Below are 57,671 nucleotides of genomic sequence, written 5' to 3'. Positions count from 1 at the left end.
CGGCTGTTTAGGTTCGCTCAATAGCTGGACATGAACAGTTTGGAACAGATAGAACCATAATTCGAATAATTTGCTTTCAATCAATAGTTCATAGCCAACAGATTTTTCTTTATTGATTTTTTCCAGTTCTAATAATACGGAAGTAACCGGCTTGCTCGTATGGTCTTGGACATCAAAGTATGCAGAAGACAGCTGATTGTTGTTAACTATCCCGGCCAGGCTATTTTCCAGGATGCTGTTTCTTGGACCGGCCAGTAAAGCCGGATGAAAGGTGATTGCAAAATAGCTGCATTTAAAATGAGGATATTCCCTGCCGGAATGCAGGCAGTTCTGATTGACAAATAGAGCATCGCCTTTTTTAAGGACATACTGGCTGTTGTTTGCCTGATAGTTCATGGACCCGCTAAGGATATAAGTAAATTCAAGCTCCGGGTGCCAATGACAGCCAAAAGCAGAGCCTATATACTCCGTGATTTCTTCATAGCCGATTCGAAAAGGAAAACTATCGTTTCTGGCATAGTCCCGATTTTCTAATTGATTTTTGCCAATGGTTAGTGTTTTAAAGCCCATAAAACCTCCGGATGCTAATATTGTTATGAAATATGACGATATTAGCGTAGATTTCTATTGTTTATAATATTATTCTTAAAAGTAGAAAATAGCAATAGTAAGGAGCGGATGCTATATGAGCGAATTAGAAACATGTTTGGCAGGCAATATCTTTAACTGTATAGACCGGGAACTGACAGATATGATCAAAAGGGCCAGAATCCTTACGCGGCAATATAATGTTAGCAATAGTTCGGAAGAAAAGCAGAGCATTCTGAACGAATTGCTCGGCCATATTGGTTCGAATGTAAAGATAGACACTCCGTTTTATTGTGATTATGGCAAGAATATTTTTATTGGCGATAACGGAATTATCAATATAAATTGTACGTTTGTCGATTGCAATAAGATAGAAATCGGCAATAAATGTTTTAATCGCCTCTAACGTACAAATCTATACAGCGACGCATCCGGTTGCTGTGCAGGAACGTTTAGTGGAGAATTGGGAAGAAAAATCCGGGCATGCGTTTTTTCGTACTTATGCGTTGCCGGTTGCCATTAAGGATAATGTCTGGATAGGGGGAGGCGCAATCATTCTGCCCGGAGTGACTATCGGAAAAAATAGCGTAATCGGGGCCGGCAGTGTAGTGACGAGGGACATACCCGCCGATTGTATTGCGGCCGGCAATCCGTGCAGAGTGATGAAACGGCTGAGGTAGAGAACATGGGTAAAATCATAATCTTGTTCACGAGGCTGTAGAACCATGTTTTCTCTATGAGCCTTTCAAGGATAATAAACAAATGTAAAGCAAGCCCACCGCAGTCTCCGAAAGGCTTGCTTTACAAGTAGGGATTTTCTCATCTGCATATGAGAACGGACTATACCTGTGTATTTTTGATTTATGGCCTTGGGCCTTTTCAACCTAGAAAGAATACTGGATACTGCCGTGGACATAAGTACCGAGCAACGGTATATCCTCATCTGTCTTATTAAAGATATTATCAATACCGATCCGTAGTTTATGATGGTCGGAGAGCTTCTGGGACATAGCCACATTCCAGACGGAGTAGGATTTAACGCCTCCGGGTGAAGCGAGATAGCTGCCGAAGGTCTGGGTCTGCAGGCTGGCTGTAAAGCCTTGCGGATTATGATAGGACAGCCCGGATGTCAACACGTGCCGTGCCCGGTTTTGCAGCCGCTCGTTGGTAACGCTGTTGACGGCGTCCAGATAGGTATAGCTGTTTGTCCAGGACAGCCGGTCGGACAACGCCTGAGTATATTCGGCTTCCACCCCTTTTATCGAAGCTTTACTTATATTTTGGTACTGCTTGTTGGTTCCGGAGATTGTCACCAGATCGATCATGTCGGAGACATCATTGTTAAAGAAGGTCAGCTTGCCCGATCTTTTATCCCAGTCCTTTTCGATGGAAATATCATACGAATGGGATGTTTCCGATTTCAGATTCGGATTTCCCTGCTGCGTAGCCGCTTGCTGGTAAAGCTGATTGGGTGTCGGGTTGCGGAATCCCTGGGCTACATTCATTTTCAGACGCGTAGTGTCGGTTAGTTTATAGGTAAGGCCCAGTTTAGGGCTGAGATTGCTTTCAAATTTGTTGCTGTCGTCATAGCGCAGCGACATTACCGCCAGCAGCTTATCATTCACGTTCCATTCGTCCTGCAGGTAAGCTGCCGAATAGTTGAGATGGGCGGTCGAGCCGGTCTTGGTTTGGCCGCTGGGATGGACAACGGTAAAATAACCTTCCTTGGTATCCACCGCAGTGCCCCGGAAGGTTTCCGGACGGTATTCGGCGCCAAAAGTCAGGCGGTGTTGCGGATTCAGCGTTTGGGTAAAACGGCCTTCATACACATTGACGGTACGTTTTGCCCGTACCCAGTTGGCCAGCGCCTGGGTGGAAACATTATATTGGTCGAGGCTTTTGTCCATGACAGAGCGGTAAAAGCGCAGAAACAGCTCGCTGTCTTCTTCTTTTTTAGTGTACGACAGGGCATTTTCATCCCGTTCAATATAATCCCGGGACTTGATGGTTATAGCCGCCGGCTTTACATATTCGTAGGTTGCTTCTTCGGTATAACCCTTGGAGAAACTAAGTGTCTCGCTGCCGGAAAGCCGGTAGTCGACGGTAGCATTGATATTTTTTCTCGTGCCGTACGGTTCAAAGGTCAGTCCGCTGCTTTTAAACAAGGCGTCGTTTTCCACTTGTGATCCGGACAACCGTATGGAGAATTTGCCCACTTCGCCGGAATCGTAGGCAAAGCTGTAGCGGTCTTTGCCGTTTTGGCCGTTAGTATATAACCCACTGCCAACATCGAGCGTTAATGATTGTGTTTTGGATGTTTTTGTAATGATGTTGATGACACCGCCAAGCGCTTCCGTGCCATACAGTGAACTGACCGGGCCCCGGACAATTTCGACGCGCTCAATGTTTTCCAGCGGAATACGGTCCAGTTCATAGTTCTGGTCGATTTCGGACGACAGCCGTTTACCGTCAATTAAAATCATGGAAAAGCGGGAGTCAAAGCCGCGGATGGAGACGGCGGCGCGCCCGGGTGAGGTGCTGCTGCGCGTCAACTGAATGCCGGTAGCATAGCGCAGCACGTCGGCCAACGTCTGTGCTCCCTGTTCTTCGATGGTTTGCCTGGTAATCACCTGGACCGCCGACGGTACATCTTTGGCGTTTTTGGCCGTTCGGGTGGCTGTAACGACAACCTCGTCCAGCGTAAAGTTCTCATCCGGTATGTCCTCTGCATAACCGGTTGCCGAAATCAGCAGCAAGGCCGCAACCGTCATCAGCGTTTTCTTCTTTTTTTTCATCCACAGTTCCCCCCATAATCACAAAAAAATATAATGCTTATGCCCGTGAGCGTTTTTTATGAGACTGTCTACGAAAGAGTATAGTGAAACAGCTCTTGTGCTTGCCGAGAGACAACCACGGCCGCGATTTCTTCTTTTAGCTGCTGCAGGCGGACCAGTTCCGCTGCAGTAATCGTTCCGTCATGGGTTTTGGCAGCCAAATCCAAAAACTCCTGTGGAACGAAGCCGTACCGCAGCCATACAGACATCCTTCGGCCCTCGTAGGTCACTTTAAAATAGTATTTTCCGTTCCGGCCGTCTGCCGCCGCCGGTGCATCCTTCTCACGGGCAATTTGCTGGTCGACCGACAAGGTCCTCAGGGTTTTGGCCCGTGTGGCCATCTCTACAGCATCGATAATTCCCGGCCCCTGGACCGCAAGTACGATCCGGAACTTGTCCCGCGCCAGTACACCGCCGCCCAGCACGGCCGTTACCAGCTCCAGCAGCTTATAGGCCATGGCCGCGCCGGCAATAAAGGTCCGTCCGTGGTATTTGATAATATCCTCATAGGTTATGTATAGCAAACTATCGTGGTCTTTGACACAAAGCACGTCATTCCCACCTCCTTTCAAAGCCGCTTGTATAGCCGGTAGCCATCCTGCCAATCAGGGCATAAAATCCGTCAAATGTAGAGTTTGATTAAAGGATTTGAACAGGTTTGCTGTGGCAAGACGGCTGTTCTTTGCCGCAGCAGGCCCAAGCTCGGACCATTTGGCGTCAACCGGTGCCAGCCCTTTTTTTTGCATGATGCTGATGCCGGTGCCGCCTTCACAGCCGGCATGGCAGTTATACAGCTCCGCCAGATGAGGCAGCGGTCCATCCGCACGGGCAATTTGCTCATATTCATCCAGCCAGCGGTATACTTTGCCCGGGCCGCCTATTTTGACGAATTGCCGGTCAGGCAAATGGGCGGCAATGCTTTCGCTGATTCCGCCATAAACACCCAGTGTAAGGCCTGTCCCTTCCGGCCGGTCATTAAAATCTACCGGTTTGTAGCTGGACAAATCGATTTGGTGTCGGGCCAGATATTGCTGCAGCTTGTTAATAGTTATGTTGTAGCCCTGGATATCCAGCGTTTTGATTTCTTTGCACTTGGCGACGCAGGGCGATAAAAAAGCGATACGGTCAGTGAGGCTACAGTACTTGCGCAGGTAGATGACGGTACAGAGCAGCGGGCTGTATACCGGCATGAGATACGGCTGAAGTCCGGGCCTGTGGCGCCGGATATATTCGGTCACTGCCGCACAGGGAGAGGAGAGAAAGGCGGCGTGATCGTTACAGCGCAATAACTCAAGGTATGCCCAGATGGTTATATCCGCCCTGAGTAATACATTGTGAAAAGACCTTACACCCAGGTTGTATAAATAGCCGAATACCTGCCGGTAATCGGCAAAGCTGCTCACCGCTACCGGCGCCGCCAGCAGGGCGATGGGTATTCCGCTGCGCACATCCTGCATAAACCGTTCGGTGTCATCCTCATAATCAATGGCAACTGCCGGACGCTGTGGCAGGCAGGCACGGCAATCCACGCAGGCTGCTGTGCAGCCGGTTTCCCGGTCAGTGCGGGATGGGACGGAAGAGTCGTTTGCATACCGCAAAGAAAATCACCCCCCCGCCAAAGCCGGTTATCCATTGCGGCCAGCCCAGCAGCAGGGTCAGCACAGCAGCCGGCTTTCCGGTGATGCCAAGGTATTGGATGAGGATGGTAACCGTCAAATACAGGATAATAAACTTAGCCGTTGTTGCCGCACTTACGGCCAGCAGGCCATTCCGGGCGGCAAACAGCAGGTAACCACCAATATAGGCCAGGTTGGCGGCGGCAACCGGCAGGATAAGCAGAGGCAGCGGCAGAACCTGCTGCAGATAGGCTACTACCGGCGCAGCGGCGGCCAGTATCCATGCGGGCTTTGGGCCGAGAGTCGCCGCGGCTAGCAGCAGGCAGGCATTAACCAGGCTGCCGATCATATAGACGGATACAAAGACCGGTATGGGCAGATAGAGACGCAGTGATTGGAATACGATTACAAGTGCCAGCAATAGTGCCGTCCGGCTCAGCTTTCTTATATCCATAAATCCTCCTTTTGGTCAATAAGAAAAAATTTTTTGATAATGAATTTTATTATCAATTGATTTTTTCAAAATTATACTATACCATAAAAGTAAATACAGTATCTGGGGATACACTTTTTATTTTTTTAGGGAGAAACCATGGATACATTGCTGCATGCCCTGCAACAATCCGCATTATTCCGAAACAAGGCGCTTGCTGAAATCGCAGGACTCTTAACAAAGATCAGCTACCGGGTACGGGAGTACCGGGAAAATGAAATTATTTTTTCTATTAACCAAACGGCCGATACGCTGGGCATCATTGTCGAAGGGTGCGTGGATGTCAAAAAGGATTTTCTTTCGGGGAAAGTCGTTACTGTGACGACCCGCGGCCCGTTTGACCTCCTGGCCGATGCCGCCATGTTCAGCGGCACCCGGTATTACCCCGGAACCCTGTTTGCCTGCAAAGCCAGCAAAATCTTTTTGCTGCATAAACAGGAACTGCTGCGGCTATTTTCCCTTGACCAAACGATCATGCTCAATTTTTTATGCTCGGTCTCCAACCGTATGATGGCTCTGAATCAAAAAATTGAAGTCCTTTCCTTATCCTCCATCCGGAGCAAAATTGCACACTTTCTCATCAGGGAAAGTCAGGCCCGGCAGTCAATGGTTATCACTCTGCCATTTTCAAAAAAAGCCTGGGCCGAGCATCTTAATGTCTCCCGCACGTCCCTGTCACGCGAGCTGAGGCGGCTGGAAACGGCCCGATACATATCTTTTCATAACCGTACCATCCATATTAACCAGTTGGCTAAATTGAACGAATTGCTGGCGGAGGAGTGAGCGATATATAGCCAGACGTAAAGAAGCTTCCGATGTTTTATCAGAAGCTTCTTTACGTCTGGCTGGTACTTACAAAGGCGAAGGGATGTTTCCAATTATTGTGCCTCGCTTGGTGATATATAAGATTATTCTATAGACAAATTTGATTATAGGTAGTAATATAAGCATACAATAAGAATAAATTTATGCTATATGGGGGCTGTTGCATAATGAATATAAAGCCGTCTGCGGCGATCCGTAAGAACTATAATGCTATATCCGAGTTGTGCAAGCGCACGGGAGAGCCTGTTTATCTGACAAAAAACGGTGAGGGTGATCTTGTAGTTATGGATATGGCAACCTATGCGAGAAGAGAAAGTATGCTGAGGTTGCGGGAAAATTTACTTGCGGCAGAAGAGAGTCGGCTACAGGGAAAGTCTGGACATTCCATAGATGAGGTAGAAACCATGATGAAAGCTGCTGTCCGTGAGGTACTGGATGGACAACGAAAATAGAAGTTATACCGTCATCATCTCCGGGGAAGCTACACAAAGGCTAGTAGCGCACGCCCGGTTTCTGGCACAGGTTAATGAGGCGGCAGCCTTGCGGCTTATTGAATTCTTTCGGGAGACAGCCAAATCACTGGAACAGTTTCCGGAAAGAAACCCAGGACTGGCTGATCCGCTGATTATAGCGGGAAAATATCGAAAGCTTCTGCTTGAAAAGAGATATCTCTTAGTTTATCAAATCAAGGAAACCTTCGTGTATGTGGATGCGGTTGTGGATACCCGGCAGGATTATGGATAGTTGTTGTAAAGTGCAATATAGGCCTAAATGCCTCATATCTGCCGGGGCGCGACTTCTAATCTCATTACTCGTTCCAGTAAATTAAGCCTTCTAGTTGTGATTTGCTAGAAGGCTTTTTTGTATCAAAAGACAATTTAATGGAATTGGTAAAAAGGGCAAAACTGGGTTATAGAGAAGTATTATTGTTGGGTTAGATCCTTTTCGGGATTAGATACAGACAGTATATGTTTTTAGTAGTAATAAAAGAATGAGTAATGATATAGTTGAGTTCTTTATAATTGGTAATATGAAAACCGTCTAGCCATTCGCCAGACGGTTTTTGGTTACGCTGTTTAAGCTTAAAGGAGAAGCAACCTAAGGGAATATCTAATGTTGCTTCTTTATTTTTCATTACCTTGATTTGGAATGTACTCTAGCAGATCTCCGGGCTGGCAGTTTAGGGCATTGCAGAGTTTTTCTAGAGTCTTAAAATCCATACGTTCTGTTTTTTCATGGTATAGTAAAAAAATAGTGTTACGAGATAACCCCGTTGATTCTGCCAGTGCAGACATATTAAGCCGTTTTTCGCCCAGAATTCTAGATAAATGAATTTTGATCATTAGTACACCCCCACATAAATTTTAGCATGCTTAAGAATACATGTCTAATATTTAGTGATTATAGTACTGTATGCAGTAAATATTGTATTGACAATAGTACTAAAAGGAGTTAAAATTGTACTATAGGTAGTACATGGTGAGGAGGGGTAAAATGAAAAAATATCAACAACTGGAAAAACTTTTCGGTCGTCCCATAAAAGTTGATGAAATAACATTGCTGGCTCAAGTTTTTGAACGGGATCTGGATTTTTTATATGGAGATTCTGACACACCTGTCGAGGGGCAGCGGTTTTCCGATATGCCGGTAAGAAGCAGGTTGTCGGGCAGGACCATAAAGTACGATGATTTTGAATATCAGTGGCAGCAGTTTTGTCTTAGCCGTCAGGAAGTCCTGGAGGAAAAGCTGGTGGAACGGGCGTTTTTACCACAGACTGCGGAGGTGGAAGATGAGGTGTATGGTTTGCTGGAGAAAGTCGAAACAACGATGGGTGATTCCATAGTAAATGAATTAGGGACGGCCATCACCAATCAGCAGAATACGTTGACGTATATCTATTACAATAAGGGGTATTTCGATGGCATTAAATATGCGCTTATGGCAGGCAAGTTGTAAAAGCAGAGATGAGCGGGTTATTTCCGGGTAGGAGCTGGCAGTAAAAAAAGGCTGGCTCTTATTATTTTAAATAAAGGGTATGAAGCTTTTAGAGAGAAAACTCTATTTAAGTTGTGTTACGAACGTGTAGAAAGTAAGTGTTTCTAAAGCAATGAAAATATTTATTGCGGAAGAGTATCAAGGGAGGTATAGCTGAGAAAATGTTGACCATGGACGTACTGCCGGACAAGATCGGTATCTGTAAATTGGATGTAAATCAGGAAATTCCTTTATGGGCACTTCAGGGGGAGTTTTTCTCCATTACTAAGACAACCGAAGAACTTTCCATAGTTTGTTCCGAGGAGAATATCCCTGGAGCTGTCTTATGTGAGCGGGGATGGCGGGCATTAAAACTAAAAGGTCCTTTTCCTTTCGATTTAGTGGGAATCGTTGCCCAGGTAAGCGCCGCAGTGGCCAGGGCTGGTGTGGGGATCTTTGTGATATCAACCTATGATACGGATTATATTTTGGTAAAAGCGAAAGACCTTGATTCTGCAGTAGAAGCTTTACGGAATGATGGTCATAGTATTATGGCGTAAATCAGCAGACATCAAGCCCCAAAGGCAATACATAATGGATAAAGCAATTAGCTTGATTTGATAGAGTTATGAACACTTCCATTATTGGGTGCCGTTTTTGCGAATTCCATACGGTTATTCCCACTCAAGAGCTGGCATTAAAAAATGCCGGCTCTTATTAATTCAAAATAAAGGGAATAATGGTATTAAAAAGAATTTTTAATTAAAAAATTACGAAAGGTGATTTCTTTTAGCATTGGAGTGTAAATGTGGATTGAACTTGCTGCCCGGGAGGAATAGAATAAAGCAAAAGCAGGCTTTCCGGTAAGGATGCCTGCTTTTATTGCGAGCAGTGAGGCTATAAATTAACTGAATTTGCAGTCTTTTTTAATAGGGAGATTTTTCCTGGCTTATTGTGTTTTCTAAGCAGACGGTTGGTGATTGGAGTAGCTGTAAAAGAAAAAAACATTCGACAGGCAGGGACAATGTTCTGAATGTGTCTCAGCAACATACACTATATCTTGTGAGTCATTATTTCATGGCCGGAGAAATCATAGAAACAGATGGAGGTAAAAAATTGGGCATATTGTTTGACTATGTAATTAAAAAGGAACAGGAAAAGCGTAGAAGAAGGACGATTCTTAACGATCCCCCAAAAACTAAGTCTCAAAGACCCACTGCATATACCACGAGTAATTATGCGGGTTTTACGCTTGCAGGTCTGGTACGCAGCAAGAATACCTCGGTCACTGAGGGGTAAGGTTGGGACATGTAAAGGCTTGCCGGCATAAAAAAACAAGTATCTACTGGCTTGATAATGCCAAACTCCGCTGCCATAATTAATTGACTATCTGGGATGAATGGGGATAAAACTGGGTAAGGTTTAACTAGGTGATTTCGTTGACACATATTCGAGTAATCCATGGGATACAACATACTCATACACAGTTACAATAACTTTTCTATTAAACAGCGCTTCCGGACTATCCCCATAATACATTCCACCGGGTATATTACCGTGTGATTCGTACAGGCACTTTTCCGGGGAATTAGACCAATACTCATCACTGTTCAACCAGAGCGAACCGTCCGGATTCCACTGATTCGTGTTTTTGTTGAAAGAGCATGTAAAAGTGAACGATTGTTTTTGATAGGAGAGTTTATTGTCAAAAGTTTGGCTTTTCAGTCTGTCTAAGGTGGCTTTATCCGGGATGCAAATTAAACTATATTTCAGTTCAAAAAGAGAGTCCTGAGTGGTTTTTGGCAATACTTTTGCCGTTACTGTTTCCGTGCGGATATACTTAGTAAATCCATTTTCCGTAACAACGTAAATATCTTCGGCAAAGCATACGTTGGTAATCATAACAAAAATAAAGGCAAATAAAAATTTTTTCATTGCAACATTCCTCCTTAAGAGAGGATTCTAGTTAATAAGGTTAAATCCTTCGCCTTGCCTAAAGAGGGATGTTGAATGATGATTACTTATCGCGGAGCAGTAGTGATTAGCTTTGGTTTATTACCGCAATGATGGCATTTTTTTGCCTTTTGGCTTTATATAAAGCCTCATCGGCTTTTGCCAAAAGGTTTTTTAAATCCTGCCCGGGTTTTAATACTGTTATTCCTGCACTGATTGTCAAGTGATAAGGTGGAAAATTAATTTCCACCTTATTGCGAATTCTTTCCAATACTTCGAGTGCATTTTCTAAAGATGTATCGGGAAGAATAATAGCGAACTCATCGCCACCCCAGCGGGCAACAATATCTGTGTCTCTGGTATTTTTCCTTAAAATGGCCGCAAGATCTGACAGTAATGTATCGCCTATGTTGTGGCCATACGTATCGTTAATCATTTTGAACCCGTCTACATCAATCATAGCAATACATAGTTGCATTTTCTTTTTAAGCATCCGGTTTTTTTCTTTATTTAATTTAAAATGAAGATATCTTCTATTCCATAATCCCGTTAAAAAATCCGTATTAGAACTGACGCTTAACCTCTGTATCAAATCGCCCGAGAATAAACCAAATGCCGATAACGAAAAGGTAATGCCTAGCCATAACAGCCATTTATAGTGAGTTTGTACAACAGCGTCTAAATAAAAACCCGTCAGTCCTATTATCATTCCCAATGTTGCAAGTAGTAAGCGGGCATAATGAAAAAACACTCTGAAAGTTCCCCTCTACTGGAGCCAAACAATAAAATTTCGTGCTAAAAATTGCCAAGTCCGTTTTGAGTATTAGCTCAAAAATTCTCCCATAATTATAACATTTTGCAAAAATAATGCAAGTATATTTCTTTTTTAATGAAGTGAAATTGCATTTTAACACACCTATAATGAATGCAGGAGGTGAATGGGCACTGCGTAGACATAAGAAGTTTATACAAAAATATAGAGAAATTGGCAGAAAAATAGCTTTTTACCGTCACCTTCGCGGATTAACCCAGGAAGAACTTGCAGAAAAAATTGAAGTCAGCGTGAGCCATATTAGTAAGATTGAAGCCCCGCAAGCGAATACTTCATTTTCACTTGATATGTTAATTTTGATAGCCGAGGGCTTAGAGGTTGATGTTGCAGCGTTCTTTAATCCGATTGAAATAAGCAGTCCATACATAAAAAATAAGGTAGAGTAGATTGTGATTTGCCACCCCGCTTTTCAAGTAGTGTATGGAAAAGGTCAAAGAATGTGGCGGAAGCACAAAAGAATAGAGTGGTAGTATTGATAGTCATATTAAGAAATAAGGATAAAGCAGTGTGGATAACATAGAGTCAGCAAGGATAGAAAGGCTGACTCTTATTTCTTGGAAAAAAGAGGATATTGGTTTTTCATATAGAAACACAATGTGGAGGGATCAGTAATGACCAGTATAGTTCGGGAGGCAGACCTAAGTGAAAGTCACATATTAACCGATATATCCTTTGCCGCAAAGCGTTACTGGAATTATCCCAAAGCATATTTTGAAATCTGGAAAGATGAGTTGACAATTACACCGGAGTATATACAAAACAATAAAGTGTGCGTGGCAGAAGTAGATGGGCGGGTGGTAGGCTATTTTTCCCTGGTGGAAGTGAAACGTGATTTTTGGGCTGGCAGGGTATTTGTTAACGCGGGATTCTGGCTGGAGCATATCTTTATTCAGCCGGAATATATCGGCAGGGGAATCGGCACGCAGTTGATAAATTATTTGGAAGCCATGTGCAGGGAGCTGGGGGTTGACAAAGTCCGTATTTTTTCCGATCCCAATGCCAATGGATTCTATGATAAAATGAGTGCCCGTTATCTGGGAGAATCACCTTCAAGTATTGAAGGAAGAACGGTTTCTTTGTATGAATTGGATATAAACTAACTGGGTATAGGGGGAACACTATGAGTGATAAGCCGTTAGTCAGCAATGCATTTCAGACTTTTTTACAGGAAGCGCCTGAGCATCAAAAAGCCTGGCTGGAAGCGGTGCAAAAACTGGCAGCAGCCAGCAAGCTGGATTCCAAGACGGAGGAACTGGCGTATATCGCGGTACTGGCCGCATTACGACTGGAAGGCGGACTGCCCTTTCATGTTAAACATGCAAAATCACTTGGAGCGACGCGGGAGGAAATTATCAGTGCTGTTTTAATCGGGCTGCCGGCAACGGGAAATGTGGTGATTCAGGCCTTGCCGATAGCGTTGCGGGCTTTTGATAGTGAAGAACTCCAAGAGAAAAAGAACTGATTCCTATCACCGAATACCCCGAGGTAAATCGAAGGAAGACTTGCTATTAGAAATTGATAGATTAAATAACCTTTGCTGTTGGCGAGGGTTATATTTTTTATATGCCTTTCTATAGATTTACAAGAGATGGATTGCGTGCTACAATTTATGTAATTTGTAACACGGATAAGGGGGATCAGGTGTGGGCTATGTAATTTGTCATCGGAAACGGACAGCAGGCTTTTTAGGAATGATTATTTTCTTAACTGCATTATTGGCCGGCTGCGGTTCAAAGACTGTATCTTTACCACAGAAGAAAGACGAAATTACCATCTCTGTTGGAGCGGAAAGTACGACTGGCTACGATCCGTGTACAGGGGCGGGTACATACTTGTTTTTTAACGGACTGCTGGCTTTTGACGAGGACTGCCATATTATAAAGGATCTGGCGGCTGATTATACCATCAGCCCGGATGGTTTGACCTATACGTTCGTACTGCGGGATGATGTGAAGTTTAGCGACGGCACACCGGTGACGGCTCAGGATGTAGTCTTTACTTATATGACAACGAAAAAAAGCGGCTCGGTGGTGGATCTGAATAATGTGCAGTCGGTGGAGGCCAAAGATGATAAGACCGTAGTATTTACGTTGAAAAAACCCTATTCGGTATTTTTGAATATTGTTGCCGAACTGGGCATTGTACCGGAACATGCTTATAATGAACGCTTCGGCGAGAAACCGGTTGGCACAGGCCCCTTTGTGCTGGCGCAATGGGATAAAGGCCAGCAGCTTATCCTGACCCCAAACCCTTATTATCATGGGAAAAAGCCGAACTTTAATAAAGTGACCATTTTATTTATGCCGGAAGATGCCGTGCTGGCGGCAGCTCAGGCCGGGACACTGGATGTGGCAATGATTAATCCCCAGTTTGCCAGGGAAATGCCGCCCCAGGGAATGCAGCTTCTGGCACTGGATACGGTGGATAACCGGGGGATTAATCTGCCCGCTATTCCGGAAACCAAAGATAAAGACGGGAGGACGGTCGGAAATGATGTGACCGCCGACCCGGCCATCCGTCAGGCCTTAAATATAGGTGTCAACCGCCAGAAGATTATTGAGGATGCCTTGAATGGATTTGGCACGCCTGCTTACTCGGTTTGTGATACTCAGCCATGGTGGAATCCCGAAACCAAAATCCAGGACGGACAGGTGGAAAAAGCCAAGGCATTGCTGGAGGCAGCAGGCTGGCGGGATAGCGACGGTGACGGAATTCGCGAGAAAAACGGTAAGAAAGCCGAGTTTACGGTATATGGCAGAACCGACGATTTGCAGCGTTATGCCCTGGCGGTGGCCTTAAGCAAACAGACCGAAGCCTTAGGCATCCATGTCATTGCCGAAGCAAAAGGCTGGAGCGAAGCCAAGTCTCTGGCAATGTCTACACCGGTGGTATTCGGATATGGCAGCTACAGCCCGATTCAAATGTTTTATTCTTTCCATTCTTCCAACATCGGAGTGGGAATCAACAATACCTCGTCCTATCATAATCCGCAAGTCGATGTCTATATTGAGAAGGCACTGCATGCTACGGATCAGCAGGAAGCGCTGAAATACTGGAAACTGGCGCAGTGGGACGGAACTACCGGACTGGGCGCCAATGGCGATGCCCCGTTCTTATGGCTGGTCAATATCAAGCATCTGTACTTTGTCAAAGATAATCTGGATATCGGCAGGCAGCGGGTACACCCGCATGCCCATGGCTGGGCTATTGTACAAAATCTTCAGGACTGGTCTTGGAAATTATGAGGACCTTTGCCTATCGCCATATATTGCTTCCTGCCTTAAAAATCTGCCTGCTGATGCTGCTGGTCAGCGCCGTGGTATTTATCCTTGCCAACAGTACCGGTATCAACCCGGTGGACGCCTATATAGGCGCGGATACTTCCATCAGCAGGCAGCAATATGACCAAATTTCGGCCTACTGGGGGTTGGATAAATCGCCGCTGGAACGCTACGGGCAATGGCTTTTCCATTTGATGTCCGGGGATTTTGGCACCTCCATGCTGTTCCGGCAGCCGGTACTGGCCGTGATCGAGGAGAAGGTTACCGCTTCCTTGGTGCTTATGGGTATTGCCTGGCTATTATCCGGGGCAATAGGGTTTTCCCTGGGATTAATTGCCGGAGCCAACAAGGGCAGCTGGCTGGACACTTTCATAAAAAACGGCTGTATGGTCCTGATCTCCGCACCGGTTTTTTGGATTGCCCTGGTACTGGTCATGGTCTTTTCAGTATGGCTGGGCTGGCTGCCGATGGGGCTGGCGGCACCGGCCGGCAAGCTGGCTGCTGAAGTGACCCTGCTGGATAAAATCCGTCATCTCATTCTGCCGGCATTAACGCTGAGCATTACAGGAATTGCCGGTATTGCCATGTTTACCAGGCAAAAGGTACTTGAGATTTTTGAGAGTGACTATATTCTGTTTGCCCGGGCCAGGGGGGAGCGAGGCTGGACCCTTCTAAAACGCCATGGAATTAAAAATGCCATGATTCCGGCCCTGATGCTGCAGTTTGCTTCCATTAATGAATTATTTGGCGGCTCGGTTCTGGCAGAACAGGTATTTTCCTATCCGGGGCTGGGGCAGGCTGCCGTCTTGGCCGGAACGCGCGGCGATTTACCGCTGCTTATGGGGATTACGCTGTTTAGTACACTGTTTGTGTTTTGCGGAAATATGACAGCCGATATGGTCTATGCGTTTTTAGTGCCGGAGATCAAAGAGGAGGCAGGTTATGAATCATAAAGGGCTGACTGCCGTGAATTCCGGCAACTGGCCTTCCAGCCTAATGAACCGGCGCGGGCGTACGCTGCTGATTACCGGGGCTGCGGCGGTAGTATTGTTCGTCATAACCACTATTGGGATCAGCATGCCGGAAACTGCCTATGATGTTAATTTTTCGCTCCGTAATCAAAGCCCGTCAATGGCTCATATTTTCGGCACCGATTTTATGGGCCGGGATATGCTGGCCAGGACGGTAAAAGGGCTTTCGATTAGCATTCTGATTGGCGCCCTGGCCGCCGGGGTCAGTTCAGTGATTGCCCTGGTGCTGGGATGCGCGGCTGCGCTCCTGGGGGAAAAAACCGATATGGTGGTCGGCATGGCGGTCAATATGATGACCGGGATACCGCATATCCTGCTATTGATACTGATTTCCTTTGTATGCGGCAAAGGCATGCATGGCGTAGTTATCGCGGTGGCCCTAACGCATTGGCCGAATTTTACCCGGATCGTACGGGCAGAGGTGATGCAGCTGCGAACAGCGCCATATGTGCGTATATCGCGCAAAATGGGCAGGAGCAATTGGTGGATTGCCAGAAAACATCTGCTGCCGCATTTACTGCCGCAGTTTTTTGTGGGAACGCTGTTGTTATTCCCGCATGCTATTTTACATGAAGCAGGCATTACCTTTCTGGGCTTCGGGCTGCCGCTGCAAATGCCGGCGGTGGGTGTGATTTTGACGGAAGCAATGAAATACTTGTCGGTGGGTTGCTGGTGGCTGGCTTTTTTTCCGGGTTTTGCTTTATTGCTGATTGTCCTTTTATTTGAAACGCTCGGTGAAAATCTGCGGCTGTTGCTGCAGCCGACGCGGGCTCATGAATGAGGAGAAGCGTATGATGGAGAATTGTGGAGATACGGCACCGCCGGTATTGTCGGTAGACCGGATAAGCATTCGTTTCCGGCAGTATGAAGCTGGCTGGAAGCAGCGGGAATTTACCGTAATGCAGGATATAAGTCTTGCCATTGATGCCGGACAGATCGTGGCTGTGGTGGGTGCCAGCGGCTCAGGGAAAAGTCTGCTGGCACATGCAGTTTTAGGGATTTTGCCGGGAAATGCGCAAATGGGCGGAACTATCCGGTACTGCGGACAGGCCTTGACCGAAGAGAGGCTGGCCGTACTGCGGGGCAGGGAAATTGCACTCATTCCCCAGGCAGTGACCTATTTAGATCCTACCATGAAAATTGGCCGTCAGGTGCAGGGATTATACGGCTCTCTTGCTGAACAACGGCAGGCCCTTGCCCGTTATGGCTTAGCCGACGGCATAGCAGGGCAGTATCCGTTTTCCCTGTCAGGGGGCATGGCCAGGCGTGTCTTGATTGCAACTGCAGTGATGGGTCAGGCCAGGCTCATTATTGCCGATGAGCCCACACCGGGGCTGGATCAACAGGCAACAGCCGAGGTGGCCGGACATTTTCGCAGTCTGGCGGATGAGGGGCGTGCGGTGATGCTCATTACGCATGAACTGGATTTAGCCTGCCGGATTGCAGACAAGATTGCGGTGTTTTGTGGCGGAACCATTCTGGAAATAGCTGCTGCTGATGATTTCAGGCAGGGAGCGGAAGCCTTGCGGCATCCCTATAGCCGGGCTTTATGGCAGGCATTGCCGCAAAACGGCTTTCATTCCGGCGGGAATTTTAAACCGGCAGTTGGACCGGAGGTTAGCGGTTGCCTATTTGCAGACTGCTGCCAGGAAAAATCAGAAGCCTGTCTCGGAGAAATCAAACTGCGTCAGCTTCGTAACGGGATGGTGAGGTGTGTGCATGCGACTTGAAGCAACGGCGCTGAGTTTTCGTTACCGGACAGGCCCTTGGATTATCCGGCATGTTGACTTTGCCATGGAGCAGGATGAGCGGGTGGTGTTGCTTGCTCCCAGCGGACGGGGGAAAAGTACTTTGCTAAAATTGCTGGCCGGCTATGAAATGCCGTCCGCCGGGAGGGTGACGATTGACGGCACCCCGTTACCCAGGCAGGGCTACTGCCCGGTCCAACTCATTTATCAGCATCCGGAAAAAGCGGTAAATCCCCGCTGGAAACTAAGGGACATTGTCTCAGAAGGCTATCAGCCGGAGGATCAGCTGTTGAAAGAGTTAGGTATAGAACCTGCCTGGCTGGAACGCTGGCCTAATGAATTGTCGGGCGGGGAATTGCAGCGGTTTTGCATCGCCAGGGCGTTAGGACCGCAAACCCGGTTTCTGCTGGCTGATGAGATAAGCACGATGCTGGATGCCATTTCACAGGCCCAGTTGTGGGATGTATTAGTTAAAGCGACACAGGCGAGAGGGGTTGGGTTGCTGGCTGTGACACATCATGCTGCCTTAGCAAAACAGATTGCAACAAGGATTGTGGAATGGGAATAGTGGATGAAGCAAAACGAACGGTAACGTTTGTTTTCAAGCAGTTGAATTGGAAGAAGGAAGAAGACTCCTGCCTTAGGCGGGAGTCTTCCGTGGCTATGTGCAGCCGTTGATAAGGCGATAGTCGTACAAGCGCAATAAATGTGCCGACTAGTAGAGTAAGCAATAAGGTAAACTAAAAGAAGGGTTGTTGTGGTTTAAGTGCGAAAAGAGTTAGGTGGTTTTAGCATAACGTAAGGAGGATGAGGATATACAATGAATGGATATGCATGGTTAGCATTGGCCATTATTTTGGAGATATTTTCGACATCCATGCTAAAAGCTTCAGAAGGCTTTACCAAGCTAATCCCCGCTGTTATTTTTGTAGCCGGCATGGGTTCTTCGTTTTATGTTCTTTCCCAGGCATTAACGTCTGTTCCGTTAAGTATAGCTTATGCAATCTGGTCAGGAGTGGGAACGGCCCTGACGGCATTAATTGCCGTTCTTATCTGGAAAGAAGCCATTAACCTATATACCCTGGCAGGAATCGTATTGATTATTGTTGGCGTGGTGCTGCTCAATCTGGAAGCTCCTGCTCATTGAGATCAGGGGCGGGTCCCTTCTTAGCTTTAGAATCAATCCTTCGTTCGTAAAATACCGTAAAAAGCCGTGGGCTTTTTACGGTATTTTTGTTATCCTAAGAGAATAGGACAAGATAAGGGAGCGTAGCTAATGAATGGGTATCTTTGGGTTATTGTTTTATATTCATTGTTTTTAATTGGCATAGGAATTATTATGACAAAACGGGTCAAGGGTTCCGCTGATTTTTTTGTGGGCGGCAGGAAGTTCGGCACGCTGCTGCTGTTTATTACCCTGGTGGCTCCGAATATTGGAGCGGGTTCCACTGTGGGGGTGGCCGGGCTTAGCTATCAAGTGGGCATAGCGGCCGTGTGGTGGATTATTGCATCTGCCGTAGGCACATTTGTCCTTGCCTTTTGGGTTGGCCCGGCTATTTGGCGGTTAGCTAAAAAGCACGGCTTTTATACTCTGGGAGATTATCTGAACTATCGGTACAACCGTAACTTCCGGGGCTTGATTTCCTTATTGCTGGCAATTGGCACCATTGCCATCTTCGCCGGTCAGTTAATGGGAATAGCCTGGATTTTAACGGCGGTTGCCGGAGTTAGCAAACCGGTGGGGATTTTGATCAGTGCCGTCGTCGTCGTGTTATATTTTGGTGCCGGCGGGCTTGTTTCAGCGGCTTACGTCAATTTTATCGAGGCTGTGGTAAAATTAGCCGGATTTGTGGTGGCTGTGCCGTTAGTTCTCAGCTTTGTGGGCGGCTGGAGCGGACTGGAAGCAAAAGTTGCGGCCAACATAGGGGATACCCTAAAAACCGCCGGTTATTTCAGTTTGGACGGGGCAGGAATGTCAACCATTATCGGCTTCTTTCTGATGCTTACGCCTTCTTTTTTTATTTCACCCGGTCTGATCGGCAAGGTGTATGGTGCTAAAGATGAAAAAACCGTTATGGTCAGCACCTTCTTATGTGGTATTGTCATGTTGTTGTTTGCCGTTATTCCTGCCATACTGGGTATGGCGGCTTCGGTGGTGGAGCCGGGTTTAACGGAGCGCGACCTGGCCTTGCCGACTGTCATGAGGGAATGTATGCCCTTTTGGGCATCCGCACTGGCTTTGGCGGCTATTTTTTCAGCGGAGGTCAGCGCTGCGGATGCCGCGCTGTATATGATTACATCTTCTTTTAGCAAGGACCTCTATAAAGCTTTCGTGAATCCCCATATTTCTGATGAAAAACTACTTAGAATCAGCCGTTATGTGACGGTTGCTGCCGGTGTCAGCGGTGCGGGGTTAGCCATCCTGCTGCCGAATGTCATTTCTGCCTTATCCATTTTCTACTCGTTAATGTCCGTTTCGCTGACGGCACCGTTATTGTTTGGACTCTTTTCAAAACGCCCCGGCACAACGGCGGCATTTGCTTCCGCCATTACCGGCATCATTTCTACGGTGTTGCTGCAATTTGGATATGCGGGCAAAGGCCTGGGAATCCTTAACGCACAGTCAACAGGTATTTTGTTGACCATCCTTGTTATGATCGTCATGATGTATGCTGCACCGGCGAAAGAACAACACAGACTGTGAAGTTGATTATGTCAGGCGAATACCTTTTGCAGTTATTCCCTTTGTTGAGATTTCTCCGATAAAATTCATCGTATAATCTTCTATTGCTGTGGTTATCCGGATAAACCGTTATCTGTTTTCAGAAAAAGTTAGTTTTTTGGTTATTTCTGCCGGAAGGTTCTTTTTTGTTATAAGGCGTATTTATAATAGTGTCACTAAATAAGGATGTGAACAGATGGATTTTATTAAGAAGATGTATCCGTATTAATCATCTGGTCACTATGTTTTTGCCTATTTTCGGTGGTTGGGTCTGGTATAATGGCGGGCCCCAAGGCTATAAATACGTATTTATGGGCGGGAACTTTATTCCGGCCCGGCTTATTCAGATCAATGAATTCAAGGGCAACTGTGGGGCTTCGTAGGCGCAGCGTGTTGAACAGCATGGTGCAGGATGGTCAGTATTGCCGGAAGGGTGCAGAATCGGGCAGTTAGCTGGTGGGGGATCGGGAGATGAAGTGATATGGAAGAAACATTATTGTTTAAGATGGTGCTGCGGATGTGTGTGGCGGCAAACCTGGCTTTTGTTTTGTCGCAGACGTCGGTGTTTCGCCGCATTACTTACCGGTACATGAGGGTAAAGGATAAAATCATGCTGGCTCTTATCTTTGGCGGCATTGGTATTGTCGGTACTTATACCGGGATACCGGTAGACAACGCACTTGCTAATTCACGGGTTGTCGGTGTAATGGCGGCCGGCCTTCTCGGTGGTCCGGCGATAGGTGGTGCAGCAGGAGTGATTGCCGGAGCGCACCGCTATTTTTTGTTTGGCGGGTTTACGGCTTTTTCCTGTGCGCTGGCCAATGTGGTGGAAGGCCTGTTGGCCGGCTGGATCAAAGGACGCTATCCACGTCATCCGATGCCCTGGTGGCTGGTACTGATCAGCGGTATGGCGGGGGAAACGCTGCAGATGGCCATTATTTTGCTGACAGCCCGCCCCTTGGAGGCCGCCTGGACCCTGGTGCAGCATATTGCGTTGCCGATGATCGTTGCTAATTCGATTGGGCTTACAATTTTTATGCTTATTATCAAAACAACCATGGAAGTACAGCAGCAGGCGGGGGCGGCTCAATCACAAAAAGCACTGGCTGTTGCTGCCGAGACACTCCCTTATTTTCGTAAGGGGCTGGACGAAGCCTCTGCCCGGGCGGCAGCGGATATTATTTATGATAAGGGCAGTTATCATGCCATTGCCGTAACGGATACCGAGCGGGTTTTGGCGTTTGTCGGTGTTGGTGAAGATCACCACCTGTTAAATGACAGCGGATTTACGCTGGCCACCGATCACGCCCTGCAGAACGGTATGATTTATATTGCCAGAAGCAAGGCGGAGGTGGGGTGCCATTACCCTCACTGTCCGTTAAGCTGCTCGATCGTTGCCCCGTTAAAGCGGGGCGATCAGGTGATTGGAACCTTTAAGCTGTATTACACCGACAGCAGTCTGTTGAACCAGTCGGATGTAGTATTTGCGAATGGTTTGGCCCATCTGTTTTCCATACAACTGGAGCTGGCGGAAATTGATCGCCAGGCCAAATTGGCGGCCAATGCGGAATTAAAGGCCCTGCAGGCTCAGATCAATCCTCACTTTTTATTTAATACCCTTAATACGATTACATCTTTAGTCCGGACCAAGCCGGATCTGGCCCGGGACTTATTGCTGAAACTTGGTTCCATTTTTCGCTTTACCCTACAAAAATCCGGCCATAACATTACCATAGCGGAGGAAATGGCACAAGTCCGTTCCTATTTGACGATAGAGAAGGCCCGTTATGGGCGTAAACTGAATTTTGCAGAAACTATTCATCCTGGAACGCAGCTATATTTGATTCCTTCCCTGACCATTCAGCCGATTGTTGAAAATGCCATTGTGCATGGTTTAAAGCCCAAAGTGGACGGAGGGATGATCGGTATCAGGATTGCCGAGCAGGAAAATAATATTGTGATTGCCATTGAGGATGATGGCGTGGGGATGGACCTGACAGAGTACAATCCTCTGAAAAACGTCTCTTCAGGCAACCATATCGGGTTAAGGAATGTACATGAACGTTTGCATGGCCAATATGGCAGTCCTTACGGGCTGTATATTCACAGTGTTGTTGGAGCCGGTACTGCGGTTACCATTATGTTGCCCAAAATCGCTGCCCAGGAGGGAGAAGTACGTGCTCAACATATTAATTGTCGATGATGAATTACCGGCCCGCGATGAACTGCGTTATCTCCTGTCGTTTACACCGGAGGTTGCCGTTGTCGGGGAAGCGGACCATGCCGCCACCGCCATTGAGCTTGCCGCAAAATTGCAGCCGGATGTTATCTTTCTGGATATCAATATGCGGGATATGAATGGACTGGAAGCGGCTGTGATCCTGCGGAAAATGGCGGCGCAAGCCATGATCGTGTTTGCCACGGCTTACGATGAATATGCTTTGCAGGCTTTTGATATCGGGGCCGTGGATTATATTTTAAAACCGTTTGAGCAGGAGCGCATTACGAAAACCATTGCGCGTCTGGAAAGTTACCAGCAGGAGGAATGGCGGGCGGCCGTCAAACGGATTGATACGGTGCTGAACGGCAGTAGCTTTCAAATTCGAAAGCTGCCGGTGGAAAAACTGGGTAAAATTGTACTGCTAAATTATAGTGACATTATATATGCCTATGCACAGGCCGGCCGTGTGGCTATTGTGACGGCCGGAGAAGAATTCGTTTATAACGGCGCGTTGTGCGAGCTGGAGGAACGGATGACCGATAGCCACATGCTGCGGGTGCACAAAAGCTATCTGGTCAATATGGACAAGGTCAGGGAAGTGGTGCCGTGGTTCAAGGGCACCTATTGGCTGAAGGTAGAGCACTGTCCGCAGGCGGAAATACCGGTCAGTAAAAGCCAGATCAAAGAGATTAAATGTATTTTAGGTTTAAAATAATTTCCATTCATAGGCGATAATTTCTATTTAAGGCTTACTTTATGCCATTCAGAGGGATGGCATTTATTATTCGAAAAATTTACCTTATAGTTACAGTAGTGTATTCGTTTATAAACTTTGTACATGTACTGGGAGGGTAAATAGAATGAATGGTCTTTATCTTGTTATTATTTCGGCCTTGGTACTCATGATTTGTTATCGTTATTACGGTGCCTTTATGAAAGCCAAAGTGCTGGCTCTTGATTCCAGCCGCCCTACGCCGGCTGTTGTGCATGAAGACGGTCATGATTATGTTCCCACGAATAAATGGGTGACGTTTGGCCATCATTTTGCCGCCATTGCCGGGGCGGGGCCGCTGGTCGGTCCGGTACTGGCGGCGCAGTTCGGTTATTTGCCGGGTACGATCTGGCTGCTGGTGGGGGCCTGCCTTGCCGGGGCGGTGCACGATATGGTGATACTGTTCGCTTCCATTCGTCATGACGGTTTGTCCATAGCCGAGATTGCCAAGGCGGAAATCGGAAAATCGGCCGGCCTGGCGGCAGCCATTGCGGTTATTTTTATTTTAATCATTACGATGGCCGGCATGGCCATTGCCGTAGCCAATGCACTGTTTAACAGTCCCTGGGGGGCTTTTACCGTCGGGGCAACCATTCCTATCGCACTGCTCGTCGGTGTGTATATGCGTTATCTGCGCCCGGGTCGTATTGGCGAGGCTTCCTTTATCGGCGTTGTTCTGGTGATCGCTGCCGTATTTGGCGGGGCTTGGGTGCAGCATTCCTCGTGGGCTCCTTTTTTTACCCTGAGCAGGACACAACTGGATATCCTGTTGCCGTTGTATGGGTTCATTGCTGCGGCTTTGCCGGTATGGCTGCTGCTGGCGCCACGTGATTATTTGAGCACGTACATGAAAATTGGGACTATTGGTGCTCTGGCTTTGGGCATCGTGATTGTTCAGCCGCAAATCCACATGCCGGCCATCACACAGTTTGTCAGCGGCGGTGGTCCGGTGGTCCCCGGCCCGGTATGGCCTTTTGTCTGTATTACGGTTGCTTGTGGTGCGATTTCCGGTTTTCATACCATTATTGCAACCGGTACGACGCCGAAGATGGTTACCAATGAAAACGAAATTCTGCCGATTGGCTTTGGTGCGATGCTGGCAGAATCCTTTGTCGGTATTATGGCTTTGATCGCAGCCACCAGTTTGATTCCTGCCGACTATTTTGCCATTAACAGTGCTCCGGAGGTTTTTGCCAAACTGGGGCTGAAAATTGAAGAACTTCCTGTTTTGTCACAGATGGTGGGAGAAAACGTAGCCGGACGCCCAGGCGGCGCTGTATCGCTGGCTGTGGGCATGGCGCATATTTTTGCTAAAATCCCCGGTTTGGAAAACTTCATGTCCTTTCTGTATCATTTTGCCATTATGTTTGAAGCGCTGTTTATTTTAACGATTATTGATGCCGGAACCCGTGTTGGCCGCTATCTGCTGCAGGAAGTGGGCGGAATGCTGTACAAACCGCTGGGAGACGTTCATTGGACTCCTGGTATTATTTTCACCAGTGCATTGATTTCCCTGGCATGGGGATATCTGGTCTTTGGCGGTTCGATTGCTTCCATCTGGCCGTTGTTCGGCCTTTCCAATCAACTGCTGGCCAGTCTGACGCTGACGGTAGGCACCACGGTACTGTTGCGGATGGGAAAAGCGAAGTATACTTGGACTACGCTGGCTCCGCTCTGTTTTATGATTGTTACCGCCCTGACGGCAGGGTTTTACAATATTTTTCAATTTTATCTGCCCAAGGGACAATGGCTGCTGGCGGGTGCCAGTGGCGTCATGATGGTACTCATTGTCTTTATTATTACCGACTCCGTAAAAGTATGGCTGAAGATGATGAAAACGGGGCAGGTGGTAAAAGAGGCGGGCAATACCGGTATTTAATAGGCAGCGGAAACTAAAAAAGGATCATCGGGGCAAAGCCGATGATCCTTTTTTACGTGTATAATAGCACCTATAAGTTTAAGGGATAATGGGTTAATGTAAGCGTTAAAAATGGGCATAATGAAGGTATGATCCATAAAAGGGGGAAGGCTGATGCTCGGAAATGCCTGGCTTGCTTTTGGCATTTTGATTGCCGTTGTCATTCTGGAAAAGGTGATTGCTTCCATTATATTGGCTTGTGCCTGTAAGTATTACGACTGGCAGGACAGACGCGCCAAATAATTTACTGCTGTAGAACGGCAACCCTTTCGTATAGTCGAAAGGGTTATTGAGGTTGGTTTTTTATGCAGTCAAAATGATAGGTTCATTTTCCGTTACAATTACGGTATGCTCGAATTGCGCGACAATGCTCTGATCGGGAGTTTTTAATGTCCAGCCGTTTTTGGTTTGCCTGACATATTCTGCACCGGTCGAAACAAAGCTTTCAATGGCCAGCACCAGCCCGGATGTTAGAAGCTGATTATCGCGCGGATCAAAGTAGTTTAGTATATATGCCGGTTCTTCGTGAAGTTTCCGGCCGATTCCATGACCTGTCAGGTTTCGTATTACCGTAAAACCGTTACGTCTGGCTTCATTATAGATGGCTCTGCCGATACGGTTGATTTTAGCACCTGCCTTTGCCTGAGCGATGCCCTGAAAGAGGGCGTTTTTTGAGCACCGGCAAAGCGCTTCTTTTTGTGCATCCTGGTTCCCCAATACAACTGTAGCGCCGGTATCGGCAAAATAGCCGTTCAATTCGGCGGACACATCAATGTTGACGCTGTCGCCAGGCTTAAGAACTCTCGGACCGGGGATGCCGTGGGCTGCTTCATCATTGACGCTGATGCAGGTATAGCCCGGGAAACGATAGGAAATTTTCGGAGCAGATCTGGCACCGTAGCCGGCCAGTACTTTGCGCCCAATTTGATCAAGTTCTTTGGTGGTCATCCCGGGTTTAAGGCTTTTAACCATTTCTTCCCGGGCAAGAGCAACAATTTTGCCGATTTTTTGTAATGCTTTTACATCTTTTTCAGTATCGATTGACATACATATCCCACCTTTAGTGATTACCTTACTTGATGAATACTTTTATTGTAGTCTATGAGACCGGATTATTGCAAATGCGGATGGCAAAACAGCGTTATTTATGATATATTTTTATATAGATAAGTTGAAGAAAAAAGGAATACCGGGTGACAGGTGCTGCGTACCTGCCAAAGCCGGTACCGAACCTGAATTCGGCTTATACTGCAGCAACGAAGCTCAAGGGGGAGTCCCCTTGGGTTTATTTTTTTATCAGGGAGGGGAAAGGTTTGAGAAGACTGCTGATTATCAAGACCGGAACAACTTTTGCTTCGCTTTGCCGGCAGCATGGCGATTTTGAGGATTTCATTATCAGTCAGATCGGTATACCGGTAAAGGACGTGGTAGTTGCGCCGGTCTACATAAGCAAAACCATTCCTTCGCTCCGGGATGTATCGGCAGTTATTATAACTGGCTCTCATTCCATGGTGACCGACAGGCAGGAGTGGAGCCGGGAACTTTCCAACTGGTTAAAAAATATTCGCATTACTTCCGTTCCCATACTTGGTATATGTTACGGACATCAAATTATTGCCGACGCCTGGGGCGGTGTTGTTGACTATCATCCGGGTGGTGCAGAAGTGGGGACGGTTGCGATTGAACTTACGGAAGCGGGGAAAAAGGATGTGCTGCTGAGATGTTTGCCGGAACGGTTTTCAGGGCATGTGGCCCATGCGCAAACGGTGATTACTTTGCCGAAAAATGCCCGGCTGCTGGCCGCAAATTCTTTTGAGCCACACCATGCTTTTGTTATTCACGATAATATCTGGGGTGTTCAGTTTCATCCCGAATTTAATGAAGCAGTGATGCGGACGTATATTGAAAAAGAAAGAGTTATACTACAACAGGAAGGCCATGATCTTGAGCGCATCACGTATTCGCTGACCGACCACACTTATGGCCGGAGGTTGCTGCGCCGTTTCATAACGCTGGCGCAATAGCCTGAGACACAGGAGAAAAGTCTGTTGCGGAATTCGGTCGCAACAGACTTTTCTCTAAATTATGCCCGGATGCAAACGAGAATAAAACGGCCACTTATATGGAAAGGTTTTTCAGCCAAAGTGCCGTTTCGCCGTGGTTTAAATACAGGTATTGCTGCTTGGGCCGATAGTGGCGATGTTGTCGGTGTTGATGGCTACGAGGTTGCCGGCTACAAAGCCATTGTAAGCACAGGTCAGTTGCAACAATATAAATTCATCGTTCAGTTGGATATTGGGATTGCCGATAAACGGAGAAACCGGGGCGCCAATTAAGGGCAACAGAGGGTTGGTGATGTGTTTGGAACCGAGGCTGTTACAGTCAAAATTATTATTTGTTCCAAAGTTATTATGTCCCGGCCCGATTATTCCTAAAAATGTTCCCTGGATAATGTCGCCGTTAGTTAATACTACCTGCAGGTTTACACCGCCGGCAAAATCCAAGCCGCTTCCTAAAAATCGCATATTTTTTACTCCTTTACATAGTAATAAAAATAGTGTTTGCTATATACTATGTAAACAGTTTGCGATATGTCCCTGTGAACAGAGGGGTAGCCGGGGTATTTTTTTCAGACAAGAGCTAAGAATACTGCGAGGGAGCAGGCGGGCTGGGCATACACTGTAACAGACCCGTATTGTTTTGTTTGGCTGCTGCGGTTTTATGTTTACGCATATTGTCATACAGTTCAATTTCCAGATACAATCTTTCAAAAATAATTTTATTAATCATTTCCTGTACTTCGAGGGCATTTTTTTGGAAACCTTCGTCCACCGAAGCGAGCAGCCGGTCAATTTGCTGCTGCGGCATACCCGCCGGTACTGCCAGATGGAAGCAAGGTTCAAATGTTTTGGTTGCATATTTGCTAATGAAGTCTTTCATACGGTCACCGACATGCCTGACAAGATCCTTATTTCCTGTCAGTTCAAACAGATATATCCGGATCATCCGGTCCATTTCTTCCGCTAGCTGTTCCGTTTGTGTGGGAAAGGTAACCACTTTGGCGGTCAAGATGATGCCTCCTTAGCTATAGCGTAGTTGACAAAAGTTACATTATAGTATAGGTTATAATTCTTAGAAATAAATTTGACGGTTTCGTTGTTCATTGTTTTGCTTTTGGGGATACTTTCATAAGGAGATGATACTATGGGTAAGATTTCTGATAAAAGCAGTTATAAAAATAAAAAAAATGCAGCGAAGAGTACCCGGTTTTTTCAAACCAGGCAGGCACTAAAGAAACTGAAACAGAAGTAAACGGCAGAAATCGTTGTATAGGAGAGCAAGAGAATGGAAGATTTTTTTTACGGGCTTGGGATAACAGAACCACTGGTCCGGGCGTTGCAACAGGAAAATATTACGGTGCCGACCGACATTCAAAAGCAGGTTATTCCTCCGGCGCTGGCGGGGAAGGACATTATCGGACAGTCGGCAACGGGAACCGGGAAAACGCTGGCTTACCTTTTGCCGCTCATACAAAGGCTGGATACTGCCAAGAGGGAAACACAGGTTTTGATTTTGTCACCGACCCATGAACTGGCAATTCAGATCCACCGCCAAATCGAGCTGGTTACTAATCGGGCCGGCCTGCCGGTTGTTTCGGCACCGATTATCGGCAATGTGAATATCAGCCGCCAAATTGACAAGTTAAAAGAGACGCCGCACATGATTGTCGGGTCGAGCGGACGAATTCTGGAACTTATTCAAAAGAGGAAAATCGTAGCGCAAACCGTTAAAAGCATTGTCCTTGATGAGGCCGACCGGTTGTTGGATGATCAAAACATAGACAGTGTTAAAAACGTTATAAAAACCACCTTACGGGACCGGCAGTTGCTGTTATTCTCGGCTACTTTCAGCCGGACGGTTCAGACAAGGATCAAGGAACTTTTAAAAGACCCTGTCGTTGTGCAGGTAAAAGCACAGGCAAAAGTTCCGGCCGATATTGAGCATTTCTATTTTGTGGCCGAACGGCGGGACAAGATCGAAGTACTGCGTAAACTGACGTTTCATATGAATGTTAAACGGGCGTTGGTATTTATTAATCAAGGGGATCAAGTTGGGGTTGTAACGGAAAAGCTGAACTATCACGGATTTAATGCGGTCGGTCTGCATGGCGGTTCCTTGAAAAATGAACGAAAAAAAGCGATTGAAGATTTTCGTAACGGAAAGGCACGACTGTTGGTTGCTTCCGATTTGGCAGCCCGCGGTTTGGATATTGCAGGCGTGCGGCATGTGTTTAATCTGGACTTACCGGAAGAAGCGGAAATCTATCTCCACCGTGTGGGCCGGACGGGACGTTCCGGCCAAAAGGGTACGGCTATCTCTCTGGTTACTGCCGGTGAAATCCAGCGATTGAAAAAATTTGCCCAGGCGCTCAGAGTGACGGTCATAGCCAAGAAACTGCTTAAAGGCAAAATACTGGACGCGGCAGACCGGGACAGAGGGCCGGTGAAGTGAATAAGGAAAGGCCGAAGAATTTTAAAATAGTTCTTCGGCCTTTCCTTATTCACTTCCTTTAACCAAGCCTAGAAAGACGGGGCGTGAGCTGAATTTTTTCTGTTTTTGGGCTTTCCGTGTATGCTTGCTTTGTCAACGCTACTGAGATAAAACTCCACTGCCGGATAGAATTGCCGCCTTAAGAGGAAAGTTCCTCTTAACAAGTGTTAAGCTTTACAGGATATGGAAAGCCTGGTGCAGCCGGCAACAGCATAGTCACGGGCTTCTTTCAGCGGCACACCTTGAAGTAAAAGCCCGGGTATAATGGCTCTGTCATTAACAATTCGGGGAATGCCTATTCCCAGGCGGACGATTTCCGCTGTTTTGCCCAGGAAGGCTTGTGGTGTCAGTTCATTGATACGTATTCCTAAATGGGGTTGTGGCAGTTGAATTTCCCGGTACGTGTCCAGAATGAGATAGGAGAACTCGTTTACCGCGGAACGGCCGTGATGGTCAAGACCGCCTAATGTGATGGTATTGCCTGCGGGGAATCCGGCAAAACTCTTGGTGCTGTCTTCACCGGGGCTCAGTACCACGTCATTCATTTTAATCCAGAGACAGTGCAGGAGTTCCTTAATGCTTTCTACCGGAACGCCCTTCACAATGTCGTTTACATAAAATGGGTACATGTATTGGTCAAAACGGCCGGGGGAGACAGAAGTGGCAGGGGATTCGCATTGGGCTATTATATTCAGAAACCAGAACAGCTGGCAGGCTTCATAGAAGGTTTCCGGTTTGTCATGCGCGATTTTCCGGGATATCCGGGCCATTTCCATCAGTTCATTACGGCGGAGACTGTCTTGTTCGGAAGCGGCCATTTGTTCCGCCAGTTCGGCATAGCGCTGGATATGACAGGCTGTGGCTGCCAGGACAAAAAGAACAGCATAGAAAAACGGATTTTGCGGATTGTTTTGATGCTGCAGCTTATACTCCAGCAGTAAAGCGTCCAGACCGTGTGCTAAGACCTGCTGATAATTCATAATGATATGTTCCTGGCCTTCAGCGCTCTGATGGAGCTTAAAAGTGTTGATATTCCGGGCTTTTTTTACTTTCAGCGTATTCAGTTCGTCTGCAGCCCAGTAGGGATCCGTTTCCGGTGAGAACATTCCTGAACGTGGTTTAACCGTAGGGCTGCCGGCGAGAAGTTCGCCAGGACGGATGGATATTTCCACTTGTAACAGGAAGTTGGCGATGGCCTTAGCTCTTCGCATGATGATAGAACGGTCGCTGACGGTACGCTGCCGGCTCTTTGCATACAACCGGACCCGTTCCAGCGAAATTTCTCCGGTGTTTAGGAAAAGTCCGTCTTTTAGTTGTTGGACCCGTTGGCTGATCATCTGCTCACCTCCGTCAAAAAACGGAATGATTACATAAAGAATTGTTTGTTATTTGTTCGTATTGTTTTATATTTATTTTTATTGTACTGCTGGAATTTAAAAAATTCAACAGAAATTTTCAAAGGCTGGGATCCTTTGAAAATTAGACAGAGGGCGAGGTTTATTGTTTTGTATTGATTGTTATTATATAATGGAAATATCTGAAATGTAGCAAGGGGCTGATGAGTTTGTTTGCTCAGGAGAGGCAGGAAGAAATTTTAAAGTTGTTGCAGCGGGACGGAAAAGTGGTGGTTAAGGAATTAAGTCATTATTTTAATGTGACTGAAGACTGTATCCGCAAGGATTTGACGGTATTGGAGAACGAAAGTTTGTTGCAGAAAACGTATGGCGGCGCGATTCCGGTCCGGGTCAAGGCTTATAATGCAGCCATTGCCGAACGGCTGCACAGTAACCAGGAAGCCAAAACATTGATAGCCAACAAAGCTTTTAAGGAAATTCAGGAACAGGATACGGTTTTTTTGGATATTTCCACAACCAATCTGATACTGGCGGAACAGTTATCCCGGAGCAATAAGCGGGTGACGGTCATTACCAATATGATCGATATTGTTGCAGTGCTTAACCGTCCGGATAATCAGATCGATGTCATTTGTACCGGGGGTGGGCTGAGCAAATTTTCTAACGGCTTCATTGGAGCGATGACCATCAGCAGTATACTAAATTACAAGCCGCATAAGGCGTTTATTGGCAGTTGCGGGGTTGATATTACGGACAATAGTGTGACAACTGTCGACCTTGATGATGCCAATACCAAAAGGGCGATTATAAAAAACAGCCAAAAAATTTATCTGGTCATGGAAAACAATAAGTTTTATCACGATGCACCTTATAAATTTTCCAGCTTGCAGCATATTGATGCCGTCATTACCAATACGTTTCCGGATAAGGAAATTGTCAGCGTTTTGCAAAAAAACAATACTCAGGTTATATAGTTTTACAGGGGGAAGCAATGATGTTTAAAAACATGCGACGTAGTAGTAAACTGATGAGTGAGGAAGACACCATAATTATTTTAAAGCAGGCGGAATATGGCACGCTGGCCACCCTGGCAAACGGGGGCGTTAAGGCTTCCTCAGCCGCAGTGCGGCGGGGCGTACCAGGATTAATTGCAGGTTTGTTTGACGACATAAAGTGGCACCAGGTATAATGTCTATAAAAACTACCCTGGAAGAGTAAACCAATGTGGCGGATGCCTATTAGAGAATGTTTGGAGAGATGAAAATGGGATTAAGCATACACCCAATAACGATACTGCGGGCGTTATCCACTTCCCTGGAGTTATCCAATGGACCAGGCTTGTCCCGCCATCATTGGCGTACGGCCATGATCAGCCTGCGTATTGCCGAACAGCTTGGCATAGATGACTGGCAGTGCCAGGTTCTGGTTTATTCAGCACTGCTGCATGATTTAGGCGCTTCCGCCCGCTGGGAAGAAAAGCGTAAGCTGTTTAGTACGGAACCGGGATATAATTTGCGGGCTCATGCTGAAGCCGGATATCAGTTGTTGAAAAATTCACCGCAGTTGGGGATGCTGGCCGAGCCAATACGTCATCACCACGACCATTGGGATGGTTCCACGCCCAACGGAAAAACGGGCAGGGAAATTCCACTGCTGGCACGCATTATTAATCTGGCTGACCGGCTGGAGGTTATGATCCGCGAAGACGTCGGTATTTTTGAGCAACGTCCCGTTATTCTGAAAAAACTGCATCAATTGAGCGGCAGTCATTTCGACCCGGATTTGCTCTATGCGCTGGACCAGTTTGCCGGACAGGAAGGATTCTGGCTGGATTTGGTAAATCCCAACTATTATCAGAACTTTTTTCGTAATCTGGGTGAGTACATCTGGATGCGCTTCAGTATGGATGACATCATTAATATTGCGGACATTTTTGCGAAGATTATTGATGCCACCAGTTCGTTTACGGCTACCCATTCGCGGGCTGTTGCCGAGATGAGCATTTTTCTTTCCCGGATTAAGGGCTACAGCGAGGAAGAGGTTAAGGCTTTTCATATTGCCGGGCTGCTGCACGATTTAGGTAAGTTGGCTGTGCCAAACGAGATACTGGAAAAACCCGGGAGGCTTACCGCGGAAGAGGTTTTGATCATGAGGCAGCATCCGTATTATACATACCGGATTTTGGAGCAGATCAACGGATTTGAGACAATTGCCGAATGGGCGGCATATCACCATGAAACGCTGGATGGCACCGGGTATCCGTTCCGGATTAGAGGTGATAAGCTTTCCCTGGGAGCGCGGATTGTCGGGGTGGCCGATGTTTTTACCGCGCTTACCGAAGACCGCCCTTATCGCACCAGAATGTCGCTGGCGCAGGCTGAAAAGATCATCCGATCCATGGTTGCCGGGCAAAAACTGGATGCCGGTGTGGCGGCCGATTTATTTGGGCAGGGGCAGGAGGCTTATCTGCTGATTCAGAAGACCTATGAAGAAAACAAGAGAAACCTGGAAGAAAGCAAAATGGTGGGGATTGGAGGTTGACTTTTTTCTTTCGAGCAGGTACAATATAGAACGTACGAAACGCTGGTATAGCTCAGTTGGTAGAGCAGCTCATTCGTAATGAGCAGGTCGCGGGTTCGAGTCCCATTACCAGCTCCAGTAAAATCAGGGCCTGCAGAGATGCAGGCTTTTTTGTTATGTTAACTTGTGCACGTGCTTGTGCCCGAAACCAGATAAAAAATGCTTGTGTTAGGGATAAACGTAAACGGCATAAAAAACAGGCCAGTTATTACATGACCTGTAAGTTTGCAATTGAACTTTAAATGTTAATCCCACCAACGACGACGTCGACGGAAAAAAAAGAAGAAAGGAGGGAAAAAGAAAAAACGCGGGAAAAATCTACGTCTGCGGCGCCCGAAGCCAAATCCATCCGGATTGCCGCCTGGATCGTCATCATCCATAGCCATTTCTGCCATACTCGCAGGTGCATTGCACATTGGGCATTCGTCATATTCTTCCGCGTCATACTCATGCCCGCAATAACCGCAGACTCTGCCAATATTATAGTCACAATCAGCGTAAACCTTGTACTTTGTGGTATAGGTTCCAACATATCTTTCTCTGCAACTTGGCTCATATTCATACATCTCGCAGGGGTCACAGTAGCTCGGTTTGCAAGTTTGTACAGGCTTACATTTTTTCATAGGTTTACAATGGGGCATACAGTCATATTTGGATTTACAGTACATCCATATCAGACCTCCAATAGTTTTTTTTGGTTGGTTATAGTATAGTTTATTCACATATAGTAAACAATGTTACGTTAATTAATATTATTATTTGGTCTGATTTGAGATTTATCTATATTTAATATTTGTGTATAAAAAAATAGACCAGCTTAAGGAGTGGCTGGCCTAAAAGGGAGAGATACCTGCGGAGGTATGAAGTGGTTCTAGACCAACAGCCCATTCGATGGCCTAGAATCAAAGAGGAGAATGTTACATAACATTTTATTCCGAAACTTGACTAAAGGTGACATAAAAATAGGCCAGCCATATAGCTGACCTAGAGAGGAAAATACAATCTTAGTATGGCCGGATGGGCAGAGATTATACGGGAGGGGTAGCAAAGGAGATGCTAATTTGCTGGAATACCTGGAGTAAACAAACCCAAAACAAAGAAATCCGGATCGTGCGCAAGGCAGTCTGGCGCGAGATCGGAGGGATGAGCATTACTTATTTTAAAAACTTTATAGTAAAATCATGGGCGTATTTCATTTTAGTTGTAAATGGGTCTTTGATAAAATTCGGTTCATCTTCAATCATCTTCTCAACAGTATTTTTTTCCAGAATTACATAAGGCTTAATGATTCCAAAGGGAGTATGGATCTCTGATGAAAGTACTCCGTTTTCAAGATTAGAAATAGTTGCCCCATTAAAATAAACGGTGTATTCACCAATAGTAGTGTTGTTTGACGTAATACGAATCCCTATGTGGTTTGTCTTGCCAGACAAGATTTTTTCGGCAATTGCATATAGCGAACTATGGTTCTTTACAAACGCCTCAAATGTGCGTTTATAAAAAGGCATAAATTCTTCTTGCATAAACTTGTCGGTATCAGTCATAATTATCCCTCCATAAATTGTTACTTCTCTTATTATAACTTGGAATCAGATTATTATTTATTCGTAAATCAAAAGGAGGTAGTAAGCATGAAGGCTATCAATAAAATAAACGGTTAGCGGCATCGCTGGACGAACTGTTCGGCAGATGCCGTTTTTTTAGTACTAATCAAATGCAATGCTAAATGTGCCTGCCAACAGGATGGTTACTGTATCCGGCAACAGCGCGGGTTAAAATGCGGGATCGAACGATAAAGTCGGCCCAAAATGATCGGCCGGCACGATAAATTTTAAGTATTCTCTGTACGGTATTGTTGGACTGCTAGTCCAATCATAAAGGCTGCAGAATAAAATAACCCTGCATGCAGGGTTGTCATATCTCCTTGAACTATTGGCATAATGCGCTTTATTAGGCCAACTACCTTAGTTTACTTTGGCAATGTGTATTTTCTACACACTTAAATTGCACAGCGAATAAGATACACTGATATTTTCTAAAGGAGTTGCTGGCATGAACTGCAACGATCTAAATAAGTTAATTTTATTTGCACTAGCATTGGTTGCTATTAGCGATGTGCTTTTATTTTTTATTGAGTTAAGGAATCAACGTTATGAAAAAGAAGCTGAAGCCGAAAGGGCGGGAAGAGAAGATAGTCTAGTATCAGAAATGAAAGAAATACAAAAAGAGTTAACGCTCCTGAAAGAACAAATCAGAGCGTTAGATATATGAAGACGAGTATCGCTTGTTCAGATATATTTCCTTTGATTAACAACAAAGTGTCCTGGATATTGATAATCTAAAAAAGACATATCGGCGCGGCGGTAAATAACCAAAAGAAAAAAGAATACGGGCAAATCAGCATAAATTCCGGTGGATTAATCTGCCGGAGCTTTATTTTGTGCATAACCGGTATATTCCCCCTATAATAGCCCAAAAGATAGTGCCCATATTGTCAGATTAGGTTATAAAAGTGAGTTGTGCAAATTCTTTTTATGCCTGAACCAGTCGGCCGTTTATTTTAGCCGGTTAAAAGAATGTAATAAAGCAGAAATGGCTAAAGCAGGTAAAGAGGCCAGCCTGAAGATTATTTTGGGGTTAGGGCCATGGTATTCGCATCGTCTGGAGGCAATTTCTGAAACATATACTCGACTACAGCCGTAGCTTAATTCCTGGAACATTCATAGGATGGATTATGACAGTTAAGTAGCCGTTAGTTGTCAGCTGCAGAGAAAGACGAATATTCCTCAACTAGATGGCGGAAGTCGCTAGAAAATCATGTTCAACGCAGGGCATTACCGTTATTTGTGTACTGTCGGAATGGCCAGAGGTGTGTAACCGATTATTTTCTGGATAAAATCCAAAATTAAAGGAGGGAGGTACTATGGTAAAGTTTCTGAAACATGCGGGAGAATGGATTTTAGGCAAGGCTGACGAGATTAACAAACTGGATGGCATTATCAAAGCAGCTATACATCAACAAGCCAAACGGACTTTTTATATTGGTGATGCTGTTGGGATTGTGGTAACCGTTGTTATTGTAAAAATAATCGGATAGGGGATGATTAACATTGATAAGAAAACTGTTATCATTGTTGCTCTGCTGCTTGTTCTTGGTGTCGGGACCTGGTACTTGTTTAGCGGCAGAGCCGGCTTATCAGATAACGGAAGCGGAGCTGACGCGGTTAGATCAGATATTCGATCAGCTCAAGAACAACAACAATCAACTATTGATGGACTTGGCCGAATCGAAACAGGACTTGACGGCAGCGCGGCTGAAGCTGGAAGAATATCAGAAGGACTTGGCGGCACTGCAAAGTCAATTAATACAACTGAAAACCGAATCGATTCAAGCCAGGACAAAGTTAGAAGCAGCGCAGACCTCATTGCAGAAGGCCAATCAATCCTTGCAGGAGTACGAGCAAGAGGCCAAATCAGAAATGAATGAATTAAGATTGGAACGAAACATTTTGGGGTTAGCGGTTTTCATACTGATCTTCAATAAATGATTTGATTTGTATAGGGGATCCCTACCGAGGGGTGGGGATTTTTTATTTGCAGGGGCAAATTTGGATAAAAATTAAAAGTTAGAAAAATTTTCGAAATAATGGGACTGTTGTCAGGAAAGCATGGTGCTTTTACTCTTTTACAGGCAGAAGCTTTCTTCAGGCTTAATGTAAAGCTCAAATAGACTGATTTCAGTATCTTGCCACTGCCTATTGACAACCCGGTGACTATGTGATAACCTTGGTTTGAAATGACATAAGTGTACAGATAGATAATGGCGTCTAAAGAATAGTAGCATTCTTTGGACTTTTTGTTTTTATAGCTCTTTGGCTGTTTTATGGGGTTTTTATGATTGGGACAAGCTGTTTGCAGGTATTTTGAAATGGTATAATGAATATTTTTTTATCCTGTCGTTAATGGTTTCATTATTATTTAAACGATTATAAGTGAAATAATCATTCATAGAATCTTGAGGAGGTTGTATATGAGAGAAAAGCCTCGCATTAAAGAGTTGCAAATTTTGTTGCAAAAAATGGTCGATATTGCTAATGACTCTTCCACTTATGAAAAACTGGCGGCTTATATTGAAAAGAATTACATGAGTATATTGTTCATGACGGCTGGAGAATTGGCGGCGGAAGCTAATGTCAGTCAAGGCAGCGTATCACGCTTTTGCAGTGCGCTGGGTTATCGGGGATATAATGATTTTTTGCGAAACCTGCAAAAATTTGTAAGTGAGGAAATTACAGCGCCGCAGCGCCTGCAATATATATCCGGCAGCAATAACAACAAAAAAATCAGGAATATCCTGGAGATGGAACATAAAAATATTGATGACCTGGAGGCCATTATTAACCAGCCTCCTTATAATGAGTTGGTACATAAACTGGTGGAAGCCGAAAAAGTAGTATTGTTGTCAGCCCGCATGTCGGCTACCATGCTGCCTTATACCTGTTATATTCTAAATAAAATTCGCAGCAATGTCGTGCAGATTACGCCGCATGATCCCGCCTGGGATACACTAAGTCTGGAAAATCCGGAAAAAACCTTGGTATTCGGTATTGTTTTTCCCCGTTATCCCAATACTTTGATTGTAAAATTTCAAGAATTAAAGGAACGGGGTTTCACGATTGCCGCCATTACCGACAGCATGATTTCGCCTGTTTCTAAAATGGCTGATCCGATTATCTATGTACCGATTACCATTTCTTCCATATTTGATATATACAGTACGCCGATGATTCTTTTGAACTTGCTGCTTCGTGATGTAGCAAAACGAATCGGCGGTCTGCAGGACCGTTTGGACGCCTTGGAAAAACTGGAGTCGAAGAATAATATTTATTATCAAAAATTTGATGATTAAGACGAGCTGTTTTTTAACAGCATAACGGCGGGCCGTAATACAAGCGTGAATTTCAGCATTTTTTACTATTTGTCGCCGCAAAAACTTTTGCAGTGATGAGGAAAAGATGAAGGCAATAACCTTTCGAATGATAAAAGCCTGACACCATGTCTATGGTGCCGGCTTTTTTATTGTCAAGCTGTTCCTTTATTTAATTTTGGCAGCTGTTCAACCTGCCATTATGGTGGTTTCTTTTGATTGAAAAGTCTGTAAGTTCAATCTTATAATAGGGCTGTACATAAAGTACTAAAAATACGAAAGGAGAAAAATATGATAACCAGAGCAAATATTCAAGCATTTGGAGGATTTCTCACAGGCATGGTTTTGCCTAATATTGGGGCATTTATCGCCTGGGGGCTGATTACGGCCTTGTTTATTCCAACCGGCTGGGCTCCTAACGAACACATTGCCAAGCTTGTCGGGCCGATGATTGTCTACTTGCTGCCGCTGCTGATCGGTTATACGGGTGGTAAGGCAATCGCCGGCACACGTGGCGGTGTTATGGGGACGATTGCGACTATGGGTGTTGTTGTAGGGTCGAGTATTCCCATGTTCATCGGTGCCATGATTTTAGGACCCCTTGGAGGCTATGTCATTAAGAAGTTTGATGATATGATTGAAGGCAAGATTCCTGCGGGCTTTGAAATGATTGTCAACAATTTTTCCATCGGGATCCTCGGCATGGTATTGGCAATTGCAGCGTACTTGGGCATTGGGCCGGCCATTTTAGCAGTTAACAACGTGGTTAAGGCCGGCATCGAAGTATTGGTTAATGCTAATTTGCTGCCGTTGTTATCTGTTTTCAATGAGCCGGCAAAAGTATTGTTTTTAAATAATGCGATTGATCAGGGGATTTATGCTCCGCTCGGAGTACAGGCGGCACTGGAACAGGGCAAGTCAATTTTCTTTATGGTAGCTTCCAGTCCCGGACCCGGCCTGGGTTTGCTTTTGGCTTACTGGTTTTTCGGTAAAGGGATTAGTAAAGAGTCCGCGCCCACTGCAATCATTATTCACTTCTTTGGCGGGATTCATGAATTGTATTTTCCTTATGTACTTATGAAACCGGTTATGATTATTGCTATGATTTTAGGCGGTATGAGCGGCATCATTACCTTTCAGGCGTTCGGTGCAGGCCTGGTAGCATTTCCGTCGCCAGGCAGTATTATATCGTTTTTGGCCATGACTCCGAAAGGCGGCTATTTAGCTACTTTGGCAGGGGTGTTTGTCGGTACGGCAGTGTCGTTTATGGTTTCTTCCGTATTATTAAAAATGGATAATAAAGTTGTAACCGAAGATGATTTCCAGTCTTCAAAAACACTGATGCAGGAATTAAAAGGGAAAAAGCCGATTCATGAAATTGGTGTGATGAATACGGTAAAGAAAGATATTAAGTTAATTGTATTTGCCTGTGATGCAGGTATGGGATCAAGTGCAATGGGGGCATCCGTACTGAGCGAAAAATTTAAAAAATCCGGTGTTGATGTGCAGGTGATAAACCGTTCGGTTGAAAATATCCCGTCAGAGGCTGATCTGGTAATCTGCCACGAAAGCTTACTGGAGCGGGCAAAACGGGTAATAGCCAATGTAGAGTTTATTACCATCAATAATTATGTTTCGGCACCTCAATACGATGATTTGGTGAAACGGCTTACTAATTAAAAAAGGCATATACAACCAATTGGGGTTGGAGCCCTCTTGGCTGTATAAGCCGGGTAATGAACAGCGGTTTATCAAGATGGAATTCTGCTGCCAGATAAACCGCTGTTCAAAAACAACGATGGAATGTACATTTTGCAATGAAAGCAATTCTCCTTGCCTGAAATTGGAAGGAGTGAAGTGTTATGGATAAGCAGGCAGTTGCCATTTTAGAGTTGTTAATGCACGAAAATGATTATGTTACGTACAGCTATATTTCAAACAAGCTGGATATAAGCATTCGTACTGTAGCCAGAAACATAAAATATCTTGAGTCTTATTGTAAGGATAATCATATAAAATTCGAAATCAAACGTGGCGAGGGTATCCGTTTGCTGGTAATAGATGAAGAAAGACTAAAGTTGAAGCGGATTATCAATAAAAGCGACAGCGGGTATCTATCATCCGCAGAGCGGAAAATCGTCATCATTTCTGAACTGCTTGCCATGAAAGAAGCGGTAAAATCCTATTATTTTTCATCGATTCTCAAGGTATCATTAGGGACAGTCGGCAGAGATCTGGAAGAAGTGGAAAAATGGCTTTCACAAAACGGGTTAAAACTTATCCGGTGCCGCGGCAATGGATTGCTTGTCGAAGGAGAGGAAAGCCTGGTCCGGGAGGGCATTGCCAATTTATTAATCAGCTATATTGATACTAAAAATATCCATTATAGTTTTATCGAATTTATGAGTCCGGAATTTTTTAAAGAAGAGTTATCACGATTTACAAAAGTAAAGCTATCGGAAAGTGTCGACCGCAGCATCGTTGAAAATATCAAGAAAATCGTAGATAACTATGACAGTCATATAAAAGAAACGCTGGTTGATGAATCTTATTTCAAGCTGATTTTATTATTAAGCCTGATGGTACAAAGAAAAGATCGAAAGATCCGCATAGATGAGACGAAATTAAAAGCAGCCAAAGGTTTTGTGCAATATGATTTTATTATAATGCTGCTAAGGATAATTGAAAAGTACTATCAGTTTTCTTTAAATGAGAGCGAAATATATATGATTCTCATTCATTTTGTAACAGCAAGAATCAGACAGGGGAGCACCGCTGAGCAGGTGATGAATGATGATGATTTGCTTGCTGTTGCGCATACAATTATATTCAATATCCAGCGGGATTTGCAGGTTAAACTGGATTACGACAATGATTTAATGAACCGTCTGGTTGATCACTTAAAACTTTTAATTGTCAGAGTCAGTATGAATGTCAGAGTGGCAAACAACTTTTTGGAATCGATTAAAGATGAGTACGGACAAATTTTTGCGGTTGTCAAAAAGAATGTTTCATTTTTAAAATCGGTCATTGGTAAAGAAATTAATGATGAAGAGATTGGCTATATAACCATCCATTTTGCGGCGTCTCTGGTGGCGTTGGAGAACCATGCAAAATCGATTAAAGCTATCGTAATTTGTATGAGCGGTATTGGCACATCGAAAATACTGGTGGAAAAAATAAAGCGGCAGGTTAAGAACATTGAAATTGTTGCAACCATATCCAGCAAAGCCGTTAACGAAGTCGAACTTTCCGGGCAAGGTATTGACCTGATTATTTCTTCAGTTAACATGGAAACGTTTATTATACCGTCGCTTGTAGTGCATCCTTTGGTGCGTGAAGAAGACAAAATGAGATTGTACAAAAAAATTAATGAAATTACGGAAAAGAAAAATATTTTGTCAATTACCAAGAGAGCGGCTAATACAAAAATGGATGCACAGATTAGCAAAAAAGATTTTAATACGGAAGATACCTTGTATTATCTGAAATTGATTCATAACCTTATTGATGATTTTTACTTTGAAACCCGGGTTTCTGCCAGAACCAAACTGACATTGATTGAATATATAGCGAAAAATATGGCGGCGGAGGAATCTTACCGGGAGTTGATTCTGAAAAGGCTGCTGAAACGAGAGGAATATGGCAGTACGGTAATTGATGAGGGTGGTTTGGTACTATTTCATTGTAAAATAAAAGATTGCCTGAAAATTGGGGTAATCCGGCTGCTTTCACCTATTGAAGCCGTTTCCGGGGATGTACAGTCCGCCATTAGTACGGCTTTTGTAATTCTTATGCCGGATGATGCGGATGACAGAATAGTGGAGATGTTGAGCGCAATCAGCAAAGGGTTGATAGTTAATAAGAATTTTTTACAGGAAGTTTGTAAAGGTACGAAAGAAGCTGTCCTGAAACATCTGAGCGATGTGCTTGTAAATTTTATATCTTAGTCTGGGGGAATCTGTATGCAACAAACCATTTTATTACCAGAGAATATTGCAATTAATCTGGATAAGAAATCGAAAGAAGAGGCTGTTATTGCTGCGGGAAGGATGCTGGCTGAGAGGGGTTATGTTAAGGACAGTTATATTAAGGGAATGCTGGAACGGGAAAAGGTTTGTAATACCTATATCGGTAACGGAGTTGCGATTCCGCATGGAACAAACGGTTCCAAACAGGATATTCTCAAATCCGGGATTGTTGTTATGCAATATAAGGATGGAATTGAATACGGGGAAGAGACAGCCTATTTGATTATCGGGATTGCCGGAGTAGGTGAGGAACATTTGTCGATACTCTCCAAGATTGCCCTGACGATTCAGGATGCAAGCACGGTCGAGCGATTGGTACAATCAAATCAGATTAAGGAAGTATATGAGATATTGCTAAAAATAAACGATTAGCGCGGATGCAGCTATTGCTATGGAGGAAAAGTAAATGGGAAGCAATCATTTACCAATGAGAGGCAGTGAAGTCATAATTTCACCCTCTGTTATTTGTGCCGACTTCTGTAATCTATTGGATGATATAAGAAAGCTAGAAGAAACGGGAATTCATTCTTTGCATGTGGACTTGATTGACGGACATTTTAGTCCAAGTATGCCGTTGGGTCTAACTGTCATTGAACAATTGCGAAATAAATCCAGCCTGGACTTTGATGTTCACATCATGGCCGAAGATAACGAATTTTTTATTAAAGAACTAACGAAGATCGGAGTGCAGAGCATTACCTTTCATTATGAATCAGCCTTCCATGTGGAGAGAATGCTGCAATTAATTAAAGCGGCAGGCAGTAAGGCCGGTATCGCCTTAAATCCGGCAACTCCCCTGCAGGTGATGGATTATGTCCTGGAACATTGCGACTATGTCTTGCTCATGCTGATCAGCCCAGGCTATGCAGGCCATAAAGGGGAGGCGATGGTGCCTTATGCACTGAAGAAGATTACAGAATGTAAAAAGTATATTGAAAGCAGAGGACTGCATACCCGGATTGTGGTAGACGGCCGGGTTTCTATGGAAGTGATAGCCGAAGTTGTGGCGGCGGGAGCCGATTGTTTAGTTGCAGGAAGTACCAGCTTTTTCAGGAAGGGAGCTTCCCTACAGGATAATTTCGTGCAAATGAATAAAGAAATTCAACTTGGTTTGGAAGCTAGAAATCATAGAGAGGATGGGAAACATGAACTATAGACAAACCTATCAATCTATTTTATCGGAATGCAATATTGCGCTGGAAAAGGTCCGGGAAGAAGATGTAAAACAATGTATTGAACTTATTCTGCAAGCTGAAAAAGTATTTTTTATTGGCGTTGGGCGGGTCAAACTGGCGATAGAGGCCTTTGCCAAACGGCTTTCCCATTTAGGGGTCTATTCCGTTATTGTTGGACAAATTACAGAACCGGCCATGACCGACAAAGACATATTAATTGTTGCGTCTGGAAGCGGGGAATCCCTGATACCGGTGGCCATAGCCCAAAAAGCAAAACAAATAGGCGGGAAAATCATACACCTTGGCTCCAATCCGCATAGCAGTTTGGCCCCAATAACGGATGTAATGGTAAGGATACCGGTACAAACCAAACTGTACCTGGCAGATGAAATCCAATCGGAGCAACCCATGTCCAGTTTGTTTGAACAGAGTTTATTGCTTTTGGGTGATACCATTGCCAAGATGATTGTGGAAAAAGAAAAAATTCAATTAAAGAGCTTATGGAAGTTTCATGCCAATTTGGAATAATGTAAAGCTAAGATTGGCTGGTTTCCGGGAGGAGGTATGGCGATGAACGCAGTTCATTTCGGAGCAGGTAATATCGGACGGGGTTTTATTGGAAGTTTGCTGCATCATTCGGGCTACCAGGTTTGCTTTGTGGATATAAACGAAGATATCGTTGACCGCATAAATGCCGAAAAAAGGTATGAAGTAGTTTTTATCGACGAACAAAATAGTACAGAAATGATTGATCATGTTTCCGCATTGCATAGTGTGAAACAAGAACAAGAAATCATAGATAAAATAGTGACTGCAGATATTGTGACAACCGCTGTTTGCGTGCAGATGCTGGAGAGAATTTCCGGTGTTCTGTCCGAAGGGCTATTAAAACGGATCAAAGTCTGCAAAGAACCTTTACAGGTCATTGCCTGTGAAAACGCCATCAATGCAAGTTCCTTGTTAAAAAAAGAGGTATATGCGCATTTAACGGAAGAAGAAAAACAAGCGATGGAGGGAGTGGTAGGATTTCCAAACGTGGCGATTGACCGTATGGCGCTGAGCATAAAAAGCGGACCGGTAACAACTGCACATGTGGAACGTTTTTATGAAATGATAGTCAATGAGAGTGAACTTACCGGCAATAGCAAGCCATTTAAGGCTGTTACCTATGTAAAAGAATTATATCCGTATATAGAGAGAAAGCTGTTCTTGGTGAATTGCGCTCATGCCATTACAGCTTATTTGGGGTATTTATACAAATATGGAACAATCCAAATGGCGTTACAGGATGCTTTCATTTTAGAAACTGTAAAAAATTCATTACATGAAATTGCAGTTTTACTAAAAGAAAAGCATGGCTTTTCACTGGAAGAGCAACAACAATATAGTGAAAAAGTTATTCAGCGTTTTTCCAATCCCTTACTGGCGGATCAAGTCACCAGGGTGGCCAGAAATCCCCTTCGTAAATTGGGGGAGAATGAACGTTTGTTAGGTCCTGCCAAGCAGCTTGCTGCAAGATTCTTACCGGTGAACAATCTGGCCATAGGGATAGCGGCTGCGCTTTTGTACGATGATCCGGCAGATGATGAAGCGGTGCAGTTACAAAATGGCATAAAAAAGTATGGCATTGAATCGTTGCTGGTGAAATATGCTAATTTGCCTAAGGGGCATATATTAATTCAATTAGTTAAAGAAAAATTGTCTTATTTACAGGAGAGGTGCACTGGCAGCCGGTGAAAATCAATGTGCTTGCAGCAAGGGCCAAATGGAAACTATCCATTTGGCCCTTGCTGTTGCAGGGACCCAGTTCTGCTCCGGATAGGAAGAGGAGAGCTAACCGGATTGACCGATACCGGCCGTTAGGGCCCATAAGTATATAAAAAACAAAAAAGTATAGAAAAATTATAAATAAATCTAAAAATTCAAGAATTTAGCCTGGGCAAAGCATGATTAAAAGCAAGACTGTTGATGTAACGGACATCAATACATTGCTATAATTTAATCACAAAATTTCCAAAATATTATAAAAATATAATCAATAATTCTATGGGGTTTTGAGAGAGGAGGTGATATTATGACTATTAAAATTAGCGGTGCTCCTTGCTGCTGGGGTGTAGATAACCCTAAAAATCCCTATCTTCCCTCCTGGGAACGGGTAATGGACGAAGCTGCGCAAGCCGGATATAAAGGGCTGGAGTTAGGTCCGTATGGATATATTCCGCTGGACATCAATATTGTGGGAAAAGCGTTAAGAGAACACGGGTTAACCATTGTTGCCGGAACCATATTTGATGACCTGCTTTCAGAAAACAATTATGAAAATATAATCAGGCAGGTGCATGATATATGCTCCTTGCTAACCAATTTACCCCAATTTCTGCCGGAGGCCGGGCAGCATTTTCCTACACCTTACTTGGTGTTAATTGACTGGGGGCATGAAGAGCGGGATTACACTGCCGGACATCCGGAAAGAGCGCCACGTTTACATGCTGAGGAATGGGCGGTGTTCATCCGGCATATTAAAGCAGCGGCCCAAATTGCGCATGAACATTACGGTGTACGGGCTGTGATTCATCCACATGCAGGCGGGTACATTGAATTTGCTGATGAAATTCGGAAAATTCTAAAAGATATTCCGTACGAACTGGCAGGCCTTTGCCTTGATACAGGGCATCTGTATTACTCTAAAATGGAGCCTTTACAATGGCTGCGGGATCATGCGGACCGTTTGGACTATATCCATTTTAAAGATATAAACGACAAAGTCTATCGCCGGGTCATGAATGAGCAAATTAAATTTTTTGATGCCTGTGCCCAAGGTGTGATGTGCCCGATTGGCCAGGGAGTTATTGATTATCCGGAGATTTATAAGCTGCTAAAGGCAATTGATTATCAGGGATATATTACGATTGAGCAGGAGCGTGATCCCCGTAATTCGGATACAAGTCTGCAGGATGTGACTAAAAGTCTGCAATATTTGCGTAGCATAGGTTTTTAAAATATATAAAAGGGAGTTTTCAGCAATGATTAATGGGGAAAAAAGAATCGGCCGTCCTATCCGCTGGGCCATGATTGGTGGCGGCAGAGGCAGTATGATCGGCTATATCCATCGCAGTGCGGCGTTGCGTGATCAAAGCTTTCAGTTAGTTGCAGGTGCTTTTGATATCGATCCGGAGAGTGGAAAGGATTTCGGCATCCAAATCGGTCTTTCTTCGGAACGTTGTTATCCGGACTATGTCACTTTATTCGCCGAAGAAGCAAAGCGAAAGGATGGTGTCGAGGCGGTATCGATTGCAACACCGAATGCCATGCACTATACGATATGTAAAGCGGCGCTGGAAGCGGGATTGCATGTGGTTTGTGAAAAACCCTTGTGTTTTACTGTAAAAGAAGCGCTTGCGCTGCAGGCACTGGCGAAGAAAAAGAACCGGGTTGTCGGGATCACCTATGGTTATGCCGGACACCAACTGATTCAACAGGCAAGAACAATGGCCGCAAATGGCGATTTGGGAGAAATCAGAATTGTGGATATGCAGTTTGCCCATGGCGGGCATGCGCAGGCGGTTGAAGAACAAAGCAGCAGTACGAAGTGGCGGGTAAATCCCAAGATCGTAGGCCCCAGTTATGTGCTGGCCGATGTAGGAACACATCCGTATTTTTTATCGGAAGTAATCCTGCCGGATTTGAAAATTAAAAATCTTATGTGCAGTCGCCAGAGTTTTATTAAAAGCCGTGCTCCGCTGGAAGACAATGCCTATGTATTAATGAACTATGAAAGTGGTGCGGTCGGTACTATGTGGGCCAGTGCAGTTAATTGCGGCTCCGTACATGGACAAAAGATCCGTATAATTGGCTCACTGGCGAGCATCGAATGGTGGGATGAACATCCGAATCAGTTACGTTATGAAGTCTACGGTGAACCGGTCAGAATCCTGGAACGGGGCAGTGGATATTTGTATCCGGAGGCTTTGGCGGAAGACCGGATTAGTGGTGGACATCCGGAAGGCTTATTTGAGGCATGGTCTAATCTTTACCGGCGGTTTGCCATTGCTATGGACGCGGTTAACCAGGGGAAGGAGATAAAAGACAAAGACTTCTGGTATCCCGATATTGATCATGGTGTAGAGGGAGTAAAATGGGTGGATGCATGCGTCCGGTCGGCCGATAGTGGTTCAGCATGGGTGGAGTATAATTCTTTATAATATTCGGGCGGAAAGATTAAACGAGGAAGTTGCTTAAGCTAATGAAAAAGTCGGCAAATAATTGACAGATGATACGGCAAGGACATTATGGAAGTGTGCCAAGCGTTGTTTCGGTGCTCGTCAATTGAATAGCGTAAACAAGCAAGATATATCCTGAATTCCTAAAATATTAAAAACGGTTAAGGTGAACAGCAATAAAAAGAACGGTAAATGGAGGGGAGCAATGGCTACTCGAAATGTGATAACCGATAATTTCCCGGAAAGAGACAGCGGTCATTCACCCAAGAAATGTCTGGCGATCATTACTGTTGTCGCGACTTTTGGCGGATTGTTGTTTGGGTATGATACCGGTGTTGTCAATGGTGCTCTGCCGTTTATGGCACAAAAAGATCAATTGAATCTTACCCCTTTTATCGAAGGCCTGATCGTCAGTTCGCTGCTATTGGGGGCGGCTTTCGGATCTGTCATCGGTGGACGTATGGCTGACCGCAGAGGGCGCCGTAGCACCATTCTGTTCCTGGCCGTATTGTTTTTTGTTTCCACAATTGGTTGCACACTGTCGCCGACGGCAGCAGTTATGATTTGTTTCCGCTTTCTGCTTGGGCTGGCTGTCGGTGGCGCGTCCGTTACCGTGCCCTCCTATTTGGCGGAAATGGCTCCGCCGGAGAGGCGCGGCCGTATGATTATCCAAAATGATTTAATGATTGTAACGGGTCAGTTTTTGGCATTCCTGTTCAATGCCATTTTGGGTGTAGGTTTGGGGGAGACCGGACATGTATGGCGTTATATGCTTGCTCTGGCCGGAGTTCCTGCAATCATGTTATGGTTGGGCATGAAGCGCATGCCCGAAAGTCCAAGATGGCTAATGTCTAAAGGCAAAGCGGAAGAAGCTTTGCAGGTGTTGCGTATGGTGCGAGAGGAAGAAGTTGCAGCGATAGAAATTAAAGAAATTGAAGACAATATAAAAAAAGAGTCACACATGGAAAAGGCAACCTTTAAAGATTTAGCGACTCCATGGATTCGTAGAATAGTCTTTTTGGGTATCGGCCTTGCGGTTGCCCAGCAAATAACCGGTATCAATGCGATTATGTATTATGGAACCCAGATCCTGATGAATTCGGGGTTTGGGACGGATGCCGCCCTGATTGGGAATGTTGGTAATGGAATTATATCGGTTTTGGCTACCTGGACAGGCATCTGGCTGGTTACGGCGATCGGGCGCCGTCCGTTGCTAATTGCAGGACAAACGGGCATAATAGCCTCGCTGGTCGCAATCGCCTTTTTTGCCACGACATTGGCCGGTTCAGCCAGTTTGCCATATATTGTGCTTGCCTTAACGATTTGCTTCTTGATTTGTCAGCAGGCCTCGGTGTCTTCCGTTACCTGGCTGATGATTGCCGAAATTTTTCCCCAGAGAATCCGTGGTTTAGGTATAGGCATTTCTGTGTTTTGTATGTGGGTTGCAAACTTTTTCATAGGACTGTCGTTCCCCGTGCTTTTGAGCGGGGTTGGCCTGGGGATGACATTCTATTCACTGGCTGCGATTAATCTTATTTCCGTAGTTATGGTTTACTTGTTTGTTCCGGAGACGAGGGGGCTATCCTTGGAAGTAATAGAAGATCGTTTCCGCGGTCATAAAGCTGATACAGGAAAATCGTTATCATTATAAGCAGAATGGGTATGACGGAAAGAGAACGAACCGCTTTCAAGCCGGGAGACTTGAAAGCGGTTTTTATCGGGTGGGGGTAAGCCCGGTTACCTATTGTTCTTCCGTTGGGGGTATATCTGTTTTTATGAAGTACAGTTTTCTGTATCTCATAGGAGGCATACCCACGATTCTCATAAACAATTTGTGAAAATAATTCGGGTTATTATAGCCTACTTTTATGGCAATATCCGTAATGCTATGCTTGGAATTCAGGAGCAGTGATTGAGCCTCACCGATCCGTCGCCGCATAAGGTACTGCATCGGGGAATATTTCATAAATCTTTTAAAAATGTGTGACAAATAATACTGATTGGCACCGACAACCTCGGAAATTCCGGCTAAAGTAAGATCTTCCATATAATGCTTATCGATATAATCCTTAACACGTTGTCCGAGCATATTTTCTTCCGGCAGTAAAAGTTCCTGATCGTTGGCAGAGAGCTTTGCTATTAATACAATGAGCGAACGCAAAAGATAATTGGCTAATTCTTCTGAAAATTCATCTCTTGGCAAAGCCTGATTGTACATCATCCTGATTAAAGTTTCTACCTCGTTGAAATATTTACCGCTTTCAATAACAGGTCTGCACAGAGGCGGAACGAGGTGATTCGTCGGCATATTTTTAAATTTAAGATTGGTAAACGCACAATAGTATATACTCATAGCGGTGTCGGTATGCATGCATTCGTCATGGGTTATGCCGCTGTTGAAAATTAGGATATCACCTTTTTTAGTGGCATAAGTATCTGTTCCGATAATGTGCGTCCCTTTTCCTGCGCGAATAAATACCATTTCCGCTTTATCGTCATGCATATGCATAAGCCTGGGAAGCTTCGAATGCTTATTTTCTGCTTTATAGGCGGATAGCAATATTGGATAACCATTTTCTTCAAAAAGGGAATCAAATTTGTTGTTAAAAAAGACAAAGGGTATCATAATGCTACTCTCCTTATATTCTGTTTTATTTAAGTAGGGCTTTTGCCATAGCTATACGGTTAGGGGCCGGGATAAGTGCATTTCTGCCATTTACTTACTTCTCAGTATAAAGAACCTTCCTTTTAATAGTCAACTTAATAGTCAACAAAATTGATTCTTAATCATTGTTCGCTGGGAATAAAGGCGATATCCGGTAGCTATAAAAAAGCAAATGTCCCTAAACCTGCTTTAGTGAGAGGTTTAGGGACATTTGCTTTTTTAGACTACAACATTATTTAATAACCATCATTTCTGTAGCTTTAACCAGTGCGGTAACTTTGTCGCCAGGTGCCAGTTTGAGATCTTCTACGGAATCGACGGTAACGGCAGCTACCAACTCGGTTCCGTTGTAGTCCATTACCACTTTGGCCATAACTTCGCCTTTAACAATTTCTTTAACCGTGGCGGGTAATTTATTTCTTCCACTGATTTTCATAGGAATCATACTCCTTTATGGTAATTTATACTAAAAACATATCACTCCTTGAAACGTATTGCAAGCAAATTTTAGATAAGATAGGATGAAATTTATGATTTTTGCTATTTATCTTAAATTATCTAAGGATTTCTCTTGATTTCTTTCTAAAATAAACTTAAATAACTAAACATAAACCAACATTAAACCTAAACAGCTGCTTCCCGGAACGGTTTGCTAAGTTTTTGTAGTTTGATCTCTTTTCGATTGTTTTATTACAAAAAACATATAGCCACTCTTTTCTACAGTCAGTAGTGTGTCGGCCAAAAACAATCTCCATTATTGCCGGATATTGTAAAACGATCCTGCATATACTGCAAAGTCAAAATAAACAGCAGGGAGCGACAATAACTATGGAGATGGGAATAGGTACTATCGTGATAGCAGGTTGTTTGGCCGGTGCGTGGCTGACCAGGGGCAGCCTCCGGGGAATGCGGAATATGGTTGCACATTATGCCAGGTTACTGCGATAAAGAGCAGGATTACGGTTTTGAAATAAAGGGATTAATTCTTTTTTGGAGGATAATGTAACAAATGAGAGAGGGAGAGGCTTTAAACATGGCAAGGAAAAAGCGTAAGGCTGCGCTGTGCCCGGCATGCCGGAGCCCTTTGAAAGAAGTGCTGGATGCCGATGGCCAGCCGGATTTAATTTGCACCAATGTAGAATGCAAGTTTGCGGAAGTGACCAAATTATCCGGGAAAAAGGATAATTTGCTTTTGAAGTAGCTTGCGCAGAAGATCAGAAGGTAGAAAATACGGGCACGATAAGTGCCTGTATTTTTTTTACAAATATAAGATAAGGGATACTTTGTAAAATTGTTTTTTTAGTGATAAAAAAAGGTAGACATGAATTCAGAATAGTGTTAATATAGGAATAAATTGGCTGGTAGTTTCCAGAAAAGGAAATGCCCGGTTTGTGTAGAATAAGAGATAAAAGTATGTGTTTCCTGAAACGGTATCCATGGGAGGATAGTGTTCATGGTAAGGCTATTTTATGCGTATTCACCGGCTATTATGGGGAGTGTGACTGCCGCTGGATTGATTACCCTGTATGCAGTAACCACTTTTATCCGATTCGAATATCCGGAATATGTGCTTGTCTCTTGGGGCATCTGTTTGCTTCTTTTTATTTTGGGAAGTATTATAACCGGCAAGCTTATTCATAAACTGTATTTACTGTCCAATATTGATTCGTTGACCGGATTGTGGAACCGGCGCTATTTTAATACCAGACTGCAGGAGGAACTGCGGCGTATTCAGGGGACAAATAATTCCTTTGCTTTTGCACTTATTGATATTGATTATTTTAAAGAAGTCAATGATCTGTATGGGCATGCGGTAGGAGATGAACTGCTGATTACCATTGCCGGCCTTTTAAAGGGGGCAATTGGGCGGAGCGCAGTGATTACCCGTTGGGGTGGCGATGAATTTGCTATTATTATCCGGGATGTGGCCGTGGGCGATGCGCGGAACATTAGTGAGTCTCTGAAGAGTATTGTTTGCGGACACAAACAATGTCAGAGCAGATCAATTAGTGTGGGAGTTATCGTTGTTCAGGAGCAAATAGAAAAAGAACAGATCATTGTTATGGCGGATAAGGAATTATATGAAGATAAAAAAAAGAAGCGGCTGGCACGTACTTGTACTATTCATGCCTAGTTTCACATAATTACATAAAGGTTAAAATAAAAACTGCGCTGAGCGCAGTTTTTTATTTTTGGTATCCAGTATAAAGGCTTGCGAAAAAGGACCGATTAACGCTTCACAGTAGGAAAACATATACTGGAGTAAATGCTCTGGAGAGCAAATTTGCAGAGAAAAAAAGCTTTTCCGGGTTATTCTGGCGGTGTTGTTTATTGGCGAACTCCATGGATAGGGGGGATACCATGCATTCCGTAAAGCTGTTAGGTAAGTTCTACTTTAGCCAAATGCTCGGCAAATCCATTTATGATGCCGCGCAAAAGCGTATCGGGCGGGTAAAGGATATGGCTGTGTCCTGGAACTACAGTCATCCGCGTGTTTCCGGTATTAAATATGCACGCAAGATTCACGAACTGATCCCATTTGAACTGGTGGAACGCTGTGATGAAAATGGATTGTATCTTAATTGCGATTATACGGAAAATTGTACTGTTTCATTGCAGGATGAAGAGTTTTATATCAGCAAATGGTTGCTTGACAAACAGATTATTGATTTGAAGGGAGTTAAAATTGTCAGGGTAAATGATATTACGCTGTCCTGGTTGATGTATGATGGGCGGGTCATGATGGTGCTGACAGCTGTGGACATCGGTATCAGAGGTCTGTTTCGCAGACTGGGGCTGGAGTTTTTATTTAAACGCTTTGAAAATCGATGGCTGGGCTGGCAATACATAAAACCGCTGGAAAGTTGGAACTCGGCCTTGCAACTGAAGATGGAAAAACAACAGTTGGGACAACTGCATCCGGCTGATATTGCCGATCTCTTGGCGGAAATGGATTATAAACGCCGGGCGGCTTTCATTGACCATCTGGATGTACAGCAAACAGTGAAAGCGCTGTCGGAGATGCCACTGGCAACACAAGTTAAAATTATCGGCCAAATGGATGACATACGGGCTATAGCCATTTTACGGGGGCTGCCATCGGATGAGATTGCTGACATTTTAGGCGGGCTGTCATTTGGTAAATCTGAACAGCTTCTCAGTCTGATGCGGTTTGCCGACGCCGAAGCCGTGCGTAAACTTATGCAGTATAAGAGCGGGACGGCGGGAGCTTTGATGACGAGGGAATATATTGGTCTTTCCGGAGAGATAACGGCAAGCGGTGCCCTTGCCAGACTAAAGGAGATTGGAAGTTCGGCGGAGACCATCTATTACCTTTATGTGTTGAATGAATACGGGCGGCTGGAGGGTGTTTTATCGCTGCGGAAGCTGCTTACAGCGAATGACGATGCCAGTTTGTACGAATTGATGGAAAGAAGGGTGATTGCAGCACAGGATACCGACAGTGATCATCTGGTAGCGAAAATGATGACAAAATATGGCCTGCTGGCTGTTCCGGTTATTGATACAAGCGGAACTATGCTAGGGATCGTTACTGTCGATGATATTTTGAGTCTGGTCTTATCAGAACGAGGCAAAGCGGATGCTTATTCACTGTTTGCAGTCAGTTCACGCATAGGGCGGGGGCGGTATACATGAACCTTTTTGCGAACACGCAGCGAAAGTTCTTTTTGTTTTGGTCGGTAATGGGACCGGGGATTATTACCGCTTTTGCCGATAATGATGCCGGCGGTATTGCCACGTATGCTGCCGCCGGGGCAAAGTATGGCTATGCCCTGCTGTTTATCCTGTCGCTTAGTACCTTATGCCTGGCGGTAGCACAGGAGATTTCCGCACGGACAGGTGCAGTGACCGGGAGGGGATTATCCGATCTCATACGTGAAACATTTGGCGTACGTTGGACTTTTATGGCAATGGGGATATTGCTGGTTGCGAATATTGGCACTACGGCCTCGGAGTTCTCCGGCATTGCCACTAGTATGGAGATGTTCGGGATCAGTAAGTATATAGCGGTACCGTGTATTGCCTTTCTGATATGGTGGCTGGTAATGCGGGCCAGCTATGAGCGGCTGGAAAAGTTTTTTTTGATTTTGTGCCTGACTTTTTTCAGCTATGTAATTGCCGGGGCCATGGCGAACCCCGACTGGCATGAGGTGGCGAAAGCGGCGGTCACACCGGTATTTTCCCTGGATTCAGGTTTTTTGTTAATGGCCATCGGTATTGTTGGCACTACCATTACGCCCTGGGGGCAGTTTTATGTTCAAGCTTCCGTCGTGGATAAAGGGATTACCGTTAAAGAATATCACTATACCTTCTGGGATGTCATAATCGGGTCCTTTTTTACCGGGTTTATCGCTTTTTTTATTATTGTATCTACGGCTGGGACGTTGTACGTCGATCAGGTAGACATCGAAACAGCTAAAGATGCGGCCCTGGCATTGGAACCGCTGGCCGGGCAATATGCATCGGCGCTGTTTTCCTGTGGGCTGCTGGGAGCTTCCATGTTGGCGGCGATTATCCTACCGCTTAGTACCTCCTATGCGATTTGCGAAGCACTGGGATTCGAACACCGGATTAACAGTACATATAAAGAGGCACCGGTTTTTTTTGGCCTATACACTTTGCTAATCGGCATTGGGGCAGGACTGGTTTTGTGGCCGGATTTATCGTTATATGCCGTAATGCTTGCTTCGCAAGTAATCAACGGCATTTTACTGCCGCCGATTTTGGTTTTTATGCTTTTGATTGCCAGCAATAAAAACATTATGGGTAGCCATGCCAATTCCAGGTTATATAATATAATCTGCGGGATAGCGGTTGTTTTGTTGATTTTTTTGAGTGTATTATTATTAATACTGACTGTTTTTCCGGGTTTTCTTGATTCGTAGAATAGTTTTAAAGAATCAATGTAAAGTGCTCGGTACCTAGTAGTGCGTCATCTAAAAGTATGGGTTACTGGGTCTGTTTGAGTGCTTTATCGGAAAGCTGCGGATTATATTCGCAGCTTTCCGATATTTATTGCGGTAAGGGTGATGGTTGCTTCAATGGTAAAACAGATGACATGATAGCACAAGTTCGTGATAATGTCTGTGGGGAAAATCACAAAGAGATAGCATTAAGTAAAGGGGAAGAAGCGGGGAAAGAAAACTACGGGCTTTATTGTAAATTTCTGTTTAGAGATGGAGGATTTTTCGTGTCAAGAGAGAATGAGAAGTCTTAATATAATTCACGTTTCTTCATTAATTATTAAGTAGTAATTTAAACACAGATGCTATGAATTTTTGTAGTATTTGAGAATGGTGGAGTGAGCTTGCATGAAAGGAACTGTTGTCGATACATGGATTAGCACAGCAAAAAAAATATGGGGACAGGCAGTGACCGTTGAGGCCATGGAAACTGTCGGGTGGCCGGCAGAGCAGATTTTCCTGCCGACTGAAGATGTTGATGACGTAAAACCACGTCAGTTTGCCGCTTATCTAGCTAAAAAGCAGGGAAAAACGGAAGATGAAATTTGGTTTGCCATTGGCAAGGATAACATACAGACGTTTCAGCGGGCATATCCAGCTTTTTTTTATCAGGAAAATTTATATTCCTTTTTAAAATCCATGTATGATGTCCACGTAGTGGTGGTGAAGCGGATCCCCGGGGCTAAACCTCCGGAGCTATTGCTTGAGCCGGTATCTGAGTATGAAGCCGTTCTTAGCTACCGGTCGGCACGGGGCATGTTTGGCTATCTGCGGGGATTGATTGCCGGTGCTGCTGAGTTTTTTAAGGAAAATATCAAAACGGAAGAACTGGAATCGTCTGCTGAGCATATAAAAATTAAAATTCATTTTCCAAATCCGATTACCAGCACGGTGCATTATCGTTTCAATAAAGTACTGTCATTGGGTGGAATTAAGCATTTAGGCAGTAAGGTAGGCATAGCAGCGGCGGTTGTTACAGCGCTTATCAGTCTGGCGTTGTCTCTTGTTTCCGTTTCCGTCCCTGTATGGACTTTTTTAGTCAGCGGTATTGCTGCTGGCATAAGTGCCAGCCTGTTGCTGCGCCCGTTCAGGGCACTGAGAGAAGAATTGAGTCAGCTGCAACAGAGAGTATATTTTACTGAAACGAAATTGAGTTCAGCGGATGAATTTGAGGAGATCATGAAAGAAATCGCTGTTTATAAGAAACGGGTGAAGAGTGAATTTATAGGCTTTAAGGGAATTACCGATGAAATGAATCAATATGCAAACAACTTTAATGACCTGGCTGCCAGAATGAGCACGGCTTCCCGGGAAATTTCGGGAGTGGTTTATGATGTGGCTGGAGCAGCTGGAAATCAGGCAACAGAGACGGAAAATGCCGTAAGCATTCTGAACGGCAATTTGGATACGTTAAAAACGGTTGTAGAGGAACAGAATAATAATAAACAGCAACTGGAAGATGCCGTTCTGGAAATTAATAGGGGTTTTTCCGATGTGCAGGCATCCAGTACTAAATTGGAGCAAAGCTTAGAGAAGTTTGGGGAGGTCAGAGATTCGGCCGAGAATCTGCGCTTGCAGGCCGGCAGAATTAATGAAATTACCGGAATGGTTGCCGCTATTGCCGGACAAACCAATTTGCTGGCATTAAACGCCGCTATTGAGGCGGCAAGGGCCGGTGAACAGGGCAGAGGATTTGCAGTCGTTGCGGAAGAGGTACGGAAGTTGGCAGAACAATCTCATCAGCATTCCGAAAGTATTTCACAGGATTTAACGGTATTAATGGAAATTATCAGTCAGGTTGTTGAGTCAATAGAGTCGGAATATGGTGTGCTGGAAACGGAAAGCCAGTATCTGGGAGAGGTTGTTACAAGGAACAGTTCTCATATTCACAATGTACAGGCGGTTGTTGATAACATTGTTGGTATTATTGATAAGCTTGGGCATGAAATGGTAGGGCTCAATCAGGTTTGTGGCAAAATAGAAGGATTAGCCGCCATTTCGGAAGAAAACTCAGCTGCCAGTCGGGAAATGAGTGCCGCCGTGCAGGTTTACAACGATAAATTGCAGGATATGATGAATAAAATTAATGAATTTAAAAATGTAATTGGCCATTTTAGTCAGGATTTAAATCAGTACCGCACCTGATGTTACTTAATTTGAGATGTTTAAAGAGAGTTGCGCGTCAACTCTCTTTTTGTTCTTGGAAAAACAGAAGAGTAATTTCTAAATTTTTAGAATACTTATTGACACTCCTGAAATGGAGTGATAAAATGAAGTCACCTTAAAAAATCTTGTCCGATTTAAGGATTTTATGTTGACTTGGTTAACCGGATATGATATTATAAATAAGTCGCTGTGAGCAGCCGGCAAGAGA

At 44.8% G+C, this 57,671-nt stretch carries 61 protein-coding genes and 1 tRNA gene (1 of these 62 running past the window's edge); 46 read left to right on the top strand and 16 right to left on the bottom strand.

The features are described 5' to 3' along the window. Window positions 1–570, bottom strand: the 5' portion of a protein-coding gene (locus P22_RS17405; RefSeq protein ID WP_054261503.1) for an AraC family transcriptional regulator. Its footprint begins 345 nt before the window's first position; only the first 570 of its 915 coding nucleotides appear in the window; the start codon lies at window positions 568–570; the stop codon falls past the left edge of the window. Between the two features lie 115 nt (window positions 571–685). Between P22_RS17405 and P22_RS21270 the strand changes: the two genes are divergently transcribed. Continuing rightward, window positions 686–994 (top strand): maltose acetyltransferase domain-containing protein, encoded by a 309-nt coding sequence (locus P22_RS21270; RefSeq protein ID WP_235814704.1) that lies wholly within the window; start codon window positions 686–688, stop codon window positions 992–994. Between the two features lie 49 nt (window positions 995–1,043). After that, entirely contained in the window at window positions 1,044–1,268 is a 225-nt protein-coding gene (locus tag P22_RS21265; RefSeq protein ID WP_235814703.1) for a DapH/DapD/GlmU-related protein, read from the top strand. A gap of 204 nt (window positions 1,269–1,472) precedes the next feature. On the opposite strand, the gene P22_RS17395 is transcribed toward P22_RS21265, so the two are convergent. From P22_RS17395 to P22_RS17380, 4 genes are all read right to left on the bottom strand, one after another. After that, a complete protein-coding gene (locus tag P22_RS17395; RefSeq protein ID WP_054261502.1) occupies window positions 1,473–3,383 on the bottom strand; it encodes a TonB-dependent receptor plug domain-containing protein in 1,911 nt (636 codons plus the stop codon). Between the two features lie 68 nt (window positions 3,384–3,451). Further along, window positions 3,452–3,973, bottom strand: coding sequence for a hypothetical protein (locus P22_RS17390; protein ID WP_054261501.1), 522 nt, complete (start codon window positions 3,971–3,973; stop codon window positions 3,452–3,454). 54 nt (window positions 3,974–4,027) lie between these two features. After that, the gene (locus P22_RS17385; protein ID WP_054261500.1) at window positions 4,028–5,020 is read right to left on the bottom strand and encodes a [Fe-Fe] hydrogenase large subunit C-terminal domain-containing protein; all 993 of its coding nucleotides are present in this window, start codon (window positions 5,018–5,020) and stop codon (window positions 4,028–4,030) included. Next, a complete protein-coding gene (locus P22_RS17380) occupies window positions 4,980–5,492 on the bottom strand; it encodes a hypothetical protein (protein WP_054261499.1) in 513 nt (170 codons plus the stop codon). Before P22_RS17380 ends, P22_RS17385 begins: the two co-directional genes overlap by 41 nt. A 138-nt stretch (window positions 5,493–5,630) precedes the next feature. Here P22_RS17380 and P22_RS17375 point away from each other — a divergent pair, with 138 nt between their 5' ends. From P22_RS17375 to P22_RS17365, 3 genes are all read left to right on the top strand, one after another. Next, window positions 5,631–6,314 carry a Crp/Fnr family transcriptional regulator gene (locus P22_RS17375; protein ID WP_054261498.1) on the top strand — a complete coding sequence of 228 codons (684 nt, stop codon included), beginning with the start codon at window positions 5,631–5,633 and terminating at the stop codon, window positions 6,312–6,314. A 209-nt stretch (window positions 6,315–6,523) separates the two neighbouring features. Next, a complete protein-coding gene (locus tag P22_RS17370) occupies window positions 6,524–6,808 on the top strand; it encodes a type II toxin-antitoxin system prevent-host-death family antitoxin (RefSeq protein ID WP_172675871.1) in 285 nt (94 codons plus the stop codon). After that, window positions 6,792–7,100: a type II toxin-antitoxin system RelE/ParE family toxin gene (locus tag P22_RS17365; RefSeq protein WP_054261497.1), complete on the top strand. Its 309-nt coding sequence runs from the start codon at window positions 6,792–6,794 to the stop codon at window positions 7,098–7,100. The genes P22_RS17370 and P22_RS17365 overlap by 17 nt, the downstream gene beginning before the upstream one ends. Window positions 7,101–7,480: 380 nt before the next feature. Here the strand turns inward: P22_RS17365 and P22_RS17360 are convergent, their stop codons facing one another. Further along, a complete protein-coding gene (locus P22_RS17360; RefSeq protein WP_054261496.1) occupies window positions 7,481–7,699 on the bottom strand; it encodes a helix-turn-helix domain-containing protein in 219 nt (72 codons plus the stop codon). A 151-nt stretch (window positions 7,700–7,850) separates the two neighbouring features. Here P22_RS17360 and P22_RS17355 point away from each other — a divergent pair, with 151 nt between their 5' ends. After that, a complete protein-coding gene (locus P22_RS17355; RefSeq protein ID WP_054261495.1) occupies window positions 7,851–8,312 on the top strand; it encodes a hypothetical protein in 462 nt (153 codons plus the stop codon). A gap of 200 nt (window positions 8,313–8,512) precedes the next feature. Then, complete coding sequence (locus P22_RS17350) at window positions 8,513–8,890, top strand: ACT domain-containing protein (RefSeq protein ID WP_216598109.1); 378 nt, start codon at window positions 8,513–8,515, stop codon at window positions 8,888–8,890. 862 nt (window positions 8,891–9,752) lie between these two features. Here the strand turns inward: P22_RS17350 and P22_RS17340 are convergent. Then, window positions 9,753–10,265 (bottom strand): hypothetical protein, encoded by a 513-nt coding sequence (locus tag P22_RS17340; RefSeq protein ID WP_054261493.1) that lies wholly within the window; start codon window positions 10,263–10,265, stop codon window positions 9,753–9,755. A gap of 106 nt (window positions 10,266–10,371) precedes the next feature. Continuing rightward, complete coding sequence (locus P22_RS17335; protein ID WP_054261492.1) at window positions 10,372–11,034, bottom strand: GGDEF domain-containing protein; 663 nt, start codon at window positions 11,032–11,034, stop codon at window positions 10,372–10,374. Window positions 11,035–11,204: 170 nt separating this feature from the next. Between P22_RS17335 and P22_RS17330 the strand changes: the two genes are divergently transcribed. The 14 genes from P22_RS17330 (at window position 11,205) to P22_RS21410 (ending at window position 25,051) form a co-directional block, all read left to right on the top strand. Further along, complete coding sequence (locus P22_RS17330; RefSeq protein WP_054261520.1) at window positions 11,205–11,501, top strand: helix-turn-helix domain-containing protein; 297 nt, start codon at window positions 11,205–11,207, stop codon at window positions 11,499–11,501. Between the two features lie 225 nt (window positions 11,502–11,726). Beyond that, window positions 11,727–12,215, top strand: a complete 489-nt coding sequence (locus tag P22_RS17325; protein ID WP_054261491.1) for a GNAT family N-acetyltransferase — start codon at window positions 11,727–11,729, stop codon at window positions 12,213–12,215. 20 nt (window positions 12,216–12,235) lie between these two features. Next, entirely contained in the window at window positions 12,236–12,577 is a 342-nt protein-coding gene (locus P22_RS17320; protein WP_054261490.1) for a carboxymuconolactone decarboxylase family protein, read from the top strand. A 181-nt stretch (window positions 12,578–12,758) separates the two neighbouring features. After that, window positions 12,759–14,360, top strand: coding sequence for an ABC transporter substrate-binding protein (locus P22_RS17315; protein WP_216598108.1), 1,602 nt, complete (start codon window positions 12,759–12,761; stop codon window positions 14,358–14,360). Continuing rightward, complete coding sequence (locus P22_RS17310; RefSeq protein ID WP_054261518.1) at window positions 14,357–15,349, top strand: ABC transporter permease; 993 nt, start codon at window positions 14,357–14,359, stop codon at window positions 15,347–15,349. The genes P22_RS17315 and P22_RS17310 overlap by 4 nt, the downstream gene beginning before the upstream one ends. Beyond that, window positions 15,339–16,208, top strand: a complete 870-nt coding sequence (locus P22_RS17305; RefSeq protein WP_054261489.1) for an ABC transporter permease — start codon at window positions 15,339–15,341, stop codon at window positions 16,206–16,208. Before P22_RS17310 ends, P22_RS17305 begins: the two co-directional genes overlap by 11 nt. Before the next feature lie 10 nt (window positions 16,209–16,218). After that, a complete protein-coding gene (locus P22_RS17300) occupies window positions 16,219–17,157 on the top strand; it encodes an ATP-binding cassette domain-containing protein (RefSeq protein ID WP_235814702.1) in 939 nt (312 codons plus the stop codon). Further along, on the top strand, window positions 17,147–17,743 hold the full coding sequence (locus tag P22_RS17295; protein WP_054261487.1) for an ABC transporter ATP-binding protein: 597 nt from the start codon (window positions 17,147–17,149) through the stop codon (window positions 17,741–17,743). The genes P22_RS17300 and P22_RS17295 overlap by 11 nt, the downstream gene beginning before the upstream one ends. A gap of 252 nt (window positions 17,744–17,995) precedes the next feature. Next, window positions 17,996–18,322, top strand: coding sequence for a DMT family transporter (locus P22_RS17290; RefSeq protein WP_054261486.1), 327 nt, complete (start codon window positions 17,996–17,998; stop codon window positions 18,320–18,322). A gap of 129 nt (window positions 18,323–18,451) precedes the next feature. After that, window positions 18,452–19,879: a sodium:solute symporter family protein gene (locus P22_RS17285; protein ID WP_054261485.1), complete on the top strand. Its 1,428-nt coding sequence runs from the start codon at window positions 18,452–18,454 to the stop codon at window positions 19,877–19,879. Window positions 19,880–20,378: 499 nt separating this feature from the next. After that, window positions 20,379–22,100 carry a LytS/YhcK type 5TM receptor domain-containing protein gene (locus tag P22_RS17275; RefSeq protein ID WP_054261483.1) on the top strand — a complete coding sequence of 574 codons (1,722 nt, stop codon included), beginning with the start codon at window positions 20,379–20,381 and terminating at the stop codon, window positions 22,098–22,100. Further along, the gene (locus P22_RS17270; protein WP_054261482.1) at window positions 22,075–22,833 is read left to right on the top strand and encodes a LytR/AlgR family response regulator transcription factor; all 759 of its coding nucleotides are present in this window, start codon (window positions 22,075–22,077) and stop codon (window positions 22,831–22,833) included. The genes P22_RS17275 and P22_RS17270 overlap by 26 nt, the downstream gene beginning before the upstream one ends. Window positions 22,834–22,978: 145 nt before the next feature. Further along, on the top strand, window positions 22,979–24,769 hold the full coding sequence (locus P22_RS17265; protein ID WP_054261481.1) for a carbon starvation CstA family protein: 1,791 nt from the start codon (window positions 22,979–22,981) through the stop codon (window positions 24,767–24,769). Between the two features lie 153 nt (window positions 24,770–24,922). Further along, window positions 24,923–25,051: a hypothetical protein gene (locus P22_RS21410; protein ID WP_255351808.1), complete on the top strand. Its 129-nt coding sequence runs from the start codon at window positions 24,923–24,925 to the stop codon at window positions 25,049–25,051. 60 nt (window positions 25,052–25,111) lie between these two features. On the opposite strand, the gene map is transcribed toward P22_RS21410, so the two are convergent. Further along, window positions 25,112–25,855: a type I methionyl aminopeptidase gene (map, locus tag P22_RS17260; RefSeq protein WP_054261480.1), complete on the bottom strand. Its 744-nt coding sequence runs from the start codon at window positions 25,853–25,855 to the stop codon at window positions 25,112–25,114. 266 nt (window positions 25,856–26,121) lie between these two features. Between map and P22_RS17255 the strand changes: the two genes are divergently transcribed. After that, window positions 26,122–26,832, top strand: coding sequence for a glutamine amidotransferase (locus P22_RS17255; RefSeq protein ID WP_054261479.1), 711 nt, complete (start codon window positions 26,122–26,124; stop codon window positions 26,830–26,832). Window positions 26,833–26,970: 138 nt separating this feature from the next. Here the strand turns inward: P22_RS17255 and P22_RS17250 are convergent, their stop codons facing one another. Beyond that, the gene (locus P22_RS17250; protein ID WP_054261478.1) at window positions 26,971–27,333 is read right to left on the bottom strand and encodes a hypothetical protein; all 363 of its coding nucleotides are present in this window, start codon (window positions 27,331–27,333) and stop codon (window positions 26,971–26,973) included. A gap of 115 nt (window positions 27,334–27,448) precedes the next feature. Beyond that, window positions 27,449–27,877, bottom strand: coding sequence for a hypothetical protein (locus P22_RS17245; RefSeq protein WP_054261477.1), 429 nt, complete (start codon window positions 27,875–27,877; stop codon window positions 27,449–27,451). A 276-nt stretch (window positions 27,878–28,153) separates the two neighbouring features. Here P22_RS17245 and P22_RS17240 point away from each other — a divergent pair, with 276 nt between their 5' ends. Next, window positions 28,154–29,320 (top strand): DEAD/DEAH box helicase, encoded by a 1,167-nt coding sequence (locus P22_RS17240; RefSeq protein WP_054261476.1) that lies wholly within the window; start codon window positions 28,154–28,156, stop codon window positions 29,318–29,320. 206 nt (window positions 29,321–29,526) lie between these two features. Here the strand turns inward: P22_RS17240 and P22_RS17235 are convergent, their stop codons facing one another. Continuing rightward, window positions 29,527–30,696, bottom strand: a complete 1,170-nt coding sequence (locus tag P22_RS17235) for a pyruvate formate lyase family protein (RefSeq protein ID WP_054261475.1) — start codon at window positions 30,694–30,696, stop codon at window positions 29,527–29,529. 221 nt (window positions 30,697–30,917) lie between these two features. Between P22_RS17235 and P22_RS17230 the strand changes: the two genes are divergently transcribed. From P22_RS17230 to P22_RS17215, 4 genes are all read left to right on the top strand, one after another. After that, window positions 30,918–31,688 (top strand): DeoR/GlpR family DNA-binding transcription regulator, encoded by a 771-nt coding sequence (locus tag P22_RS17230; protein ID WP_235814701.1) that lies wholly within the window; start codon window positions 30,918–30,920, stop codon window positions 31,686–31,688. Window positions 31,689–31,705: 17 nt separating this feature from the next. Then, the gene (locus P22_RS17225) at window positions 31,706–31,903 is read left to right on the top strand and encodes a hypothetical protein (protein WP_156319031.1); all 198 of its coding nucleotides are present in this window, start codon (window positions 31,706–31,708) and stop codon (window positions 31,901–31,903) included. A gap of 74 nt (window positions 31,904–31,977) precedes the next feature. Beyond that, window positions 31,978–33,255 carry an HD-GYP domain-containing protein gene (locus tag P22_RS17220; RefSeq protein WP_082378547.1) on the top strand — a complete coding sequence of 426 codons (1,278 nt, stop codon included), beginning with the start codon at window positions 31,978–31,980 and terminating at the stop codon, window positions 33,253–33,255. A gap of 41 nt (window positions 33,256–33,296) precedes the next feature. Beyond that, window positions 33,297–33,372, top strand: a tRNA-Thr gene (locus P22_RS17215). Window positions 33,373–33,532: 160 nt separating this feature from the next. On the opposite strand, the gene P22_RS17210 is transcribed toward P22_RS17215, so the two are convergent. Then, the gene (locus P22_RS17210) at window positions 33,533–33,850 is read right to left on the bottom strand and encodes a hypothetical protein (RefSeq protein ID WP_054261472.1); all 318 of its coding nucleotides are present in this window, start codon (window positions 33,848–33,850) and stop codon (window positions 33,533–33,535) included. A 598-nt stretch (window positions 33,851–34,448) separates the two neighbouring features. Then, window positions 34,449–34,838, bottom strand: coding sequence for a hypothetical protein (locus tag P22_RS17205; RefSeq protein ID WP_054261471.1), 390 nt, complete (start codon window positions 34,836–34,838; stop codon window positions 34,449–34,451). A gap of 508 nt (window positions 34,839–35,346) precedes the next feature. Between P22_RS17205 and P22_RS17200 the strand changes: the two genes are divergently transcribed. The 13 genes from P22_RS17200 to P22_RS17145 all read left to right on the top strand — a co-directional run bounded on the left by P22_RS17200 (window position 35,347) and on the right by P22_RS17145 (window position 49,298). After that, entirely contained in the window at window positions 35,347–35,565 is a 219-nt protein-coding gene (locus tag P22_RS17200) for a hypothetical protein (RefSeq protein ID WP_054261470.1), read from the top strand. A gap of 652 nt (window positions 35,566–36,217) precedes the next feature. Beyond that, window positions 36,218–36,391 carry a hypothetical protein gene (locus tag P22_RS20750; protein WP_156319030.1) on the top strand — a complete coding sequence of 58 codons (174 nt, stop codon included), beginning with the start codon at window positions 36,218–36,220 and terminating at the stop codon, window positions 36,389–36,391. A 13-nt stretch (window positions 36,392–36,404) separates the two neighbouring features. Continuing rightward, the gene (locus tag P22_RS17195) at window positions 36,405–36,842 is read left to right on the top strand and encodes a hypothetical protein (protein ID WP_054261469.1); all 438 of its coding nucleotides are present in this window, start codon (window positions 36,405–36,407) and stop codon (window positions 36,840–36,842) included. Between the two features lie 482 nt (window positions 36,843–37,324). Beyond that, a complete protein-coding gene (locus P22_RS17190) occupies window positions 37,325–38,203 on the top strand; it encodes a MurR/RpiR family transcriptional regulator (protein WP_054261468.1) in 879 nt (292 codons plus the stop codon). 309 nt (window positions 38,204–38,512) lie between these two features. Further along, complete coding sequence (locus P22_RS17185; RefSeq protein WP_054261467.1) at window positions 38,513–39,901, top strand: PTS mannitol transporter subunit IIBC; 1,389 nt, start codon at window positions 38,513–38,515, stop codon at window positions 39,899–39,901. Window positions 39,902–40,083: 182 nt separating this feature from the next. After that, window positions 40,084–42,171 carry a BglG family transcription antiterminator gene (locus tag P22_RS17180; protein ID WP_054261466.1) on the top strand — a complete coding sequence of 696 codons (2,088 nt, stop codon included), beginning with the start codon at window positions 40,084–40,086 and terminating at the stop codon, window positions 42,169–42,171. Window positions 42,172–42,186: 15 nt separating this feature from the next. Further along, window positions 42,187–42,624 carry a PTS mannitol transporter subunit IIA gene (locus P22_RS17175; protein WP_054261465.1) on the top strand — a complete coding sequence of 146 codons (438 nt, stop codon included), beginning with the start codon at window positions 42,187–42,189 and terminating at the stop codon, window positions 42,622–42,624. Window positions 42,625–42,658: 34 nt separating this feature from the next. Further along, window positions 42,659–43,408 carry a ribulose-phosphate 3-epimerase gene (locus tag P22_RS17170; RefSeq protein WP_235814700.1) on the top strand — a complete coding sequence of 250 codons (750 nt, stop codon included), beginning with the start codon at window positions 42,659–42,661 and terminating at the stop codon, window positions 43,406–43,408. Beyond that, the gene (hxlB, locus tag P22_RS17165) at window positions 43,398–43,955 is read left to right on the top strand and encodes a 6-phospho-3-hexuloisomerase (protein WP_054261464.1); all 558 of its coding nucleotides are present in this window, start codon (window positions 43,398–43,400) and stop codon (window positions 43,953–43,955) included. The genes P22_RS17170 and hxlB overlap by 11 nt, the downstream gene beginning before the upstream one ends. A gap of 42 nt (window positions 43,956–43,997) precedes the next feature. Next, complete coding sequence (locus P22_RS17160; protein ID WP_054261463.1) at window positions 43,998–45,164, top strand: mannitol-1-phosphate 5-dehydrogenase; 1,167 nt, start codon at window positions 43,998–44,000, stop codon at window positions 45,162–45,164. 337 nt (window positions 45,165–45,501) lie between these two features. Beyond that, complete coding sequence (locus P22_RS17155) at window positions 45,502–46,425, top strand: TIM barrel protein (RefSeq protein ID WP_054261462.1); 924 nt, start codon at window positions 45,502–45,504, stop codon at window positions 46,423–46,425. 25 nt (window positions 46,426–46,450) lie between these two features. Beyond that, window positions 46,451–47,629, top strand: a complete 1,179-nt coding sequence (locus tag P22_RS17150) for a Gfo/Idh/MocA family protein (RefSeq protein WP_054261461.1) — start codon at window positions 46,451–46,453, stop codon at window positions 47,627–47,629. A gap of 223 nt (window positions 47,630–47,852) precedes the next feature. After that, entirely contained in the window at window positions 47,853–49,298 is a 1,446-nt protein-coding gene (locus P22_RS17145) for a sugar porter family MFS transporter (protein ID WP_082378545.1), read from the top strand. A 90-nt stretch (window positions 49,299–49,388) separates the two neighbouring features. Here the strand turns inward: P22_RS17145 and P22_RS17140 are convergent, their stop codons facing one another. Then, window positions 49,389–50,273 (bottom strand): AraC family transcriptional regulator, encoded by an 885-nt coding sequence (locus P22_RS17140; RefSeq protein WP_054261460.1) that lies wholly within the window; start codon window positions 50,271–50,273, stop codon window positions 49,389–49,391. A 271-nt stretch (window positions 50,274–50,544) separates the two neighbouring features. After that, entirely contained in the window at window positions 50,545–50,748 is a 204-nt protein-coding gene (locus tag P22_RS17135; protein ID WP_054261459.1) for a TOBE domain-containing protein, read from the bottom strand. A 597-nt stretch (window positions 50,749–51,345) separates the two neighbouring features. On the opposite strand from P22_RS17135, the gene P22_RS17130 reads away from it, so the two are divergent. The 6 genes from P22_RS17130 (at window position 51,346) to P22_RS17110 (ending at window position 57,442) form a co-directional block, all read left to right on the top strand. Next, window positions 51,346–51,513 carry a hypothetical protein gene (locus tag P22_RS17130; RefSeq protein WP_156319029.1) on the top strand — a complete coding sequence of 56 codons (168 nt, stop codon included), beginning with the start codon at window positions 51,346–51,348 and terminating at the stop codon, window positions 51,511–51,513. 252 nt (window positions 51,514–51,765) lie between these two features. Next, window positions 51,766–52,446, top strand: coding sequence for a GGDEF domain-containing protein (locus P22_RS17125; protein ID WP_054261457.1), 681 nt, complete (start codon window positions 51,766–51,768; stop codon window positions 52,444–52,446). Between the two features lie 227 nt (window positions 52,447–52,673). Further along, window positions 52,674–53,969: a magnesium transporter gene (locus tag P22_RS17120; protein WP_054261456.1), complete on the top strand. Its 1,296-nt coding sequence runs from the start codon at window positions 52,674–52,676 to the stop codon at window positions 53,967–53,969. Then, on the top strand, window positions 53,966–55,219 hold the full coding sequence (locus P22_RS17115; RefSeq protein WP_054261455.1) for an Nramp family divalent metal transporter: 1,254 nt from the start codon (window positions 53,966–53,968) through the stop codon (window positions 55,217–55,219). The genes P22_RS17120 and P22_RS17115 overlap by 4 nt, the downstream gene beginning before the upstream one ends. A gap of 77 nt (window positions 55,220–55,296) precedes the next feature. Continuing rightward, complete coding sequence (locus tag P22_RS20745; RefSeq protein ID WP_156319028.1) at window positions 55,297–55,551, top strand: hypothetical protein; 255 nt, start codon at window positions 55,297–55,299, stop codon at window positions 55,549–55,551. Window positions 55,552–55,645: 94 nt separating this feature from the next. Then, window positions 55,646–57,442 (top strand): heme NO-binding domain-containing protein, encoded by a 1,797-nt coding sequence (locus P22_RS17110; RefSeq protein WP_054261454.1) that lies wholly within the window; start codon window positions 55,646–55,648, stop codon window positions 57,440–57,442. Window positions 57,443–57,671: the final 229 nt, after the last annotated feature.

It is taken from the genome of Propionispora sp. 2/2-37, assembly GCF_001298735.1.
Taxonomy (GTDB): domain Bacteria; phylum Bacillota; class Negativicutes; order Propionisporales; family Propionisporaceae; genus Propionispora.
Note: the sequence above shows the minus strand (reverse complement) of the source record. Positions and strands in the feature narration are given on the sequence as shown.

Coding starts and splice junctions, on each gene's coding strand:
- P22_RS17275 (WP_054261483.1), top strand. CDS start 20,379: ATGGAAGAAACATTATTGTTTAAGATGGTGCTGCGGATGTGTGTGGCG.
- P22_RS17290 (WP_054261486.1), top strand. CDS start 17,996: ATGAATGGATATGCATGGTTAGCATTGGCCATTATTTTGGAGATATTT.
- P22_RS17185 (WP_054261467.1), top strand. CDS start 38,513: ATGATAACCAGAGCAAATATTCAAGCATTTGGAGGATTTCTCACAGGC.
- P22_RS17115 (WP_054261455.1), top strand. CDS start 53,966: ATGAACCTTTTTGCGAACACGCAGCGAAAGTTCTTTTTGTTTTGGTCG.
- P22_RS17300 (WP_235814702.1), top strand. CDS start 16,219: ATGATGGAGAATTGTGGAGATACGGCACCGCCGGTATTGTCGGTAGAC.
- P22_RS17330 (WP_054261520.1), top strand. CDS start 11,205: ATGAATGCAGGAGGTGAATGGGCACTGCGTAGACATAAGAAGTTTATA.
- P22_RS17200 (WP_054261470.1), top strand. CDS start 35,347: ATGAACTGCAACGATCTAAATAAGTTAATTTTATTTGCACTAGCATTG.
- P22_RS17395 (WP_054261502.1), bottom strand. CDS start 3,383: ATGAAAAAAAAGAAGAAAACGCTGATGACGGTTGCGGCCTTGCTGCTG.
- P22_RS17230 (WP_235814701.1), top strand. CDS start 30,918: ATGAGTTTGTTTGCTCAGGAGAGGCAGGAAGAAATTTTAAAGTTGTTG.
- P22_RS17120 (WP_054261456.1), top strand. CDS start 52,674: ATGCATTCCGTAAAGCTGTTAGGTAAGTTCTACTTTAGCCAAATGCTC.
- P22_RS17240 (WP_054261476.1), top strand. CDS start 28,154: ATGGAAGATTTTTTTTACGGGCTTGGGATAACAGAACCACTGGTCCGG.
- P22_RS17285 (WP_054261485.1), top strand. CDS start 18,452: ATGAATGGGTATCTTTGGGTTATTGTTTTATATTCATTGTTTTTAATT.
- P22_RS17130 (WP_156319029.1), top strand. CDS start 51,346: ATGGCAAGGAAAAAGCGTAAGGCTGCGCTGTGCCCGGCATGCCGGAGC.
- P22_RS17160 (WP_054261463.1), top strand. CDS start 43,998: ATGAACGCAGTTCATTTCGGAGCAGGTAATATCGGACGGGGTTTTATT.
- P22_RS17150 (WP_054261461.1), top strand. CDS start 46,451: ATGATTAATGGGGAAAAAAGAATCGGCCGTCCTATCCGCTGGGCCATG.
- P22_RS17170 (WP_235814700.1), top strand. CDS start 42,659: ATGGGAAGCAATCATTTACCAATGAGAGGCAGTGAAGTCATAATTTCA.
- P22_RS17370 (WP_172675871.1), top strand. CDS start 6,524: ATGAATATAAAGCCGTCTGCGGCGATCCGTAAGAACTATAATGCTATA.
- P22_RS17190 (WP_054261468.1), top strand. CDS start 37,325: ATGAGAGAAAAGCCTCGCATTAAAGAGTTGCAAATTTTGTTGCAAAAA.
- P22_RS20750 (WP_156319030.1), top strand. CDS start 36,218: ATGGTAAAGTTTCTGAAACATGCGGGAGAATGGATTTTAGGCAAGGCT.
- P22_RS17180 (WP_054261466.1), top strand. CDS start 40,084: ATGGATAAGCAGGCAGTTGCCATTTTAGAGTTGTTAATGCACGAAAAT.
- P22_RS17210 (WP_054261472.1), bottom strand. CDS start 33,850: ATGAGCCAAGTTGCAGAGAAAGATATGTTGGAACCTATACCACAAAGT.
- P22_RS17265 (WP_054261481.1), top strand. CDS start 22,979: ATGAATGGTCTTTATCTTGTTATTATTTCGGCCTTGGTACTCATGATT.
- P22_RS17110 (WP_054261454.1), top strand. CDS start 55,646: ATGAAAGGAACTGTTGTCGATACATGGATTAGCACAGCAAAAAAAATA.
- P22_RS21270 (WP_235814704.1), top strand. CDS start 686: ATGAGCGAATTAGAAACATGTTTGGCAGGCAATATCTTTAACTGTATA.
- P22_RS17380 (WP_054261499.1), bottom strand. CDS start 5,492: ATGGATATAAGAAAGCTGAGCCGGACGGCACTATTGCTGGCACTTGTA.
- P22_RS17205 (WP_054261471.1), bottom strand. CDS start 34,838: ATGACTGATACCGACAAGTTTATGCAAGAAGAATTTATGCCTTTTTAT.
- hxlB (WP_054261464.1), top strand. CDS start 43,398: ATGAACTATAGACAAACCTATCAATCTATTTTATCGGAATGCAATATT.
- P22_RS17375 (WP_054261498.1), top strand. CDS start 5,631: ATGGATACATTGCTGCATGCCCTGCAACAATCCGCATTATTCCGAAAC.
- map (WP_054261480.1), bottom strand. CDS start 25,855: ATGTCAATCGATACTGAAAAAGATGTAAAAGCATTACAAAAAATCGGC.
- P22_RS21410 (WP_255351808.1), top strand. CDS start 24,923: ATGCTCGGAAATGCCTGGCTTGCTTTTGGCATTTTGATTGCCGTTGTC.
- P22_RS17155 (WP_054261462.1), top strand. CDS start 45,502: ATGACTATTAAAATTAGCGGTGCTCCTTGCTGCTGGGGTGTAGATAAC.
- P22_RS17175 (WP_054261465.1), top strand. CDS start 42,187: ATGCAACAAACCATTTTATTACCAGAGAATATTGCAATTAATCTGGAT.
- P22_RS17355 (WP_054261495.1), top strand. CDS start 7,851: ATGAAAAAATATCAACAACTGGAAAAACTTTTCGGTCGTCCCATAAAA.
- P22_RS17340 (WP_054261493.1), bottom strand. CDS start 10,265: ATGAAAAAATTTTTATTTGCCTTTATTTTTGTTATGATTACCAACGTA.
- P22_RS17140 (WP_054261460.1), bottom strand. CDS start 50,273: ATGATACCCTTTGTCTTTTTTAACAACAAATTTGATTCCCTTTTTGAA.
- P22_RS17145 (WP_082378545.1), top strand. CDS start 47,853: ATGGCTACTCGAAATGTGATAACCGATAATTTCCCGGAAAGAGACAGC.
- P22_RS17250 (WP_054261478.1), bottom strand. CDS start 27,333: ATGCGATTTTTAGGAAGCGGCTTGGATTTTGCCGGCGGTGTAAACCTG.
- P22_RS17225 (WP_156319031.1), top strand. CDS start 31,706: ATGATGTTTAAAAACATGCGACGTAGTAGTAAACTGATGAGTGAGGAA.
- P22_RS17135 (WP_054261459.1), bottom strand. CDS start 50,748: ATGAAAATCAGTGGAAGAAATAAATTACCCGCCACGGTTAAAGAAATT.
- P22_RS17310 (WP_054261518.1), top strand. CDS start 14,357: ATGAGGACCTTTGCCTATCGCCATATATTGCTTCCTGCCTTAAAAATC.
- P22_RS17360 (WP_054261496.1), bottom strand. CDS start 7,699: ATGATCAAAATTCATTTATCTAGAATTCTGGGCGAAAAACGGCTTAAT.
- P22_RS17320 (WP_054261490.1), top strand. CDS start 12,236: ATGAGTGATAAGCCGTTAGTCAGCAATGCATTTCAGACTTTTTTACAG.
- P22_RS17220 (WP_082378547.1), top strand. CDS start 31,978: ATGGGATTAAGCATACACCCAATAACGATACTGCGGGCGTTATCCACT.
- P22_RS17325 (WP_054261491.1), top strand. CDS start 11,727: ATGACCAGTATAGTTCGGGAGGCAGACCTAAGTGAAAGTCACATATTA.
- P22_RS17350 (WP_216598109.1), top strand. CDS start 8,513: ATGTTGACCATGGACGTACTGCCGGACAAGATCGGTATCTGTAAATTG.
- P22_RS17305 (WP_054261489.1), top strand. CDS start 15,339: ATGAATCATAAAGGGCTGACTGCCGTGAATTCCGGCAACTGGCCTTCC.
- P22_RS17365 (WP_054261497.1), top strand. CDS start 6,792: ATGGACAACGAAAATAGAAGTTATACCGTCATCATCTCCGGGGAAGCT.
- P22_RS17235 (WP_054261475.1), bottom strand. CDS start 30,696: ATGATCAGCCAACGGGTCCAACAACTAAAAGACGGACTTTTCCTAAAC.
- P22_RS17125 (WP_054261457.1), top strand. CDS start 51,766: ATGGTAAGGCTATTTTATGCGTATTCACCGGCTATTATGGGGAGTGTG.
- P22_RS17295 (WP_054261487.1), top strand. CDS start 17,147: ATGCGACTTGAAGCAACGGCGCTGAGTTTTCGTTACCGGACAGGCCCT.